This window comes from Photorhabdus luminescens subsp. luminescens (genome assembly GCF_001083805.1).
GTDB classification, from domain to species: Bacteria; Pseudomonadota; Gammaproteobacteria; order Enterobacterales; family Enterobacteriaceae; genus Photorhabdus; species Photorhabdus luminescens.
The window spans coordinates 346029-403699 of the sequence record NZ_JXSK01000004.1 but is presented as its reverse complement, the minus strand read 5'-3'; the positions used below and the strand labels follow the sequence as shown (position 1 = coordinate 403699).

The 57671-nt window shown below is 42.1% G+C and carries 50 protein-coding genes and 3 tRNA genes (1 of these 53 only partly in view); 37 read left to right on the top strand and 16 right to left on the bottom strand.

What is annotated here, in order from left to right; translation table 11 throughout:
- Positions 1-190: 190 nt before the first annotated feature.
- The gene (gene argA, locus TI10_RS12760; RefSeq protein ID WP_049583707.1) at positions 191-1525 is read right to left on the bottom strand and encodes an amino-acid N-acetyltransferase; all 1335 of its coding nucleotides are present in this window, start codon (positions 1523-1525) and stop codon (positions 191-193) included.
- A gap of 244 nt (positions 1526-1769) precedes the next feature.
- On the opposite strand from argA, the gene amiC reads away from it, so the two are divergent.
- On the top strand, positions 1770-3014 hold the full coding sequence (amiC, locus tag TI10_RS12755) for an N-acetylmuramoyl-L-alanine amidase AmiC (protein ID WP_049583706.1): 1245 nt from the start codon (positions 1770-1772) through the stop codon (positions 3012-3014).
- A 127-nt stretch (positions 3015-3141) separates the two neighbouring features.
- On the opposite strand, the gene TI10_RS12750 is transcribed toward amiC, so the two are convergent.
- The 3 genes from TI10_RS12750 to TI10_RS12740 form a co-directional block, all read right to left on the bottom strand.
- Positions 3142-3218 (bottom strand) — tRNA-Met (locus tag TI10_RS12750).
- Positions 3219-3247: 29 nt separating this feature from the next.
- A tRNA-Met gene (locus tag TI10_RS12745) sits at positions 3248-3324 on the bottom strand.
- A gap of 87 nt (positions 3325-3411) precedes the next feature.
- Positions 3412-3488, bottom strand: a tRNA-Met gene (locus tag TI10_RS12740).
- Positions 3489-3712: 224 nt separating this feature from the next.
- Here TI10_RS12740 and mltA point away from each other — a divergent pair.
- Positions 3713-4810 carry a murein transglycosylase A gene (gene mltA / locus TI10_RS12735; RefSeq protein ID WP_049583814.1) on the top strand — a complete coding sequence of 366 codons (1098 nt, stop codon included), beginning with the start codon at positions 3713-3715 and terminating at the stop codon, positions 4808-4810.
- A gap of 48 nt (positions 4811-4858) precedes the next feature.
- Positions 4859-5671, top strand: coding sequence for a tRNA cyclic N6-threonylcarbamoyladenosine(37) synthase TcdA (gene tcdA, locus TI10_RS12730; RefSeq protein ID WP_049583705.1), 813 nt, complete (start codon positions 4859-4861; stop codon positions 5669-5671).
- Here tcdA and csdE read toward each other — a convergent pair.
- Together csdE and csdA are read right to left on the bottom strand one after the other, a co-directional pair.
- Entirely contained in the window at positions 5643-6122 is a 480-nt protein-coding gene (csdE, locus tag TI10_RS12725) for a cysteine desulfurase sulfur acceptor subunit CsdE (RefSeq protein WP_049583813.1), read from the bottom strand. The two genes, tcdA and csdE, sit on opposite strands and share 29 nt — an antisense overlap.
- 20 nt (positions 6123-6142) lie before the next feature.
- Positions 6143-7381, bottom strand: coding sequence for a cysteine desulfurase CsdA (csdA, locus tag TI10_RS12720; RefSeq protein ID WP_049583704.1), 1239 nt, complete (start codon positions 7379-7381; stop codon positions 6143-6145).
- 423 nt (positions 7382-7804) lie between these two features.
- On the opposite strand from csdA, the gene TI10_RS12715 reads away from it, so the two are divergent.
- The 8 genes from TI10_RS12715 (at position 7805) to TI10_RS12680 (ending at position 17896) form a co-directional block, all read left to right on the top strand.
- A complete protein-coding gene (locus TI10_RS12715) occupies positions 7805-8725 on the top strand; it encodes a transcriptional regulator GcvA (protein WP_049583703.1) in 921 nt (306 codons plus the stop codon).
- A 64-nt stretch (positions 8726-8789) separates the two neighbouring features.
- Positions 8790-9185, top strand: a complete 396-nt coding sequence (locus TI10_RS12710) for a DUF423 domain-containing protein (RefSeq protein WP_049583702.1) — start codon at positions 8790-8792, stop codon at positions 9183-9185.
- Positions 9178-10278, top strand: coding sequence for a 23S rRNA (cytidine(2498)-2'-O)-methyltransferase RlmM (gene rlmM / locus TI10_RS12705; protein WP_049583701.1), 1101 nt, complete (start codon positions 9178-9180; stop codon positions 10276-10278). The genes TI10_RS12710 and rlmM overlap by 8 nt, the downstream gene beginning before the upstream one ends.
- 1135 nt (positions 10279-11413) lie before the next feature.
- Positions 11414-12868 (top strand): serralysin, encoded by a 1455-nt coding sequence (gene prtA / locus TI10_RS12700; RefSeq protein ID WP_265378666.1) that lies wholly within the window; start codon positions 11414-11416, stop codon positions 12866-12868.
- Positions 12869-12921: 53 nt separating this feature from the next.
- On the top strand, positions 12922-13326 hold the full coding sequence (locus TI10_RS12695; RefSeq protein ID WP_175445341.1) for a protease inhibitor Inh/omp19 family protein: 405 nt from the start codon (positions 12922-12924) through the stop codon (positions 13324-13326).
- Positions 13327-13385: 59 nt separating this feature from the next.
- A complete protein-coding gene (locus TI10_RS12690; RefSeq protein ID WP_049583699.1) occupies positions 13386-15116 on the top strand; it encodes a type I secretion system permease/ATPase in 1731 nt (576 codons plus the stop codon).
- 75 nt (positions 15117-15191) lie between these two features.
- On the top strand, positions 15192-16520 hold the full coding sequence (locus TI10_RS12685) for an HlyD family type I secretion periplasmic adaptor subunit (protein WP_049583697.1): 1329 nt from the start codon (positions 15192-15194) through the stop codon (positions 16518-16520).
- A 2-nt stretch (positions 16521-16522) separates the two neighbouring features.
- Positions 16523-17896, top strand: coding sequence for a TolC family outer membrane protein (locus TI10_RS12680; protein WP_049583696.1), 1374 nt, complete (start codon positions 16523-16525; stop codon positions 17894-17896).
- Here TI10_RS12680 and xni read toward each other — a convergent pair.
- The 3 genes from xni to queF all read right to left on the bottom strand — a co-directional run bounded on the left by xni (position 17893) and on the right by queF (position 21052).
- Entirely contained in the window at positions 17893-18651 is a 759-nt protein-coding gene (gene xni, locus TI10_RS12675; protein ID WP_049583811.1) for a flap endonuclease Xni, read from the bottom strand. The two genes, TI10_RS12680 and xni, sit on opposite strands and share 4 nt — an antisense overlap.
- 62 nt (positions 18652-18713) lie before the next feature.
- On the bottom strand, positions 18714-20081 hold the full coding sequence (ppnN, locus tag TI10_RS12670) for a nucleotide 5'-monophosphate nucleosidase PpnN (protein WP_049583695.1): 1368 nt from the start codon (positions 20079-20081) through the stop codon (positions 18714-18716).
- Positions 20082-20203: 122 nt separating this feature from the next.
- Entirely contained in the window at positions 20204-21052 is an 849-nt protein-coding gene (gene queF, locus TI10_RS12665) for an NADPH-dependent 7-cyano-7-deazaguanine reductase QueF (protein ID WP_049583694.1), read from the bottom strand.
- Positions 21053-21212: 160 nt separating this feature from the next.
- On the opposite strand from queF, the gene syd reads away from it, so the two are divergent.
- The 6 genes from syd (at position 21213) to TI10_RS12635 (ending at position 27134) form a co-directional block, all read left to right on the top strand.
- Positions 21213-21767 (top strand): SecY-interacting protein, encoded by a 555-nt coding sequence (gene syd, locus TI10_RS12660; protein ID WP_049583692.1) that lies wholly within the window; start codon positions 21213-21215, stop codon positions 21765-21767.
- Positions 21768-22291: 524 nt separating this feature from the next.
- The gene (locus TI10_RS12655; RefSeq protein ID WP_049583691.1) at positions 22292-22624 is read left to right on the top strand and encodes a YqcC family protein; all 333 of its coding nucleotides are present in this window, start codon (positions 22292-22294) and stop codon (positions 22622-22624) included.
- A 1-nt stretch (position 22625) separates the two neighbouring features.
- Complete coding sequence (truC, locus tag TI10_RS12650; protein WP_049583690.1) at positions 22626-23372, top strand: tRNA pseudouridine(65) synthase TruC; 747 nt, start codon at positions 22626-22628, stop codon at positions 23370-23372.
- 685 nt (positions 23373-24057) lie between these two features.
- A complete protein-coding gene (locus tag TI10_RS12645) occupies positions 24058-25029 on the top strand; it encodes a Fe(II)-2OG oxygenase family protein (RefSeq protein WP_049583689.1) in 972 nt (323 codons plus the stop codon).
- A 9-nt stretch (positions 25030-25038) separates the two neighbouring features.
- Entirely contained in the window at positions 25039-25899 is an 861-nt protein-coding gene (gene murI / locus TI10_RS12640) for a glutamate racemase (RefSeq protein WP_049583688.1), read from the top strand.
- A 23-nt stretch (positions 25900-25922) separates the two neighbouring features.
- Positions 25923-27134 carry an MFS transporter gene (locus TI10_RS12635; RefSeq protein WP_074524976.1) on the top strand — a complete coding sequence of 404 codons (1212 nt, stop codon included), beginning with the start codon at positions 25923-25925 and terminating at the stop codon, positions 27132-27134.
- A gap of 119 nt (positions 27135-27253) precedes the next feature.
- Here TI10_RS12635 and TI10_RS12630 read toward each other — a convergent pair whose 3' ends face one another.
- Entirely contained in the window at positions 27254-28435 is a 1182-nt protein-coding gene (locus tag TI10_RS12630) for a hypothetical protein (RefSeq protein ID WP_049583687.1), read from the bottom strand.
- Between the two features lie 487 nt (positions 28436-28922).
- On the opposite strand from TI10_RS12630, the gene TI10_RS12625 reads away from it, so the two are divergent.
- On the top strand, positions 28923-29372 hold the full coding sequence (locus TI10_RS12625) for a flavodoxin (protein ID WP_049583686.1): 450 nt from the start codon (positions 28923-28925) through the stop codon (positions 29370-29372).
- A gap of 57 nt (positions 29373-29429) precedes the next feature.
- On the opposite strand, the gene TI10_RS12620 is transcribed toward TI10_RS12625, so the two are convergent.
- The 4 genes from TI10_RS12620 to map form a co-directional block, all read right to left on the bottom strand.
- A complete protein-coding gene (locus tag TI10_RS12620) occupies positions 29430-29816 on the bottom strand; it encodes a DUF3461 family protein (RefSeq protein WP_036781518.1) in 387 nt (128 codons plus the stop codon).
- A 214-nt stretch (positions 29817-30030) separates the two neighbouring features.
- Positions 30031-30855 (bottom strand): 2,3,4,5-tetrahydropyridine-2,6-dicarboxylate N-succinyltransferase, encoded by an 825-nt coding sequence (gene dapD / locus TI10_RS12615; RefSeq protein WP_049583685.1) that lies wholly within the window; start codon positions 30853-30855, stop codon positions 30031-30033.
- A gap of 46 nt (positions 30856-30901) precedes the next feature.
- Positions 30902-33550: a bifunctional uridylyltransferase/uridylyl-removing protein GlnD gene (glnD, locus tag TI10_RS12610; protein ID WP_049583684.1), complete on the bottom strand. Its 2649-nt coding sequence runs from the start codon at positions 33548-33550 to the stop codon at positions 30902-30904.
- A 138-nt stretch (positions 33551-33688) separates the two neighbouring features.
- Positions 33689-34486 carry a type I methionyl aminopeptidase gene (gene map, locus TI10_RS12605; RefSeq protein WP_049583683.1) on the bottom strand — a complete coding sequence of 266 codons (798 nt, stop codon included), beginning with the start codon at positions 34484-34486 and terminating at the stop codon, positions 33689-33691.
- Positions 34487-34914: 428 nt separating this feature from the next.
- Between map and rpsB the strand changes: the two genes are divergently transcribed.
- The 18 genes from rpsB to tilS all read left to right on the top strand — a co-directional run bounded on the left by rpsB (position 34915) and on the right by tilS (position 56032).
- A complete protein-coding gene (gene rpsB, locus TI10_RS12600) occupies positions 34915-35640 on the top strand; it encodes a 30S ribosomal protein S2 (protein WP_049583682.1) in 726 nt (241 codons plus the stop codon).
- A gap of 150 nt (positions 35641-35790) precedes the next feature.
- The gene (gene tsf, locus TI10_RS12595) at positions 35791-36642 is read left to right on the top strand and encodes a translation elongation factor Ts (RefSeq protein WP_049583681.1); all 852 of its coding nucleotides are present in this window, start codon (positions 35791-35793) and stop codon (positions 36640-36642) included.
- 153 nt (positions 36643-36795) lie between these two features.
- Positions 36796-37524, top strand: coding sequence for a UMP kinase (pyrH, locus tag TI10_RS12590; protein WP_049583680.1), 729 nt, complete (start codon positions 36796-36798; stop codon positions 37522-37524).
- A gap of 118 nt (positions 37525-37642) precedes the next feature.
- Positions 37643-38200, top strand: a complete 558-nt coding sequence (frr, locus tag TI10_RS12585) for a ribosome recycling factor (protein WP_049583679.1) — start codon at positions 37643-37645, stop codon at positions 38198-38200.
- A 141-nt stretch (positions 38201-38341) separates the two neighbouring features.
- On the top strand, positions 38342-39538 hold the full coding sequence (gene ispC / locus TI10_RS12580) for a 1-deoxy-D-xylulose-5-phosphate reductoisomerase (protein ID WP_049583678.1): 1197 nt from the start codon (positions 38342-38344) through the stop codon (positions 39536-39538).
- Between the two features lie 284 nt (positions 39539-39822).
- Complete coding sequence (gene ispU / locus TI10_RS12575; protein WP_244161581.1) at positions 39823-40518, top strand: (2E,6E)-farnesyl-diphosphate-specific ditrans,polycis-undecaprenyl-diphosphate synthase; 696 nt, start codon at positions 39823-39825, stop codon at positions 40516-40518.
- Between the two features lie 9 nt (positions 40519-40527).
- Positions 40528-41376 carry a phosphatidate cytidylyltransferase gene (gene cdsA, locus TI10_RS12570; RefSeq protein WP_049583677.1) on the top strand — a complete coding sequence of 283 codons (849 nt, stop codon included), beginning with the start codon at positions 40528-40530 and terminating at the stop codon, positions 41374-41376.
- Positions 41377-41404: 28 nt separating this feature from the next.
- Positions 41405-42760, top strand: a complete 1356-nt coding sequence (gene rseP / locus TI10_RS12565; protein ID WP_080985044.1) for a sigma E protease regulator RseP — start codon at positions 41405-41407, stop codon at positions 42758-42760.
- Between the two features lie 34 nt (positions 42761-42794).
- Complete coding sequence (bamA, locus tag TI10_RS12560) at positions 42795-45188, top strand: outer membrane protein assembly factor BamA (RefSeq protein WP_049583807.1); 2394 nt, start codon at positions 42795-42797, stop codon at positions 45186-45188.
- Positions 45189-45298: 110 nt separating this feature from the next.
- Complete coding sequence (gene skp, locus TI10_RS12555) at positions 45299-45796, top strand: molecular chaperone Skp (RefSeq protein ID WP_049583806.1); 498 nt, start codon at positions 45299-45301, stop codon at positions 45794-45796.
- A 3-nt stretch (positions 45797-45799) separates the two neighbouring features.
- Entirely contained in the window at positions 45800-46828 is a 1029-nt protein-coding gene (gene lpxD, locus TI10_RS12550) for a UDP-3-O-(3-hydroxymyristoyl)glucosamine N-acyltransferase (RefSeq protein WP_049583675.1), read from the top strand.
- Positions 46829-46962: 134 nt separating this feature from the next.
- Entirely contained in the window at positions 46963-47415 is a 453-nt protein-coding gene (fabZ, locus tag TI10_RS12545) for a 3-hydroxyacyl-ACP dehydratase FabZ (protein WP_049583674.1), read from the top strand.
- Positions 47416-47418: 3 nt separating this feature from the next.
- On the top strand, positions 47419-48207 hold the full coding sequence (lpxA, locus tag TI10_RS12540; RefSeq protein ID WP_049583673.1) for an acyl-ACP--UDP-N-acetylglucosamine O-acyltransferase: 789 nt from the start codon (positions 47419-47421) through the stop codon (positions 48205-48207).
- A 4-nt stretch (positions 48208-48211) separates the two neighbouring features.
- The gene (gene lpxB, locus TI10_RS12535; protein WP_049583671.1) at positions 48212-49396 is read left to right on the top strand and encodes a lipid-A-disaccharide synthase; all 1185 of its coding nucleotides are present in this window, start codon (positions 48212-48214) and stop codon (positions 49394-49396) included.
- Positions 49396-49986 carry a ribonuclease HII gene (gene rnhB, locus TI10_RS12530; RefSeq protein ID WP_049583670.1) on the top strand — a complete coding sequence of 197 codons (591 nt, stop codon included), beginning with the start codon at positions 49396-49398 and terminating at the stop codon, positions 49984-49986. Before lpxB ends, rnhB begins: the two co-directional genes overlap by 1 nt.
- 53 nt (positions 49987-50039) lie before the next feature.
- On the top strand, positions 50040-53522 hold the full coding sequence (dnaE, locus tag TI10_RS12525; protein WP_049583669.1) for a DNA polymerase III subunit alpha: 3483 nt from the start codon (positions 50040-50042) through the stop codon (positions 53520-53522).
- A 12-nt stretch (positions 53523-53534) separates the two neighbouring features.
- Positions 53535-54494: an acetyl-CoA carboxylase carboxyl transferase subunit alpha gene (gene accA / locus TI10_RS12520; RefSeq protein WP_049583668.1), complete on the top strand. Its 960-nt coding sequence runs from the start codon at positions 53535-53537 to the stop codon at positions 54492-54494.
- Positions 54495-54703: 209 nt separating this feature from the next.
- The gene (gene tilS / locus TI10_RS12515; RefSeq protein WP_049583667.1) at positions 54704-56032 is read left to right on the top strand and encodes a tRNA lysidine(34) synthetase TilS; all 1329 of its coding nucleotides are present in this window, start codon (positions 54704-54706) and stop codon (positions 56030-56032) included.
- 32 nt (positions 56033-56064) lie between these two features.
- Here the strand turns inward: tilS and rof are convergent, their stop codons facing one another.
- Positions 56065-56331 (bottom strand): Rho-binding antiterminator, encoded by a 267-nt coding sequence (rof, locus tag TI10_RS12510; protein WP_049583665.1) that lies wholly within the window; start codon positions 56329-56331, stop codon positions 56065-56067.
- Positions 56332-56665: 334 nt separating this feature from the next.
- Here rof and nlpE point away from each other — a divergent pair, with 334 nt between their 5' ends.
- Positions 56666-57331, top strand: coding sequence for an envelope stress response activation lipoprotein NlpE (gene nlpE, locus TI10_RS12505; RefSeq protein WP_049583664.1), 666 nt, complete (start codon positions 56666-56668; stop codon positions 57329-57331).
- 107 nt (positions 57332-57438) lie between these two features.
- Here the strand turns inward: nlpE and proS are convergent, their stop codons facing one another.
- Positions 57439-57671: the end of a proline--tRNA ligase gene (gene proS / locus TI10_RS12500; RefSeq protein WP_049583662.1), read on the bottom strand. Its footprint extends 1486 nt past the window's final position; 233 of the gene's 1719 nt are visible here — the last part of the coding sequence; its start codon lies off the right edge, out of view; the stop codon is at positions 57439-57441.

The following is a 57671-nucleotide window of genomic DNA, read 5'->3' as shown; positions in this document are numbered from 1 at the left end:
AAACTTTTAGTAGTTTTTGTGTTATAGCAGAGTTTCCTAATATAAATCACTTCTTATGTTGTATAAATCTTGTAACGAAAAACATGCTGTATATCCATGTTCTTTGTATCCTTATTACACCATAGTTCATGCTTTCTAATTATGTAAAAAATTCTATGGGAGAAATGAAAGTTTTCATTTCATCGTAGAGTTAATTCTCTTTCAAATTCAGCATAAGAATCTTAGAACGGCGCTGATAGTTGTATAGCACTTGTTTCTGAATCGGTAGCATTGAGAGTTCTGCTGGCTCAAAACCTCGTTCCTGGAACCAATGAATGCTGCGGGTAGTCAGGACAAACAGTTTTTCCAGTCCGAACTGTTTGGAGTGTTCTGCAATGCGATTCAGTAATACTTCACCTCTTAAAGAGCTGCGATATTTAGGGTGAACGGCTAAACAAGCCATTTCGCCAATTTTCTCCTCAGGGTAAGGGTAGAGCGCAGCACAGGCGATAGTCAGGTTGTCGCGTTCGATAATGATGAATTTATCAATTTCTCTCTCAAGTTGTTCTCTTGAACGACGAACCAGAATACCTTGTTGTTCCAGTGGGCGAATGAGTTCCAGAATACCACCAATATCATTGATATTAGCCCGGCGTATTTGTTCTGCGCTTTCCATTACTATTTGGGTGCCAATACCATCACGGGAGAATAATTCTTGCAGTAGAGAACCATCTGCCTGATAACTCAATAAATGGCTGCGACGAACGCCACTACGGCAAGCTCTTACCGCACTCCGTAAAAAACGGACTGTACCTGAATAGTAGTCACCTTTAACTTCGAGCTCTTTAATCAGCTCCGGTGCTTGGTTAAGAAAAACTTCTGATAGAATTTTTCCGTCTTTGTCTTGTACACCTTGAGTAGAACAGAAACCAATTAGTTTTTCAGCCTGTAGTTTGATAGCTAATTGGGTAGCAACATCTTCAAATGGCAAATTAAAACTCTCTCCAGTGACAGAAACTGCAACAGGGCCAACTAGTACGATTGCGCCATTGTCTAATTGACGATTTATAGCGTCCTCATCAATACGGCGAATTTTTCCGCTGTGGCAATAATCCACACCATCATCAACACCAAGCGGTTGAGCAATTATAAAGTTACCGCTAACGACATTAATATTGGCGCCTTGTAACGGTGTATTATTCAAATTCATAGAAAGGCGTGCGGTGATATCCAGTTGCAGCAAACCAGCAGATTGTTTGACTAATTCTAATGTTTTATTATCGGTAACACGGGTGTGTTTGTGGTAAACAGGTTGGTAATGATGATCTGCAAGGTTTTGTTCAATTTGAGGTCTGGCGCCATAAACGACCACCAGGCGAATGCCCAAGCTATGCAGTAATCCTATGTCGTTGATGATATTAGAGAAATTTTCGTGAGCAATAGCTTCTCCACCAAGCATAATGACAAAAGTTTTACCACGGTGTGCATTGATGTACGGAACAGAATGACGAAATCCTTCAACTAATTCGGTGCTGCGTTCTTTCATAACAGACTCTCGATTGAATTTTTATTCGTAATTAATGCTTTTTTATTCCTTTTGAGAGAAAATGGCAAGAGGCAATTCAGATAAAAACATTTTCATGTACCTGTAGACGTTAATAATTTGCAAAATATAAAATGCTGTTTATTGATGACAGCATAATGCTGATTGGTTAAAGTTTTTCATTTGATCGTTTCTTTGGTGAATATCACCCTGAATGTTTGTATTTTATGAATGGAATATTAAGTAGATGAGTCATTCAGATCATAATCTGTCACGACGTCGTTTGTTGCAGGGAGCCGCAGCGATGTGGTTACTTAGTGTTAGCCAGGTGGGTTACGCAGCGCCAGCAAAAATTATCGCAGTACGTATTTGGCCGGCATCCAGTTATACCCGTGTAACGCTTGAATCCAATATTCCACTCAAATATCGCCAGTTTGCGCTGAAAAATCCAAATAGAATTGTGGTTGATCTTGAAGGTGTGCAACTGAATCATAGTCTAAGCGGGATGGGGGAGCAGATTCAATCCCGCGACCCTTACCTTAAGCTGGTCAGGGTAGGGCAGTTTAATCCTAAAACCGTTCGCTTGGTGTTCGAAGTTAAGCAATCGGTCAGCCCACATATGTTTACGTTGAAACCAGTGGCGAAATTTAAACATCGTCTGGTGTTGGATATTTATCCTGTAGCGGGAACGAATACGGATGATGATCCATTACTTGCTCTGCTTGAAGAGTACAATAAAGGTCATTTGGCAGAAGATCTGCCAGTGGAAAGACCAAAGTCAGGCAAGGCAGGTAAAGACCGGCCAATCGTTATCATGCTTGATCCAGGGCATGGCGGGGAAGATCCTGGGGCTATTGGCAAATATAAGACCCGCGAAAAAGATATTGTTCTGCAAATTGCTCGTCGATTGAAAACGCTTATTCAGCGTGAACCGGGGATGAAAGTTTATATGACCCGTAATGAAGATGTGTTTATCCCGCTAAAAGTCCGGGTGGCAAAAGCGCGTAAGATGCGGGCTGATCTATTCGTTTCTATTCATGCTGATGCCGTTACTAACCGAGTTGCCCGTGGTTCTTCGGTTTTCGCACTCTCGACTAAAGGTGCAACCAGTAATACCGCACGTTTTTTAGCCCAGACGCAGAATGAAGCTGACCAGATTGGCGGGGTAAGTAAAAGCGGTGATAAATATCTGGATCATACGATGTTTGATTTGTTACAAACTGCGACAATCAATGACAGCCTTAAATTTGGCAATGAAGTGCTCAAACGCATGGGAAAAGTGAATAAACTGCATAAAAATCAGGTGGATCAGGCTGGATTTGCGGTACTGAAAGCGCCGGATATTCCTTCGATTCTGGTAGAGACTGCGTTTATTAGTAATCTGGAGGAGGAAAGAAAACTGAAAACTGCGCGCTTCCAGCAGCAGATCGCAGAGTCGATTTTTGCGGGTATCAAAGCTTATTTCAAGAATGGGGGTAATTTGGCGATTTGAGTTCTGAGGCCACGTATCTGCTCTCTCTATTATCATTAAACTGAGTACAGATACGACGGCGACAAAATTATCTAAAAATTATTTAGAAGTCACTTCTGGAATTTTTACGCTGAAACGCATAGAGAATTGGTTGCGGGGGCCGGATTTGAACCGACGACCTTCGGGTTATGAGCCCGACGAGCTACCAAGCTGCTCCACCCCGCGTCCGTTTTGATATTTTGAGTAGCGAAAATTGGTTGCGGGAGCCGGATTTGAACCGACGACCTTCGGGTTATGAGCCCGACGAGCTACCAAGCTGCTCCATCCCGCGTCCGTTTAGAACCTGTTTTGCGCTTTCCGGCATCATTAGCGTTTGCCGGAATCGGTTCTAATTCATAAATATCGCACTACATTGTGTTGGTTGCGGGGGCCGGATTTGAACCGACGACCTTCGGGTTATGAGCCCGACGAGCTACCAAGCTGCTCCACCCCGCGTCCGATGCGGGCACTATACTCAGGATAAGAGTTGTTGCAAGTTTTTTTGTTAAAAATTGTTTGTTTCGTTACTTTTTTGATGGGTTACTCTGCATGTTGGCGTTTTTTTATGCGTTTGTGTCGTTGTTTTGTTAAGTTATTTTTTTATGGTAGGTTTCATTATTTTTATTGGTTTGGTATTTTGTTCGCCGCAGGGCTATGTTGGTAAGAGAGAGAAAACGACAATGAAATATTGGGGTAAGTATCTGCTGTGTGGAACCGTGATTTCACTGTTGGTTGGATGTCATTCTCGCCCAACGGCGCAGGGCCAACAATATAGAGATGGTCATATCGCTCAGGATTTAAGGTTAGTTAATCAACCCAATGCGCAGGGTAAGCCGGTTAATGCAAAGGATTTTTCAGAGCAGGTTGCCCTGATTAATCAGGTTGCTCCTCGTCTGTATAATCGTAATAACTTAACTTTTGACGCCGTTCAAAATTGGATGTTAGCGGGTGGTGAAACCAGTAAGTTGAATCTGTTTAATTTACGCGCTTATCAGATGGAAGGAGTGGATAATTACGGTAACGTCCAATTTACCGGCTACTATACGCCAGTGTTGCAAGCTCGTCGTGTTAAACAGGGGGAATTTAAGTATCCTCTGTACCGGATGCCGCCTAAAAGTAAATATCGCTTACCAAGCCGAACCGAAATATACAATGGCGTTCTTAGCCCCAGTTTGATTATTGGTTATAGTCGTTCACTGATTGATAATTATATTATGGAGGTACAGGGTAGTGGTTATGTCGATTTTGGTGATGGTGAGCCACTGACTTTTTTGGGTTATGCGGGTAAGAACGGGCATATTTATCGGAGCATTGGCAAATTGCTGATTGAGCGCGGAGAAATTGCGCAGGAAGATATCTCTATACTGGCGATTCGTAAATGGACGGAATCTCACAGTGAGGCAGAAGTCCGTGAGCTGTTGGAGCAGAATCCATCATTTGTTTTCTTTAAACCTGAAAACTATGCGCCGGTACGGGGTGCGAGTGGCGTTCCTTTAATTGCAAAAGCCTCTGTAGCGGCTGATAAAATGCTTGTTCCACCAGGAACAACCCTGTTGGCAGAGATACCTCTGCTGGATAAAGAGGGTAAATTTACCGGTCAGTACCAGATGCGCTTGATGGTTGCGTTGGATGTCGGTGGGGCAATAAAGGGCCATCATTTCGATATCTATCATGGTATTGGTGGGGTGGCGGGTATAGCGGCAGGTTTCTATAACCATTACGGTCGGGTTTGGGTGTTAAAAAAAGCGCAGCCTACCATGTTGATGGTAAGTCAGTGATAACTCTTCATACATTTTATAACAGGTTTTCAGGATTGATATTCAGTAATGCAAGCTTCTCTTTCTGATGCATATATGCAGCGCTTTGCGGGAACTGCCCGTTTATATGGACAAAAAGCGCTCTCTTTGTTTTGCCATTCTCATGTTTGTGTTGTGGGTATTGGTGGAGTGGGTTCTTGGGCGGCTGAGGCTTTGGCTCGTACAGGAATCGGCGCGATCACTTTGATTGATATGGATGATGTATGTATTACCAATACCAATCGCCAATTACATGCTTTAAAACAGCATATTGGGCAACCAAAAACAGAAGTGATTGCCGAGCGTATTTTGGCGATTAATCCAGAGTGCAAAGTGACTTGTGTTGATGATTTTCTCACACCCGATAATGTTGAAGAGATGATGGCGGCTGGATTCAGTTATGTGATTGATGCTATCGATAGTGTCAGGCCGAAAGCGGCGTTGTTGGCTTATTGCCGTCGCCATAAAATTCCACTGGTCACAACCGGCGGCGCAGGTGGACAACTTGACCCGACTCAGATTCAGGTTGTTGATTTGGCGAAAACAGTTCAGGATCCTTTAGCGGCTAAACTGCGAGAAAGGCTGAAATCTGATTATCGTGTTGTGAAGAATGGTAAAGGAAAATTGGGCATTGATTGTGTGTTTTCAACCGAGCAATTGGTTTATCCGCAGAGTGATGGTTCTGTTTGTGCCGCCAAAAGTACCGCCGAGGGAACTAAGCGTATGGATTGCGCTTCTGGTTTTGGCGCCGCAACGATGGTCACGGCGACATTTGGATTTGTGGCAGTTTCTCATGCCCTGAAAAAGATGGTTGCTAAGGCGCAACGTCAAGGCGATCTTTGATATAAGATTTTGCGGCGTTTTGCACGGTATTAATCAGCGACTTCACGCCGTTCATCCGTGAGCCGCTTATCTGCTGTTCCAGCCCAAGTTGGTGGAACAGCGCCAACAGGTTAGTTGCTAAAACTTGTTCCGGTGTTTTTCCTTCTACGGCAGTCAAGATCATTGCCAGTAGACCTTTTACAATGCGGCCTTCGCTGTCGCCATAAAAATGCAAATGACCGTCTGGCAGTAATTGATGCCCTAACCAAACCCGGTTTTCACAGCCGGACATTTCAGTCTCTTGCTGTTTCAAGTTCTCGGGCAGTGCCGGCAGTTTCTTTGCCAGTAAGATTAACTGGCGATAACGATCTTCCCATTGGCGACATTGGTCAAAGGTTGCAATGAGCTGTTGTTGGCTGATTTCCCGGCCAAATGGGTGTGGTGCAATCCGGTTTTCAGCGGCTTGAGTCATAATGTCATTCATCCTGTAATTCATTCATCCTGTAATAGAGAAAGGCCAAATTTTACTGCTTGAATTAAAGCATCGGCATCCTGCTGATTGTTGTAAGGCATAAAAGAGGCGCGCAAACAGCCGCTGATGCCTAAAGCTTCGAGCAGGGGTTGAGCGCAGTGTTGACCGGAACGTAAAGCAATATTTTGTTCCGCCAGAATGGCGGCCAAATCACTGTGATGAATGTCGGTAAAATTAAAAGCCAATAAGCTGGAACCGGCAATGCGATAGCTGATAAATCCGGGTAAAGCGGAGAGTTGTGCTTCGGTATAGTCAGCAAGTGCGACTGCATGAGCCTCGGCTTTGGCAATATCAATATTTTGCAACCATTCCAGCGTGGCAGAAAAGCCAATAATACCGGCAACATTTGGTGTGCCTGCTTCAAACCGGAAAGGTACCGCTTCTGGTGTAAAACCGTTGAATGAAGTGTGGGAGAGCATTTTCCCGCCGCCTTGCCAGGGAGACATAGCATTAAGTAACTCGCTTTTGCCGTAAAGTACGCCAACACCGTTCGAGCTATAGAGTTTATGAGCAGAGAATGCGTAGAAATCGATATCTGATTGTTGAACATCAATGGGATTGTGAACAACGCCTTGGGCGCCATCCACAACGACCAGACAACCGTGTTGGTGTGCTATTGCCGTTATTGCAGAGAGATCAACTGTTCCGCCAGTTACATTGGACATTTGGCTGATGGCTATCAATCGACTGTGTTTGTTTAGCAATTCAGGCAGGATGTTGATGTCAGGCAACTTGCCATTGCTTAGAGGCCATTTAATAACCTTGGCGCCGATTTGTTCTGCCAACATTAACCAAGGGATCAGATTGGAATGGTGTTCCTGCTCACTGACGATAATTTCATCACCGGGCCGGAGATGAGTGCGGAAATAACTTTGAACAACTAGATTGAGGGATTCTGTTGTTCCTTTTGTCCAGATAATATTTTCAGCTTTCGGAGCGTTGATGAGTTCAGCAACTTGTTGCCGAGCATGTTCATAGCGGGATGTGATTTCCAGCGCTGCTTGGTGCTGGCTGCGATGTACGGTAGCGCTACTGTTTTGATAATAGTCTTGGGTTGCCTTTATCATCGCTTGTGGTTTGAGAGCAGTGGCTGCGCTATCCAGAAATACCGTCTGTTGTTGTGCCGGAAATTGTTGTGCTGGAAATTGTCGTAGCGCTGGAAATTGCTGGCGGAACTGTTCTGGTTCGAACTTTTTCATGAGTGTATTAATTTTGTTTTATGGTTATGTATCCGATTGTTTTGGCTGAAAATGGATAGGTTATTACATGGAATAATATTGCCATGTTTTACTCTTTATGCCAAAAAAAAGCACCGCAACTGCGGTGCATTAAAAAATCACTATGGACAGACAGGGTAAATGTACAGGAAGTGAAAAAAAAACAGTAGCTTAAGCTACAGGGTCTGGTTTCCCAGACAACTTGCAAACACAACATCACAACCACAAAGCCAAAAGTTTCATAGCGTTAAGCTGATTCACTTTTCGTTCCGGCTTAGGAAGTGGCGCCACTATAGGGATTTACTGGTGTATCCTCAAGGGACAATTTATAATGATTCGGATTACAAAAACTAATAACTAAATATAAAGAGTTACCGGTATCGCCAACATTACATAAGGGCTCACATGTCCAAACGTTTACCACCACTTAATGCGTTGCGGGTTTTTGATGCTGCGGCGCGTCATTTAAGTTTTACTAAGGCGGCTGAAGAGTTATTTGTGACGCAGGCCGCAGTTAGCCACCAGATGAAAAGTCTGGAGGATTTTCTTGGGTTGAAGTTATTTCGTCGTCGCAATCGATCACTATTGTTGACTGAAGAAGGTCAAAGTTACTATTTGGATATCAAAGAGATATTCACGGCGATAAATGAAGCGACACGTAAACTTCAAGCCAGAAGCGCTAAAGGGGCTTTGACGGTGAGTCTTTCACCTAGTTTTGCTATCCAGTGGCTGGTTCCCAGGCTGTCCAGTTTTAATTTAGCTTATCCAGGCATTGATGTCAGAATACAGGCGGTAGATAGAGAAGAAGATAAGCTTGCTGATGATGTTGATGTTGCCATATTTTATGGTCGTGGAAATTGGCCGGGGTTACGTACTGATCGTCTTTACGCAGAATATTTGCTTCCCGTTTGTTCTCCTTCGTTATTGACTGGAGAGAATCCTTTGAAAACTCCCGCAGATTTGGCGCGTCATACGTTGTTGCACGATTCTTCTCGTCGTGACTGGCAAGCGTATGTGCGCCAGCTTGATATGCAGTCGCAGATAAATGTTCAGCAAGGGCCGATATTTAGCCATAGTGCAATGGTGATCCAGGCTGCTGTTCACGGGCAGGGTATTGCACTGGCAAATAATGTCATGGCTCGGACTGAAATTGATGCGGGACGTTTAGTTTGCCCATTTAATGATGTGTTAGTGAGTAAGAATGCATTTTACCTTGTCTGTCATGACAGTCAGGCTGAATTGGGGAAAATTGCCGCGTTCAGACAATGGGTTTTGGCGCAGGCAGCCAGTGAGCAGGAGAAATTGGGCTTTATTACCAATGAGTAAGGATGGAATAAGGCATTACGAGCGGTAAAAGCTCTCAGAGAGAATATGAAAAAGGAAGATAACAGTGAATAGTCGTTTAATGCTTATCTTTGCTGGCCTTAGTGGTTTTTTCTATGTGGCGTTTGGTGCTGTAGGGTCACATTTATTATCTCCGATGATGGAAAAATATCAGATATGTTGGATTGATCTTGGTCTGCAATATCAGGGTATTCACACTCTGGCAATGATGGCGATGTCTGCCATGCTAATGCGTAAAGTGGTGCTCTGGTTTTACTGGAGCGGCGTCTTTTTTGCAGTAGGTATCTTGTTGTTTAGCGGCAGTCTCTATTGTATGGCCTTGTTGCAGGTTAAATTTTTTGCGTATATTACGCCAGTTGGAGGATTTAGCTTTCTTATCGGCTGGTTTTTAGTATTAATTGGCGCTTTGCGTCTAAGGAAATCGGCGCTTCGCCATGAATAAAATAGCTTTATATTGCCGCCCTGGTTTTGAAAAAGAGTGTGCAGCAGAAATCACTGATAAAGCGGGTCAAAAAGAGATTTACGGTTTTGCCCGGGTGAAAGATAACAGTGGCTATGTCCTGTTTGAGTGTTATCAACATGAAGATGCTGATCGGCTGATTCGTGAGATCCCATTTCGCGAGCTGATTTTTGCCCGTCAGATGCTGGTCGTGGGTGAATTATTGCGAGATTTGCCTCCTGAAGATCGGATAAGCCCGATTATAGGTATGCTGCATGGCGTCATTGAGCGTGCAGGCGAATTACGGGTTGAGGTGCCTGATACTAATGAAAGCAAAGAGTTATTAAAATTTTGCCGAAAATTTACTGTTCCATTGCGTAATGCTATGCGTCAGGAAAAGATCTTGCTGATGCGGGAAAGCGTTAACCGCCCGGTAATACACGTTTTCTTTATTGCTCCGGGTTGCTGTTATGTTGGTTATTCTTACAGTAACAATAACTCGCCATTTTATATGGGTATTCCTCGGCTAAAATTTCCTTCGGATGCACCGAGTCGTTCAACATTAAAACTGGAAGAGGCGTTCCATGTTTTTATCCCATATGATGAATGGGAAGAGCGGCTGGCTAGCGGTTTATATGCGGTTGATCTAGGCGCGTGTCCCGGTGGTTGGACTTACCAATTGGTGAAACGTAGCATGATGGTTCATGCGGTAGATAATGGCCCGATGGCGCAAAGCTTGATGGATACCGGGCAGGTTAGGCATCACAAAGTTGATGGTTTTAAGTTTCAACCTTCGGCAAAAAACATTTATTGGCTGGTATGCGACATGGTGGAAAAACCAGCAAAAGTGACACAGTTAATGGCAGATTGGTTGGTTAATGGCTGGTGTCGGGAAGCGATTTTTAATCTCAAATTACCGATGAAAAAGCGTTATGAAGAAGTTGCGCATAATTTGCAGAAAATGAACTTGCAATTAAAAGAGGGGGGGATAAATGCACAAATTCAGGCAAAACACCTTTATCATGACAGGGAAGAAATAACGGTTCATGTCCGTCGTATTTGGTCTGCTTATGCAGCTAGCCGGAATGATTACTAATTCGCGATTGTTGATCACTATTCTGTAATAAACCGATAAAATAAGATTTCCTAAAACGCCTCCGTTATATTCTGAGGCGTTTTTTTCAATATTAAATGACATTGTTGCCTTTTATCTCTCGTTACTGTGTGGACTAAAGTGAGTGTATTAGGAGGATGTAATTCATTTTTTCAGTGAAGAAGGTATTACATAATACTCTATTATCAGGTGATTATTATTTAATGTGACAGTAAATATTGTATGATTTGTGTCTTAAAATTGTTGATTTTTTTACTTAACTTAAGGTAAATAGAAAAATAAATATATTATTGCAATCGTTTGATTAAACGATAAATTAATATGAGATAATTTGATAAATTAAAATTATAAAATGATGAAAATAAATTTTTTGATTAATATTTTAAGTGTGAAAATTAATTGTGATATTAACATTGAAATGATATTTATATTATATAAGATTAAATTTCTGTTTTTGATTTAATATATTTATGAATTAATCATATATGTTGATATTGTTATTTTATGCTCAAAAAATACAAATATGAATTAATTATATTGGGGCAGATGGGTTATAATAAAGGAAATGTTAACCGCTCTGTGATATATATTTTTTACTGATTTAATTAAGTTTCTATTAAATTGTTATTAATTTGTTTGATAATATATAGGTGTTTACTGGTTTAGAGTCTTTTCGTATATACGTCATATCGTTCAATATTTCAGTCAAAAGCGGTCGATTATTCTGATTTTGTCTATTCATATAACGGCTTGGGATAATTGCTGATTAAAATTATCAATAATAATGCTATAAATTTTTTAAAGTTTACTGCATGGATAGTTAAATAAATAGATAATTAATCAGTAAGAAAATACCACAAAGAAATTAGCGGCACTTTTTTCGCCTTAAATAGTTATGTTATATAAAACAATCGCTTATTTGTTTTATGTTATTTTTATCACGTTTATATTAAAAAAATATGTTAATTGCTTTTTACATAATTAACTTTAATGTTACGTTTATGTGAAAGGGATTTTAGTTGTTAATTTGTATGACCAAGGTTGGTCTGTTGTTTTCAGGTTTTATTGACTTGTATTTAATAAAATAAAAAGATTTTTATATCTAAGTCCTGAATTTATGGAGAAATATATGTCTTTAAAGAAGAAAATTTCATACTCGGAAGACGTTAGCGGTTCAGCAAAAGCAAATGAGTTGCTGAAATGGTTACAGGCTTATATACCAGGTAAGGATTCTAATATTGTCGTTGAGCATGAGCCTAGTAAAGATGCTGCTAAAGAATTAATCCGGGGTGATTATCGTTGGGGGAATCAGGACGACGATAAATCTAAAGCTTTCCAATTAAAGTATACTTTCCTGGAAAGTAAGCCAGATGATATGCCGTGGCATATTTCTGAATTTTCAGCATTTAATGAAGCACAAAGAGCATCTGCAAAACTATCAATACAATCTTGGGCCGATGTTGCTAATATCGATTTCGTTGAAACCACTGATGTTAAAGAAGCGAATATCACCTTTGGGTTCTTTGATGTTAGTTTGACGGGGAGTTACGCGTTTGCTTATCTGCCAAGGCCGGAGAAGACACAGTTAGGCACTTGGTATAACGCAAAAAGCCGTACTTTCTCCAATAATGATATCGATGTAAACGGTTATGGCCGTCAGACGTTTACTCATGAAATTGGTCATACTCTGGGGTTGCAACATCCGGCTGATTATAATGCGTCTGATAAGGTAAGCCCGACTTATAAGAACAGCGCTACTTATTTTGAAGATAGCCGTGCTTATACCGTCATGAGTTATTTTAGTGAGAAAAATACTGGTCAGGATTTTAAAGGTATTTATTCTTCCGCACCATTACTTAACGATATTTCTGCCATTCAAGCGGTATACGGCGCTAATAATACCATCCGTGCTGATGACACAGTATATGGTTTTAATTCCAACACCGATCGTGACTTCTATACCGCAAAAGATGAGAACAGCAAGCTGTTGTTCACTGCTTGGGATACAGGCGGCAATGATACGTTTGATTTCTCTGGTTTTACTCAAGATCAACGCATCAATCTGAATGAAGCCTCTTTCTCCGATGTCGGTGGACTAAAAGGAAACGTCTCTATTGCTCGTGGCGTCACGATTGAAAATGCGATTGGCGGTAGCGGTAATGACGTTTTGATCGGGAATGACGCCGCCAATACTCTGAAAGGTGGGGCTGGCGATGACATCATTTACGGTGGCTTGGGAGCAGATAATCTTTGGGGTGGGGAAGGCAACGATACATTTGTCTACCTGAGTGCCAAGGAATCACCTCCTCTTGAGCGTGATTGGATCCATGACTTTGTTTCCGGTAAAGACAAGATTGATGTGTCACTGTTCGATCTAGGTGAAGCCGGGAAGGGGGGAGTTAAATTTGTAGAGGAATTCACGGGGGCAGTCGGAGAAGCTGTGCTTCGTTATAACACGGTTGATAAGGTGAATGATTTCGCCATTAATTTGGGCGGTAAATTTTCCTACGATGATTTTTGGGTGAAGATTGTCGGAGAGCCAATATTAGAGTCTGATTTCATTCTTGCATAACACAACAACACAACCGCATCTGATTTGGATGCGGTTATTCGTTTGGAGGCGGCATGGTTTTTGCAGCTTGGTATCTGAAATTTGCATTCTTTGTTGCTCTTACATTCAGCATTATCGGAGGAAGTATGGCAAGTAGCCTTGCTCTTCCACACGCCAGTGAATTGAAAGGCGTGTGGCGACTGTTGGATAAACATCAACAATGTGATGTGTCATTGACTGACCAACCCTTACCAGAGGGATCAATTTGGTCACTTAATGGTGATAACGATTGTTTGGCGTATATGTTTGGCGAAGTGCCTGCCGGTTGGCGGCCGACTCCAGATGGTCTCACAATTACTGATGAACAGGGTAGTAGTTTGGCTTTCTTCGCTCATGAGCCAGATGGTTGGTTTGCCCGTTTTGCCGATGGTCGGGAATTAGTGATGAAGCCCAATAAGACTAATCAGAAAAATGAATAAGGAAGAAAACATTAACATCAGATAGTTATATTTTTAAAAAATAAAAATAAGGAAATAATGTGAAATTACTGCTCCCGAAGGATGAAATTACTGATGTCATTCGTGCTCGTAGCCGGGTATTTTGGGCTATCGGGTTGTTCACTGCCTTTATTAACCTGCTGATGTTAGTTCCGTCTGTTTATATGTTGCAGGTTTATGACAGAGTATTACCGTCGGGTAATGAAATCACTTTGCTGATGTTGACTCTGATTACTCTCGGCATGTTTACCATGATGGGAATGCTGGAATATATCCGTAGCATGATTGTCATCCGCATTGGCAGCCAGCTTGATATGAAGCTGAATAACCGGGTTTATACTGCATCTTATGAATCTAATCTGAAAAATGGCACCACGGATGCCGGTCAGATGCTCAATGATTTGGCTAATATCCGCCAGTTTCTGACGGGTAATGCTTTGTTTGCTTTCTTTGATGCCCCTTGGTTTCCAATCTATCTGTTGGTTATTTTTCTTTTTAACCCTTGGCTTGGTCTGTTGTCATTGGGAGGCGCGCTGGTATTGATTGCCTTGGCTGTGCTGAATCAGTGGCTATCAAGTCAGCCATTATCCGAAGCCAGTAAACTCTCTCTACGCTCAGCGAGCCTTGCCAGCACTAATTTACGTAATGCTGAAGTTATCGAGGCGTTAGGTATGTTGCCAGTGCTACGTCGGAGATGGTTTGGATTACATGAGCGTTTTCTCAATTTCCAGCGCATTGCTAGTGAGCGGGCTTCAGTAATTAATTCAGTCACTAAAACAGTGCGTTTGGCCTTGCAGTCACTGATCCTTGGATTAGGAGGCTGGTTAGCGATTGGTGGGCATATTACGCCGGGCATGATGATTGCGGCTTCAATTTTGATGGGACGTGCGCTTTCACCGATTGAACAATTGATTCAAGCCTGGAAAGGCTGGAGTGGCGCACGTTTGTCATGGCAGCGGTTAACAAATTTGCTGGAGCAACAACCGGAGCGGAAACCAGGAATGTCATTGCCTGTGCCAAAAGGAAATTTGTTTGTGGATAAAGTTTCCGCGGCGCCTCCGGGAAGAAACAGTAAGGTTGTGTTAGAGGATATTAGTTTTTCGTTGGATGCCGGCGATGTGATGGGATTAATTGGCCCCAGTGCGTCCGGCAAATCGACGCTTGCCCGGTTGCTGGTAGGAATATGGCCTGCACAAGAAGGCGTTGTTCGTCTGGATAATGCAGATATTTATCAATGGAACAAAGATGAATTGGGCTCCTCAATCGGCTATTTGCCGCAAGATATTGAACTATTTGGGGGCACCATTGCTGAGAATATTGCTCGTTTTAATGAAGTGGAGCCGGAAAAGGTGGTGCAAGCGGCGAGAAAAGCGGGCGTTCATGAGCTGATATTGGCCCTTGATAAGGGTTATGACACCGTCATTGGCGCTGGAGGCGTGGGGTTATCTGGCGGGCAGAAACAGCGAATTGGCCTTGCTCGTGCGCTGTATGACGAGCCGTCATTGGTGGTGTTGGATGAACCTAATTCCAGCCTGGATGAGGCAGGAGAAAGAGCATTGAATGAGGCGATTTCTCAGCTAAAAGCGCAAGGAAAAACAGTGATTGTGATTACTCATCGCACCTCATTGTTATCACAGACAAACAAAATATTGCTGCTAGTTCAGGGGAAAATGAAGATGTTCGGTTCGTCTCAGCAGGTGATGGCCGCTTTATCGCAAAGAAATAATAGTCAGGAACATTCTGCAACCAAAGCAGTCGCGCAGGCATCGTAGCTAGCATAGGTAAATGTGCATTTAATTATAATAATATCAAATAGCTGAGACGGAGATTTCTGTCCGGGAGTGGATATGTCTGATCAGGTTACGCCGGTAAGAGATAAAAAAGGACTGTTGCCTTTGGAAGAAAGGCGTTTTTTGAGACTAGGATGGTTCGTAATTGGTGTGGGGATCTTGGGGTTTCTCATTTGGGCCGCGTTCGCACCGTTGGATAAAGGCGTTGCATCTTCCGGTGTGGTGGTTGTGGATGGCAATCGTAAAACAGTTCAGGCCCCGGCAAGCGGTATTATCAGCCAGATTAAGGTTGTTGAAGGAGAAACGATAAAAGCGGGTCAGACACTCGTCCAGCTCAGTCAGGTGCAGGCAAAGGCACAGGTCGATGCGCTTCAAGATCAACTGTATACCACACTAGCGACGGAAGCCCGTTTATTGGCAGAGCAGCATGGCGATGAAGCGCTAATTTTCCCCGACATATTACAGCAATTACAATCTGAACCGCGGGTGCATGAGATTATCGAACTGCAAAAGCAACTTTTTGTATCACGCCGAGAGGTGCTGAGAAGCGATTTGCAAGGGCTTGAGCAGTCTGTCGAAGGCATAGATTTTCAAATTAAAGGGCTGAAATCTGCTCTTATCAGTAAGCGTATGCAGCAGGCGGCGCTTAAAGAACAGATAACTAATCTGAAATCTTTAGCGGATGAGGGTTATTTTCCGCGTAATCGTTATTTGGAACTTCTGCGTGAACAGGCTGAACTCAATAGCAGCGTAGCGGAAATGGCAGGACGAGCAGGTCAGCTTGAAAAACAGTTACAGGAAACACAGCAGCGCATTATTCAGCGCAAAGCAGACTATCAGCGGGAAGTGCGCACGCAATTAGCGGAGGTTCAGGTCTCTGCCAGTGAATATAGAAATAAGCTGGATACGGCACAGTTTGAACTGACTCATACCTCAATTGTTGCGCCGGTTGACGGCACGGTTGTGGGATTAAATATTTTTACCCAAGGCGGGGTTGTTGCTCCCGGCGAAAAATTGATGGAAATTCTGCCGAACCAGATGGCGCTTGAAGTGGAAACGCGTGTTGCAGTTAATTTGGCGGATAAGATTAGCAAAGGGTTAGATGTGGATCTGATGTTCACCGCTTTTAACCAAAATCGGACGCCAAAAGTTGAAGGCAAAGTCGCCGTGATTTCCGCGGATAGGTTGGTCGATCCAGTCACTAGTCAACCTTATTATCAGATGAGAGTAGTTGTTTCTCCTAAGGGGATGGAAAAACTAAAAGGGTTGGATATCAGACCTGGGATGCCGGTTGAAGTCTTTGTTAAAACGGGTTCCCGTTCTCTATTAAGTTATCTGTTTAAGCCATTGTGGGATCGGGCTTCAACATCGTTGATAGAGGAGTGATTATGAAACTGAATAATGCTTCTTTATCAATTGGTTTGCTGATTCTTTTCAGCGTCAGTCTGTTCTCTTTTCCTGCATGGGCATTGAGTTTAACTGAGGCCTATGCGCTGGCGTTAGAAAATGATCCTACTTTTCTCTCCGCCGTGAAAGAGCGGGAGGGCGGTGAAGAGTATGCAAAGCTCGGCAGGGCAGAATTGTTACCTAAGGTCATAATGTCTTATCAGAATTCACCGCGGAATTGGCAACATATGGAGTCTGTTGGGTATGATATCTGGGGCAGGAAGACAACCAGCAGCCGGGATCGTCAATATAGCAGTTATAATGCGGCTGTGGTGTTGACTCAGCCGTTGATCGATTTTGAAATATGGGCTCGCTATAAAGCCAGCCAGGCTCACACTTTGATGAGCAATGAGCGTTTTCGGGCAAGTTTTCAGCAATTGGCTGTTCGGGTTGTGAATGCTTACGTGGATGTGGCTTATGCACAGGATCAGATTGATTTAGTTATACGGCAGAAAATGGCTTATGAAAAGCAACTGGAACTGAATAAGAAATTGTTTAGTTCTGGCGAAGGGACACGTACTGATGTGGTGGAAACGCAATCCCGTTACAGTCAGGCGATTGCTGATGAGATAGCAGCCAAAGACGATTTGGATGCGGCAATCCGAAGTTTACAGCTAATTGTGGGCGCTCCCCTCCCTGTTGATTTGCCTGTGCAACGGCTGTCAGATAAAAAGCGTTTCCGTATATTGAGGTTGTCGCCTGAGCGTTATGAGGAGTGGGAAAAATTGGCATTGGCTAACAACCCGGTTTTGGCTGCTTCTCGTCAGGAAGTGCAAGCCGCGTACCATGAAGTGCAGCGTAATCGGGCGGGTTATTTACCTAGGCTAGAGCTCTACGCTTCCCATTCTGAAAACGAATCAAGTAGCGATAATACCATAGATCAAAAATATCGAACTGATACCATTGGCTTGCGGATGAGTATGAATATCTATAATGGTGGTGCTACATCTGCCTCTGTACGTCAGGCGGCAGCCAACTATGGCAGGACAAAATATGATCTTGATGCTCAGGCTGGAGAAATCCTTAATGCACTACGCCGCAATTATAATCAGTACCTAAATAGTGAAAAACGGATCGGTGCTTATGAAATGGCGGTTGAATCAGCTAGCTTGCAGGTAGACGCGACCAGTAAAAGTGTTGCGCTTGGGCAGCGGGTTAATGTGGATGTCTTGAATGCTGAACAGCAGTTATATACTGCCCGACGTGATCTCTCACAAGCAAAGTATAATTATATTAAATCTTGGGTCGGCCTGCTTAGTGAGGCCGGAGAATTAAAAGGCGAACATCTGGATAAGATAGCGAAGTATTTTCGTTAAGTTGCTGTTGTCAGCCGGAGTTGTTGCAGATTACCACTTAAAGTCAGATCGGTACGTAATGACGCAACTTCCCGGCTGATAAACGCCATTTCTTTATTGGATTCTAGTTTATTGCGCCATTTATCGGGTTGTTGGTCGAGGTTCTGGAACAGATTATCCAGTGTACCGGCCTGTTGTAGTAAAGTGACAGCGGTTTTCGGCCCGATCCCCTGAATCCCCGGAATTTTACTGCTGCTTATCCCCGCAAGCCCCCAATAATCAGGTAGTTGTTCTGGTAAAACGCCAAACTCTTGTTGAACAAATGGCATATCCAACCAGCGTTTTTGAAAGTAGTCACGGATACGGATATTGGGTGAAAGTAACTGGCAATACCCTTTATCAGTAGAAACAATCGTCACGTTGTGACCGGCAGAAGTCACTTTTACGGCCAATGTCGCGGCTAGATCGTCAGCTTCATGCCCTTCTACGTGCCAACAGGCAACGCCTTGTTGCTCAAATGATGCCCTGATTTGCGGCATTTCTTGTTGCAGGTTGTCAGGCATGGGCGAACGGCCGGCTTTGTAGTCAGGTAGTATTTGGTGACGCCAACTGTGATTGCGATTCTCTTCATCGAATACTGCGACGGCATGTGTGGGGTGAGTGTGTTGGATAAGCTGCCTTAGCGCATGTTCACAAGCAGGAATGCATGGGCTGCCTTGCACAGCATGAATGCGTCGGATAAGGTTAAGAGCATCAACAATAAGAAGGTGTATCATATAGGGCCACTTTAATAACATAATGCTCCATCCGTGGAGCGCAGATATTTTTTCAGGTAATTTTATTTGATAATTTCGTAGCAAGGTTCGTAGGCGGTGCCTCCCGGTAGTTTCATCCGATGCTGTTCCACAAAGTCTTTCAATAATTTATCCATATGACCCATTATTTTAACATCCCCGTGGATTTTGAATGGACCTTGTTTTTCAATCGCTTGAATACCCACCTCTTTCACATTACCTGCAACAATCCCGGAAAAAGCCCGGCGCAGTGACGCTGCCAGTTTTTCAGGTGGTTGATCAGGATGAAGATTAAGATCAGCCATATTTTCATGGGAGGGTTCAAACGGCTGTTGCAAATCATAATTGATCTTCATTGACCAATTAAAACTATATGCATCACCGGTACTGTGGCGGCTATCTCTCACTAATGGCATCGCTTCTTTCATTATTCTGGCAACTTCAGGCGCGTTATCAATAATGATGTGATAGTAACGTCGCATATCTTCGCCCAATGTATGAACAATAAATTCGTCCAGAACTTGGAAATAGGCCTCACTCTCCTTTGGTCCGGTAAGAATTAATGGCAAGACTTGCTCCTGATTTTCTGGATTCATCAGAATACCTAGCAAATAAAGTAATTCTTCCGCTGTACCGACACCTCCTGGGAAAATAACGATACCATGAGCGATACGAACAAAAGCTTCCAGACGTTTTTCGATGTCTGGCATGATAATCAGCTCATTCACTAATGGATTTGGGGGTTCAGCCGCAATGATTGATGGTTCGGTGATACCAATAAAACGGCTATTTTTATAATTCTGTTGGGCATGGCCGACAGCCGCGCCTTTCATCGGCGCTTCCATTGCTCCGGGGCCACAGCCAGTACAGATATTCAGTCCGCGTAACCCAAGCTGGTTACCGACTTTACGGCCATACTGATACTCTTGCTTACTAATTGAGTGGCCTCCCCAACAGACGATCATGTTGAGATCGTCATCGGTATGCAGAGCTCTGGCATGGCGCAGAATAGAGAATATTCTGTTGGTGATATGCGCGCTATTCTCTGAATCGGAATAATCCTGTTGTCCTGGATCGCTAATCTGTGTATGGACAAACAAGATATCCCGCAGAACTGCGAATAGGTTAGCTTGTAGTGAGTGAATAATTTTGCCATCAACGAATGCGTCTTCTGGTGGCTCCACCAGCTCCAGTTTTACTCCACGCTCACGGCGCAGTACGTTAATCTCAAAATCGGTGTATTTAGAGAGCAGTTCTTTACTATTATCGGTTTGGCTACCTGAATTGAGTACGGCTAGTGAGCAATTACGGAACAGGCGATACAGATCACTTTTTGCGGTACTCTTTAGCATATCTACTTCAAGTTGAGATAATAAATCCATCGAGCCAAGTGGGTTGATATGTGTGATCAAGAATGACTCCTTGTATACCGTGTATGGATTACATATCAATATCACTAAACTGAATATATTACATACCCTATTTCAGCTTATTTTTCAAAAATTGCGCTTAGGAAAACAGATTTAGAACGGATTTATTGACGTGCTAATCTGCCTGTTTCTGGAACAAAGCTTGCGCTGTTTGTGCGCCACGGGTTGATATCTAATCCCCCGCGACGGGTATAACGAGCGTAGACTGAGAGCTTTTCTGGCGCACATAACTGTTGTAAATCGTTGAAGATACGCTCAACACATTGCTCGTGAAACTCATTGTGATGCCGGAATGATATCAAGTAACGTAACAGAGCTTCCCGATTGATTTTTGACCCTTGGTAGTGAATCTGGACAGATCCCCAGTCAGGTTGATGGGTGATCAGGCAATTAGATTTTAGCAGATGGCTAACCAAAACTTCTTCTACCAACGGGCCTTGTGCTGCACCTTGCAGATAATGACGATTAAAATCATATTCAGTCACTTCAATATCCTGATCGTCAATACATTCACCTGTAAAAGCAGAGATTGGCTGGTTATTGAAATGATCTAAATGATGAAGTGTCACTTCCACCTCGCCTTTAGCACAAGCAGCCAGATCGCGCTGTAGTGTTTCTTCAACGACTTGCCAGTTTTCAAAACGAGTCTGGTTAAAGCTGTTCAGATAAAGCTTAAAACTTTTAGATTCAATCAGGTTCTTACTTGTTGCATTTAAACTAACATGCCCGATAGCAACTTGTGGCAAGCCGCGACTATTCAGCCATGATAGCTCATATAGTGTCCAGATATCAGCGCCGTGAAACGGCAAATTATCAGGGAAAATTTCCATCGGTTCACGGTTCATATTGCGGGGTACAGCTTGCAATAAGCTGGCATCATATTGGTCACGATATAAAGTGGTCTTACCCAGTGTAAGTTGCTCAAGAGCTTGGTGATCCCGATATAACGACATGTTGTTCCTCAAAATCTGATAGTGGTGATGGCTAGTGGTGATGGCTTAAGTTTAGCAAGTTAGCGCGTTTGTCTGAATTTTATTTGTTCGCTCAGTTTACTATCTTTGGTTTACTATAAAATTGCTAAGTACACCCTAACAGTTACCGGTTGAAAATAATATGATTTCTAATGTTACAGAAGCGTTGTCTAATTTTACCCGTTGTTATGTCGATTTGTGGCAGAAGGAAACTGGAGCTCCCCCTGCCAGCCGTGAACTTTATGGTGTACCATCACCTTGTATTACCCAGACTGGCGACAGCATAGTTTATTGGCTTCCACAGCCTTTTCCTTTAGAGGATAAGCTGAATAGCGTCGAAGTTGCACTGGATATTCAATTACAACCGGCAATTCATGATTTTTATACATCACAATTGGCCGGTGATATGACGGTAGCGTTTGAAGGTCAACGTTTTAGTTTGATTCAGGTCTGGAGTGAAGATGACTTTATCCGTTTACAGGAAAACCTGATAGGACATTTGGTGACGCAGAAGCGGCTGAAACTGCCGCCAACGGCATTTATTGCGACGATGGAATCAGATGATATGGGTATCATTTCTCTGTGTAATTTGACCGGTGAAGTGATGTTGGAGCAATTTGGTAGCCATAAACGAACGCGGTTATTTACCGACTTAATTGGGTTTCTTGGTGCAATTAAACCTGTCTTTATTCGTTAGGCCCGGATTTTTAACGTTGCATTTGTAAGATATCTCTTACACTTCATGTAAGAGATATCATTGTTTACTTTTGTGAGTTTCACGTTAGTTTATTATTTTCATTTTATTTCAATAGGCTATAAATAATCACAGATTTTATTCCCTTTCCTCACTTACTGGTTCCAGTATGTGTAGCTTGTTTCATCGAACGAATTAATTCATGCTGTCCTTAGCGGGAAAGGAATCATTGCGCACAATTTCTCAAGGACAGATAAGTGATGATGGTCAGGATGACGCAATGCATAACAGGATCGTATGCAACATAAATAAAATGATAGGAAAGGGATAACCAACTAGGGACAATTTTTCAAGGAGTGAGCAGGGAGCATATTATTAGCGGGACTGCTATAAAATCAACTTAAGGGGAGCGCTTGTTCGCTCCCTTCTCTTATTTGGCGGAGCAAGCAAATTTTCAGCTTAAGGGGTATCGATGGTATTCTTGCGAACTTGGTTGTTTTGAATAAAAACTGAGTCAGACTGAAAATATGAGTACTGCAAAACAAATTCTGCATAAATTACAGTTAATTGAAGAAGCCATGAGGGCAATTGACTTGTGGCAGAGTCATCCGCCTAGACCGGAAGCTTTCGAAAGTGTTGAACCATTTTCCATTGATACGATGTTAGCTGAAGAGTGGTTGCAGTGGGTATTAATTCCGAGAATGTATGCATTGCTAGAGCAAGGATTGGCGTTGCCCACGGCATTTGCTATCGCGCCTTACTTTGAGGAGTCTTATAAAGAAGATACTACCGGGCGTTACCAGCAACTGCTTGAACATCTTCGTGCGTTGGATCGCTTATTTATGCAGGATAATGCCTGATATGTTGGAAATACTATATCAGGATGATCATATTGTGGCGGTTAACAAGCCAGCGGGGTGGTTAGTTCATCGTAGCTGGTTGGCGCGTCACGAAACTGTCTTTGTTATGCAAACATTGCGTGATCAGATTGGTCAGCATGTTTTCCCGGTACACCGTCTGGATAGACCAACGTCAGGTGTATTGCTGATGGCGCTTTCCAGCGATGTTGCCCGTCAGCTTTCTCAACAGTTTGAACATCATCAGTTACAAAAAACTTATCATGCTGTTGTGCGCGGTTATGTGTTGGAATCAGCTATTATTGATTACGCTCTGGTTGAGGAACTGGACAGGATCGCGGATAAATTTGCAGATGGCGATAAAGAGGCCCAGCCTTGTGTGACTTATTACCGACCACTGGCAACGGTAGAATGTCCGGTAGAGATAGGCCGTTATCCTACATCACGCTTTAGTTTGTTGGAATTGACACCGAAAACAGGCCGAAAACATCAATTGAGACGCCATATGGCACATATTCGTCACCCAATTATTGGTGATACGACACATGGCGATTTACGGCAAAACAGAGGAGTTACCATTCATTATCAAACCAGTCGGTTGATGCTTCATGCCAGTTATCTTGAATTAGATCACCCTGTTACGGGTGAGAAATTATCGCTTACGGCGAAATGGGATGCGTCATGGCAGCATTTAATACAACAATTTGGCTGGCAAGGTATTATCCCCGATTTGGAATATGATAGTAATTAGCGGAAGCCGTCGTTGACTCTCGCTGCCCTGCCATTATTACAAGCAAAGCAAGCTCTCGACGGAAGTAACCTAGTCTTGCTTTGCATCCGTAAATAGGTAGACAGCGGCTTGGCTTAATTCCATGATACTCAGAAAGTACAAGATATTCGGACAACTCAACAAAGCATTAGTGCGTTGAGTTAGGCGTAAGTTTAAGAACCAACAGGTGATATTGCTGAAATTCTGGCTTGTATATGATCTGACTTTGAATATGTTTCGTGCGGAAACAACAAAAAAGCCAGTATTCGTGACAAACGAAAACAGGCCAACATGAATAGCGCCTATATGGATAAAGTACTGATAGTTGGTTTTAATACGATGAGTAATAAACAAACACTCAGTTTCTACCTTGTTTAGATTAAAAGTTTCCTAGTGTAATATTATGTTAGTATTTAAATAAAAAATGCATTATTTTTTTAAAAAAATAGATTTAAACATTATTTTCGTAAATATTTTGTTCGATTTGAAAAGAGGTGTTTTTTTTACACATAGATAATGTAAAATTTTGAAATTTATGAATAAAATAAAATTTTGGAAATAATAAAAATGTAAATAAATGTAAATTAAATTTTGTTTTAAACTAAAAAAATATAAATTCCCTGAACCAAATTGGTCTTTGTTATATTAACTATATTAGAGTAGGAAGATGACACATATTAAGGAAATTAAACCTGATCAAAATGAAAGTAAAGTGATTAAAGATTTAATAGATCATATTGTTTTTGATGAGAAATTAGATAATCAATATGACTTTCTAGAAAGAGCCTCAATTTTCGCACAAGAGTTGCCTCGTAGTATTAGAGAAGAGTTTTATCATTTTAAGAGGCATGAGAAATATGCTGCTATTCATGTTAAAGATAACCCTGTTTTACTTAATGGTGTTCAACCAACTCCGAGAAAATTAATAGAATTAGAAGATGGATATAAAATTAATGATGCAAAAATATTATTAGGTCTATATGGATCTTTATTGGGAGAAGGTATGGGATTTACCTCCCAACGAAATGGTAGTATATACAATAATATTATTCCTTTCGAAGAATTACAAAATATCCCTAATTCAAGCAGTGGTTCAAATAAAGATTTCGGGTTTCATGTAGAAGATGCCTTTCACCCAGCAAGAGCTGAGTTCTTGGGACTTGTCTGTATGCGAAATGAAGAAAGAGCACCAACAACAATTTCTTGTATTGACGGTATTGAACTTACTGATAAGGAAAAGGATTTGCTTTTTCAGGACAGGTTTTATATTTCTCATAATCCAATTCATTCAACTTCAAATATTGTTAATGAAGAAGGTCAAGCCATATTATTTGGTGCAAAAGAAGAGCCTTATGTAAGAATTAATGCTGCTGCTTTGAACCTAGATAACAATTCATTAGATGAAATAAAAGCAGTTAATAAGATAATTGATTTTTTTAATAAAAATAAAAAATCAGTTGTTTTAAATACTTCAGATTGCATATTTGTTGATAACTTTAGATGTGTACACGCCAGGGATGCATATGAACCTTTATTTGGAGAAAAAGCACGTTGGTTAGCAAGAGTTGTCTTTACAACTGATTTAAAGAAATCTCGAGGAATGCGAGGATCTGTTCAAAGTCGAGCTATCATTGCTTAAGAGGTTTTTATGTTAGTTGAAAATACGATTATTTTAGAAAAAAAAAGTATAGCATTTTACAATGCTAATGGCGATTCTATAGAAAAAATAAACACTGATGCACCTAGAATATTGATTTTTGATTCGGGGGTTGGTGGTTTGTCAGTATCTAAATATATAGAAAAATTTTTTTTAGGTACTGACGTCGTTTATATTGCTGATAATAAGTTATATCCTTATGGAAATAAGGGTAGAACTTTGTTACTAGAAAGAATAGAAGATCTATTAGAGCAAGCAATACAAGTATTTAAGCCAATTGGTTTAATCATTGCCTGTAATACAGCATCAACTTTATTGAGTAACAGTTTTATAGAAAAGCTAAAAATGCCTTGTATTAAGGTGCTCTCTCCTATTTTAGAGGCTTTTCAGATCTCTTTGAAAAAGAATGTTCTTCTGATTGCTACACCTAATACAATTAACAGTGAGTATGTTAATAATATATGTGCAAAGTTAATTGATGATAAGTTTATCTTTAAAAAGTTAGGCTTAACAGAGTTGGTTAAATTTTCAGAGATGAAATCAAGAGGAATATCATTAAAAACCAATGATATAGAAAATTTAATATTAAGATTAATGACAAAGGAGGAAGTTGATAATGTGGATGTCGTGATTTTAGGATGCACTCACTTTCCTAATATTAAAGATGAATTAAAGTATATTTTTAAAAATGTTAAGGAATGGGTGGCTCCTGCCTATGATGCCATCAACTCACTTTATCAGGTGATTAGCCAAATTAACTCTCAAAAGGGAATTCAGAAATTTTTATTCTTAACAGAACAAAGTAAGGTTGATAACTTTACTTCTCCATATACATATAGTGGTTTTTTATAAAGATCTTCTAGGATAGTTAATTCGTGATAAATCAAAATATTGAAAGTTATAAATGGACAGTGTTATTTATAGCTACGATAACGCAGGCATGTGCATGTTTTTTTGTTCAAGGAATAGGTTCTATCGCTCCACTATTACAGCAACAGATGTCGTTATCTGCATTCCAAATTGGGTTACTAGTATCGTCTGCCCAACTTGCACCATTATTTGGCTTACTAGTAGCTGGAGAATTACTTGATAGGTTTAATGAAAAGTACGTGGTAAGTATAGGTGTTTTCTTCGTTGGAATGACTTTATGTTTTACCCTATTTTTTGATAGCTATTATGCAATTCTCATACTCTTATTTATTCTTGGGATTGGATATAGCTCTGCGCAACCAGGTGGGGCAAAATCCGTTTCTAATTGGTTTCCGAAAAGTCAGTTAGGTTTTGCTATGGGGATTAGACAAGCAGGATTGCCCTTAGGAGGGGCCTTGGCAAGTTTAATTCTACCATTTTTGGCAATTCGTTTTAATTGGCATTTTGCTTTCTTTGCTAGTGGATGTATTGCTATTTTTGGGGCTACACTTTTTTTTATATTTTATAAAGATAAAGATCCTAGAGCAAAGAAAATACGGCATATTAATATTATATCGACTATCCGAAATAAAGTATTGATGGTTAAAGAACCTGCGATGTTTAATATTATGTTGTCTGGCGCTTGTTTAACAGCTATTCAATATAGTGTGGTTATTTATCTAATTTCTTATTTTTATGAAGAGCTAAAAATTTCTCCATCTATAGGTGCAACTTTATTATTCTCAGCTCTTATCTCTGGGGTTGTAGGAAGAATAGCCTTAGCTGCTTGGAGTGACAGAACAAAAACAAATAGATATTTTCAAGTATTATGTTGCTTATTTTGTTCTTTGATTGGAATCGCTATTTTATTTTTTATTAAAACTGATAATTATTATTTTTTATTCCTATTAATGATCTTGCTTGGTTTCTTTGGAGTAGGTTGGTATGGCCCTTGGGTAGCTTATATAGCAGACACAGCCCCTAAAGATAGGGTGGGATTTGCTTTGGGTTTGGCTATGACAGCTAACCAAGTCTCTGTGATTGTTATTGCGCCATTAGTAGGGATATTAAGAGATATTACAGGTAGTTATAACTTAAGTTGGATATTACTGATACTTTTTACTTTCTTTACTTTACTAAGTACTTACTTTAGAAATAAAAAGGTATTAGCAGGCTAATATAGGATATAATTATTGTATCTTTATTGCTTGTCATCAATAGTTGTATAAAAAGCACTTTAAGGTGCTTTTTATTCTCCATTGACAATAAGTGTTTTAATATAATAATTACGCTGGCTTTATTGTTTTTTATAATTAATAGTAAAGAGAAAAATAGTCGAGATAACTATTGATGAAATTAATAATATTGTAAATCCAGCAACGATTTCTTTAATATCAACACCTAAATAAATAGTATAAAAAAGAATGATCATAGTAATAAATACATAAATCCCTGATTGCATACCCAAAGTATAAAGAGAATTTTTTGAATATAACCCCAGATAAGAGAAAAAAACAGGTTGCATAATGGTATTAGCTAAAAATACCATAATTGTAAATAATAAATAGAGTATGCCAGAATTTATCATAATGCCAAGTAAACAGAATCCGAGAGAAAATAATTGCATCATATTACCTACCATGATTCTTTTGGTTAAAAGTGCAGATTTGATGACTTTCATGATCCCAATTGCACAGGGGAACCATATAATCAGTAATATGATATACATTTGAATCATATCAATATGTTCAAAATATTTTATTCGCATTGCTGGCATAATCATTAAGGATAGGAGAAAGCAAACATTGATTATCACTAAACTGGAAAAGGCAAAGAAAACGACTAATTTATTGGTTGTTTTTACATAATCTTTAAGATCCTGCTTTTGTTTTTTTAAATTATTGTTTTTTAAATTATGGCTTTTAAAGCCAGTGAAATAGATAATTGAAGCAGTAGAGTAAATAAAAGCAGCAAAAAGGTCTGCTGATGTGCGGTAATTTAAACCTAAAAAAGAGAAAATAATAGGAATTAAAAAGGGTAGGCTTAATAACGCCAAGCTTAAAATAGTAAAATCATTATTCGTTTTATTTTCATTTCTTGCGGTTATAAGGATATTTCTTCCCATTATGACAATAAATCCACTTATTACCCCCCATAATATTCTATGTAGAGCATCCAACCAAACTGGAATAAGTATTATTTCTCTTGCAAAGAGAATGCAGTTTGTAGTTGCTAATAATAAAAATAATCCAAAAATATTTTTTTCAAAAAAATTAATATTCATTTTTCGAATAAGAAAAGATATGGTCATGCATCCCAGAGATAACCCCAATAAATAGGAAAAAACAGGAATGTAAGCGTCTAAAATCATACCGCCATCTTTAAGCATGGTATCTACCCAAATCATCAGGCCGGATGAACCGGTGATGTTTGCGGCACTTAATAGTATACTCAACACAACAGCTCTATTGTTAAACATAGTGATGGTTTTCCTTTATTTAGTGCTTATTTGTGCTGTTCTATTGATTTCATAATACTATTGTTAATCTTGAAAAAAAGGATATGGTCATTTTTCATATTAATATCAATATTATCAACTAAAGTCGTTTAAAAAAGTGATTTTAACATTGAATTATTATTGGCTAAATAACTTGATTTAAGATGACTTCACTTCTGTTACTTGATCTTGGTTGTCACAGAGAACGATATTTTTGATGATTACCTGTTACCGTTTTATGTAGAATAACTACAGTTATTGATCGCTACGTCTGTTCGTAATTAGTTTATTAGATATATGATTAGTCATTAGTGCTGTTTACATGACAGAATGAACTTAATAGTGGCAATATTTGCTTTGATGAGATGGCTTAGCTGGTAAAGGTAATTATCCCTGATTTGGGAAGGGTTGAGTTTTCTGCTGTTGCCAGCGAGGATAACTGATAATTCCTTTGAAGAGATAATAAATTATGGCGAAGATTGGTATTTTTGTTGGTACTGTTTACGGCAACGCGCTTGCTGTTGCAGAAGAAGCACAGCAGATCCTTGAACAACAAGGTCATGATATCGAAGTATTTGAAGAAGGGGAGTTGGAGCAGTGGCAATCCTATCTTGATAACACGGTTTTAGTTATTACTTCAACGACTGGGCAAGGGGATTTACCTGATAATATTCAGCCGCTTTATTATGCTTTGCGAGATGAATTGGGTTATCAGCCAGAATTACGCTATGGCGTGATCGCTTTGGGAGATAGCAGCTACGAGAACTTTTGTGGCGGCGGGCGTACTTTTGATGATTTACTACAAGAGCAAGGAGCAATAAGAATCGGCGAAGTTCTGATGGTAGATGCGGTGGAAGAAGCTGAACCGGAAGTTTTTGCTCAGCCTTGGATTAAACAGTGGGGGGGATTAGTTGAATAATCGAAATACACCGCTTATACCGGATAGGATATAAGCGGTGTAATTAATAGAACCGTTTTATTTACGGGTTAGTTTTTCCAGATCGGCTTCAATCTCGGCAATCTTGTTGGCAACAACGTGTTCAAGATGACGTAAGTCATCGAGAATTTTGTGTTTCAAATCGACTTCTGCTTGATCTCGTTTGCAAATTTGATCCAACTCTTCAATCACATAACGCAGGTTAGTGTTGATTTCGTTGATCTCTTTGTATCCTTGCTCTGTATTGTTTGCAGTTACAGTCTTGCGTTGACGCGGATATTTGAATTTCACGCTTTTAGCAAAGAATTCACCTTTATCCTTGCGGAAATAGATTTTCAGAATATCGTTGTTAGCTTCCTGACGCAGACTATAGCGGTCAATTTCTTCGGGGTATGTGATCCCCAGACTCTTTAAATTATCGTACATGGCGCCACCTTAAGGGTATTTTTCCCAGTAGGTTATTTTATACGTTATTTTGAATGTGGGTCGTGCTCAAACGTCTTATGTACGCTGTATCCGTTCCAGGTTGTGCACGTTGCCCGCGTTCAAACTCCCTATATTAATAACACTGACTGAGGTCGGTAATGATGATAAAAAGCAAAAAAATAGCGGACTTATTTATTATCCGCTATTTTAAAGTTTAATCTATCGATCTAAGTAGTTCATTAATGCCCACTTTTCCTCGTGTTTTGGCATCCACTTTTTTGACAATGACAGCACAATACAGGCTATAACTACCATCTTTTGATGGGAGGTTGCCAGAGACAACAACAGAACCCGCAGGGACGCGACCATAATGGATTTCGCCTGTTTCACGATCATAGATTTTGGTGCTTTGACCGATATAGACACCCATTGAAATCACTGAACCCTCTTCGACAATGACACCTTCTACAATTTCAGAACGGGCGCCGATAAAGCAGTTGTCTTCAATGATGGTTGGGTTAGCTTGCAATGGTTCCAATACGCCGCCGATGCCGACACCACCGGATAAATGGACGTTTTTACCAATTTGGGCACAGGAGCCGACTGTTGCCCAGGTATCTACCATTGTTCCTTCATCAACGTAAGCGCCGATGTTGACATAGGAAGGCATCAGTACGCAGTTACGGGCAATAAAGACCCCTTGACGTGCTGTCGCAGGAGGTACTACGCGAAAGCCCTCTTTTTCAAATCTTGCCTGATCATAGTCAGAGAATTTCATCGGAACTTTATCGAAATAACGGCTTTCTGCGCCATCAATGATCTGATTTTCATTAATACGGAAAGAGAGCAGTACAGCCATTTTTAGCCATTGATGAGTGACCCACTGACCGTCAATTTTCTCTGCAACGCGCAGTTTTCCACTATCCAGAAGATTGATGACTTGAGTAACAGCATCACGTGTTTCATGGTTGACTGTTGCTGGAGTAAGCGTTGCGCGGTTTTCAAAAGCATTTTCGATAATGGATTGTAATTGCTGCATTGCATCGGTTCCTTGGTTATCGTCCGAATCATGGGCTTATATTCAGTTATATTTTATCCTTTGGATTTAGGGTTGCTGTCAACCTTTCTGATAATTCTTCTCTGACTTTTTTATTTAATGCTTTGTGATCCTTATCTGCCAGAACAAAAAAGTCTTCGACACGTTCACCGATGGTGGTGATATGTGCACCATGCAGTGAAACCCCCATTTCGGCAAAAATATTACCAACTCTTGCCAGTAATCCCGGTTGATCCAAGGCAAATAGTTCCATATAGGTGCGTCGTTCATTATGGGTAGGTAAGAAGGTCACTTTTGTTGGTACGTTGAAGTGGCGCAGTTTGGTTGGCAATTTTCGTGTTTTCGGTGTCTTGGTATGAGGATCCAGAACGACTTGTAAAAGTGCGTTACGTATTATTTCGTGGCGATCCGATGCTAAAGGATGACCATTGGGTTCCAATACCAAGAAAGTGTCCATTGTCATACCATCACGATTGGTAAATATTTGAGCATTATGAACACTCAGGTTACGTCTATCCAATTCGCCGACAACCGCCGCAAACAGGGAAGGGCGATCTAAGCTCCAGATAAAAATTTCTGTGCCGCCGCGAGTTGGCTTGGTACTTATCAGTATCAGTGACTCTTGAGAATCATGTTGTACTAGATGGCGAGCGTGCCAGGCGAGTTGTTTTGGCGTATGGCGAAGGAAATAATCTGCATGACAACGACTCCAGAGCTGATGGAGTTTCTGCTCGTTAATATTATCTTGGCGCAACAGAGCAAGCGCCTGAAAACGGTTGTGACGGATGCGTTCCCGAAAATCTGGCGTATTTCCCTGGCGCAATTGATTTTCTGTAGAGAAATAGAGTTCCCGTAACAAGCTCTGCTTCCAACTATTCCATAGGTTGATATTGGTTGCGCAGATATCAGCGACTGTTAGACAGATCAGATAGCGTAGCCGAGTTTCATTGAGGATTTGATGAGCAAATTGCTTGATGATTTCTGGGTCCTGAATATCTCGCCGTTGAGCTGTGACCGACATTAATAGATGATGACGAACCAGCCAGGCTACCAAATCAGCTTCTAGTGAGTTAAGCCCATGTTGCAATGAAAATGCTAGCGCATCGTCAGCGCCAAGATCAGAGTGGTCGCCAGTACGCCCTTTGGCGATATCATGAAATAGTGCAGCTAGACGTAGAAGCTCTGGCTGCGGCAGACGAGGGTATAATTCAACACAGAGTGGATGGGCTGCACGATTATTCTCATCGGCAAAACTTTCCAGTTTTCTTAGTACACGGATAGTATGTTCATCGACGGTATAGGCGTGAAACAGATCAAATTGCATCTGACCGACGATATTACCCCAAAGCGGTGTATAAGCGCCAAGAACACTGTGACGATGCATAGGCACAAATGCGCTTTCAATCGCCCTTGGGTGACGTAGGATATCCATAAAAATTTGGCGAGCTTCAGGTAATTCACACAACGGCTGAGACAGGTTGCGGCGGGCATAACGGAGGTGGCGTAACGTAGTAGAATAAATGCCTTGAACTTCCTCATGTTCTGCCATGAGATAAAACATCCGCATAATAGCCGCGGGTTCTTTGATAAATAGGGTTTCATCGATGAGATCAATAAGTTGTCCCCGTAGCTGGAATTCACTATCCAGTGGGCGGGATTTTTCATTGGTTTCCAGTGCCAGAATAGCTTCATCAAATAGTTGCAGTAGCATATTGTTGAGTTCGCTGACGCGGCGAGTCATCCGGTAGAAATCTTTCATCATTCGTTCTACTGGTTGATTACGCTCTCCCTGATAACCTAATAATTGAGCAATACTGAACTGGCGATCAAATAACAGACGGTTATCATAACGATTGACTATCAGATGTAGAGCAAAGCGGATCCGCCAAAGGAAACTTTGGCATTCATTTAGTTCATTACGTTCTTCCGCTGTTAGGAAACCAAAGTCAACCATTTCATCTATAGAGGTTGCACCAAAATGGCGGCGGGCAACCCACAGTAAAGTGTGGATGTCTCGCAACCCGCCGGGGCTGCTTTTGATATCAGGTTCCAGATTATAACTGGTGCTGTGATAGCGCTGATGGCGTTCGTGTTGTTCGACAATTTTAGCATCAAAGAAGTCAGTGGAAGGCCAAAAACCATCACTGAAAGTATGTTGCTGTAATCGAAGAAAAATGGATGGATCGCCACAAATTAACCGTGATTCGATTAAATTCGTCGCAATAGTCAGATCTGACAGCCCTTCCAGCAAACACTCTTCAAATGTGCGGACACTGTGGCCGACTTCCAGCCGGATATCCCATAGTAAAGTGATAAATTGCCCAACATCCTGAGCTTGAGGCGGTGTGAGCGGTTGTGCGCTGAGTATCAGCACGTCAATATCAGATAGTGGATGCAGTTCCCGCCGGCCATATCCGCCGACGGCAATCAATGAAAGTGATGAAATTTTATCAAATTCATAGGCATACCATAATTGTTGTAACAACTGGTCTATGTAATCACTGCGTGCGGAAATCAAGGCTTCTGCGGAAATACCCGCTTTAAATGCATGTTCCAGCCAAAGCTGAAATTCTTCGAGGTGCTGTTTCAACACGGGGTAGTGAAGCTCTTCACTAGAAAAATCAGCGGGAGAAAGTGGCGGGATAGGGGCCCGAATTGTGGCGATATCTGCTGACATAAGTATAAACCTATGGGAAAGGCGAATCATAACGGCCAGATTACTGAGAAAGTAGGGTGTTAAACAAGGGGATATTGCGGAGAAGAGATTTGGAAGCCTTGTATGATTTCAACAAGGCTTCGTAGTTTGCTGTTTTAGTTATTCATTTACCAAGACTGCGGAAAGTGTTGGCTCTTCTTCTTTACGCAATGTCATGATTTCACAGCCGTTATCAGTAACAACAATGGTATGTTCATACTGAGCGGACAGGCTGCGGTCCTTCGTTTTGACTGTCCAGCCATCTTTCATGGTACGGATGCGGTAGTCACCGGTGTTAACCATTGGCTCAATAGTAAAAGCCATACCTTTTTGCAGAACAACCCCGCCATCATCGGCATCATAGTGCAGTACTTGCGGTTCCTCATGGAAGCCTTCGCCGATGCCGTGACCGCAATATTCACGGACCACAGAAAAATCTTTGGCCTCAACAAATTGTTGGATGGCTCTACCAAGGGTACGCAGACGAATGCCGGGTTTCACCATTTTCAAGGCCAGATAGAGGCTTTCCTGAGTGATGCGGCATAGGCGCTCACCCTGAATGGTTGGTTTACCAACTATGAACATTTTTGATGTATCACCGTGGAAGCCCTCTTTGATGACAGTCACATCAATATTGACAATATCGCCATCTTTCAATGCTTTATCATCACTTGGGATACCATGACACACGACGTCATTAACAGAAATACAAACGGATTTTGGGAAACCGTGATAACCAAGGCAGGCAGAGACAGCTTGTTGTTTATTGGTAATGTGATCGTGACAGATACGATCTAATTCGCCTGTTGTTACACCGGGTTTGACGTAAGGTTCAATAATTTCCAACACTTCTGCCGCCAGTTGACCGGCGACGCGCATTTTTTCAATATCTTCAGAGGTTTTAATTGAGATTGCCATGAAACTTGTCCATTCAATGCCAGCGAATCTGCTGGTTGTATGTTTTTCAACAAGGAAAAAATTATTGAACTAATGGTATCAGCCTACAGAATATCTGCCAATAACAGTTGGCAGCCCTATTTCCCTCGTTACCTTTTTGCCTATCAAGAATACCTTTCGTAATCCTGCCTTTCTTTTCACATTGAGCTATCGGAAGATGGCAACAAAAGTTGGTGTCTTAGGTGGGTTTATGATATAAAGCGCGCCGGCGTTCTCTGTATTTGTCACTGAGGCAAAACAGAGTGACGTTAAATATACTCACTGTGTAATAACACACACGAGTCGGCACATTCACCGGGGTGCTCTCATGCAGAACATGCAGCTAAGGAGTCGGTGTTATGGGGCTCGTGGAGGCATAACCCCAACTTAATATTTTACAGAGGTTTACAATGGCAACTGTTTCCATGCGCGATATGCTGCAAGCGGGCGTTCACTTCGGTCACCAGACTCGTTACTGGAACCCAAAAATGAAACCATTCATCTTTGGTGCTCGTAACAAAGTGCATATCATCAACCTGGAAAGAACTGTTCCAATGTTCAACGACGCATTAGCTGAACTGAACAAGATTGCTTCACACAAAGGCAAAATTCTGTTTGTTGGTACTAAGCGTGCTGCGAGCGAAGCGGTTAAAGAAGCAGCTCAGAGCTGTGATCAATACTTCGTTAATCACCGTTGGTTAGGCGGTATGTTGACTAACTGGAAAACCGTTCGTCAGTCCATCAAACGTTTGAAAGATTTAGAAGCACAGTCTCAGGACGGTACTTTTGACAAACTGACCAAGAAAGAAGCGTTAATTCGTTCTCGTGAACTTGGTAAGTTAGAAAATAGTCTGGGCGGTATCAAGGATATGGGCGGCTTACCTGACGCTCTGTTTGTTATCGATGCTGAACATGAACACATTGCTATCAAAGAAGCAAACAACTTGGGTATCCCAGTATTTGCTGTTGTTGATACTAACTCTGATCCAGATGGCGTTGATTTCATCATCCCTGGTAACGATGACGCAATCCGTGCAGTAAAACTGTATCTAGGTGCTGTTGCTACTGCTGTTCGTGAAGGTCGTTCTCAAGATCTGGCTGTTCAGGCAGAAGAAAGCTTTGTAGAAGCTGAATAATAAGGCAAGCTCATTATTGAGCCCTTATTAACCAGGTATTGAAATATATTGGTTAGGGGGGCCTATTATGGCCCCCTTTTACGTATCTAATATAAGAACTATCCATGCGGAATACTCTCTTCCTGCGGGATACATCGAGGAATAAAACAAATGTCTGGAATTACTGCTGCTTTGGTAAAAGAACTGCGTGAGCGTACTGGCGCAGGTATGATGGAATGTAAAAAAGCGTTGGTTGAAGCTAATGGCGATATCGAATTAGCGATTGACAACATGCGTAAGTCTGGTCAAGCGAAAGCGGCTAAGAAAGCTGGCCGTGTTGCTGCTGAAGGTATCATCCTGGCGGAAGTGGCTACTGATGGCAAATTCGGCGCTTTGGTTGAGCTGAACTGTGAAACTGACTTCGTTGCTAAAGATGCTGGCTTTATCGCTTTCGGTAAAGAAGTTATGGCAGCAGTATTGGCTGATAAAATCTCTGATGTTGAAACGCTGAAAGCTAAGTTTGAAGAACAGCGTACTGCACTGGTTGCTAAAATCGGTGAAAACATCAACATTCGTCGCGTTTCTGTATTAGAAGGCGAACAACTGGGTACTTACCTGCACGGCGCGCGTATCGGTGTTCTGGTTGCGGCTGAAGGCGCTAATGAAGAGCTGATTAAGCATGTGGCCATGCACATCGCCGCAAGCAAGCCAGAATATGTTAACCCAAGCGATGTACCTGCTGATGTTGTTGAGCGTGAGCACCAAATCCAACTGGATATCGCAATGCAGTCTGGTAAGCCACGTGAAATCGCAGAGAAAATGGTTTCTGGCCGTATGAATAAATTCACCGGCGAGATCTCTCTGACAGGTCAGAATTTCGTGATGGACCCAAGCAAAACAGTTGGCGATCTGTTGAAAGAAAACAGTGCTAAAGTGACCAGCTTCATCCGTTATGAAGTGGGTGAAGGTATTGAGAAAGTTGAGACTGATTTCGCAGCAGAAGTTGCTGCAATGAGTAAATAGTCTTAATTTTTATAAACAGGGCCGCCAAATGGCGGTTCTGTTTTATCTAATCTAAACCGCCTATTTCAGTAGGCGTTGAGTTTTTGCATCTGGTCAGAATGACCCGGATGTATGTAAATCCCCAATATACTTTTCTGCTTAGGACAGAACATCATGGCAACCAATGCAAAACCCGTATATCAGCGTATCCTGCTTAAACTTAGTGGAGAAGCCCTGCAAGGTGCAGAAGGTTTTGGTATAGACGCCAGCGTTTTAGATCGTATGGCTCAGGAGATCAAAGAACTGGTTGAGTTGGGCATACAGGTCGGTGTCGTCATTGGCGGTGGTAATCTGTTTCGTGGTGCTGGCTTGGCAGAAGCAGGAATGAACCGTGTAGTCGGCGACCACATGGGCATGTTGGCAACAGTGATGAATGGTCTGGCAATGCGGGATGCATTACATCGCGCCTATGTGAACGCCCGTCTAATGTCTGCAATTCCTTTGAATGGCGTTTGCGATAACTATAGTTGGGCAGAAGCGATTAGTTTGTTACGTCATGGTCGTGTTGTTATTTTCTCTGCGGGTACCGGCAATCCGTTCTTTACTACAGATTCGGCAGCGTGTTTGCGTGGTATTGAGATTGAAGCAGATGTTGTGTTAAAAGCAACTAAAGTAGATGGTGTTTACTCGGCTGATCCGGCTAAAGATTCAGAAGCGGTATTGTTTGATAGGCTCTCTTATCAGCAGGTATTAGAGCGTGAATTGAAAGTCATGGATTTGGCGGCATTCACTCTGGCTCGTGATCATAGCTTACCTATTCGCGTATTTAACATGAATAAGCCGGGGGCGTTGCGTCGTGTGGTGATGGGGGAAAATGAAGGTACCCTAATTTCTCATGAGTAATGTTCAAAGACACCAGAGATGTTTGGCGGTATGATGAGTCGCCTGATACGCCAAATTTAACAAACATGGCCATAATGACTTATGGCTTGAAAACAACCAGTTCCCAAGGGTTTGTAACGTGATTAATGAAATCAAAAAAGACGCGCAAGACCGTATGGAAAAGAGCGTCGAAGCACTTAAAAACCAAATTAGCAAAGTTCGTACCGGCCGAGCTTCTCCTAGTCTGCTGGATGGTCTCACTGTTGAGTATTATGGTACACCAACGCCTTTGCGTCAGCTTGCTAATGTCGTCGCTGAGGATGCACGTACCTTGGCTATCACGGTATTTGATCGTACTATGACGCCGGCGATTGAAAAGGCAATCATGGCTTCTGATTTAGGGCTGAATCCATCTTCTGCCGGGACAACAATCCGTGTTCCTTTGCCGCCATTAACAGAAGAGCGCCGTAAAGATTTGATTAAGGTGGTTCGTGGCGAAGCTGAGCAGGGGCGTGTCTCTGTGCGTAATATTCGTCGTGATGCTAACGACAAAATCAAAGCGTTGTTGAAAGACAAAGAGATTAGCGAAGATGATGAGCGTCGTGCGCAGGATGATATTCAAAAGCTGACGGATAACTTCATCAAAAAAGTTGATGAAGCTTTAACGAAGAAAGAAGAAGAACTGATGGAGTTCTAATCTCTTTCATGAGATACATCAAGCGCTGCTATCGTGCGGCGCTATTTTTATTCGGCATTTCTCTGAAGTCGTGAGCGTCCATAGCCAGGCAAATCAGACAAGTATCAATACACACCAGATAAAACAATTCAGAGCATCAGTATGAAAAGGTTGACCATCCTTGGTTCCACAGGTTCCGTAGGCAAAAGTACACTTACTGTAGTTCGCAATAATCCTGATAAATTTAAAGCCACAGCGCTTGCCGCTGGAAAAAATGTTCAGGTTATGGCTGAGCAATGTCTGGAATTTCGGCCTCAATATGCTGCAATGGCGGACGAAGTTTCCGCAAAAGAGTTGCGTCAGTTGCTTATTGAACAAGATTGTAAAACCGAGGTATTTTTCGGAGAGCAGGCTGCGTGTGATTTAGCTGCTTTGAATGATGTTGATCAGGTTATGTCTGGGATTGTTGGTGTTGCAGGTTTATTGCCGACGCTGGCGGCCATCCGGGCGGGTAAACAGATTTTACTTGCTAATAAAGAGTCGCTGATTACCAGTGGCCGATTCTTTATGGATGCGGTAGCGAAACATAATGCTCAATTATTACCTATTGACAGTGAACATAATGCTATTTTCCAGAGTTTACCTGAGGTTATACAGCAAAACCTTGGGCGCAGAGATCTAAAACAACATGGCATTGCTAATATCATTCTGACAGGATCTGGCGGGCCTTTTCGTCATACCCCTTTGGAGCAATTGGCTTTTGTTACACCGGATCAGGCTTGCGCTCATCCGAATTGGTCGATGGGGCGTAAGATCTCGGTAGATTCTGCGACAATGATGAATAAGGGGCTGGAATATATTGAGGCGTGTTGCCTGTTCAATGCATCTGCTGCGGAAATGGAAGTGGTAATCCATCCTCAATCGGTTATTCACTCTATGGTCCGTTATCAGGATGGCAGCGTTATTGCTCAATTAGGAACGCCGGATATGTGTACACCTATTGCCTATGCAATGGCGTACCCAAATCGTATTGCTTCTGGTGTTGAACCTCTTGATTTTTATTCTTTAGGTACACTGACGTTCTCGAAACCAGATTATGAACGGTATCCATGTTTGAAACTGGCTATTGAAGCTTGCCATGCAGGTCAGGCGGCAACCACGGCCTTGAACGCAGCGAATGAAGAAATCGTTAAGATTTTTTTACAAAATGGAATCTCTTTCACAGATATTGCAATTATAAACCGGCAGGTTGTAGAAAAATTAAATTTGCCGGAACCTCAGAGCATTGAGGAAGTCTTACAGATTGATAATCTCGCAAGAGATTTGGCTATGAAGACTATTCGTTCATTTATCAGATAGTCTTTGATTGGCAAATGGGTATTTGTCCGCATTTTTACCTGGTGGTATAGTTTGCGTATAACTGTTGGTTGATATAATTAACGGTCCAGATTTTGGAAGTTCTCTTCCAGATAATTAGGCTTTTACCCAAGCTGTGGATACTAGACACGGCTTTTTTATGTTTGAGATGCCTGAACTTGTAAGAGAATTACCCTGACCAGTAAAGGATTAATTGAGTGATATTATCCAGCAATCATCATCAGAACGATTTATCGTCATTATTACCTAAACATGTTGCTATTATTATGGATGGTAACGGCCGTTGGGCAAAGAAACGAGGGAAATTAAGAGCCTTTGGTCATCGTGCGGGGATTAAAGCGGTACGGAGTGCGGTGAGTTTCTCGGCTAAACATAAAATTGAGTCACTGACGCTATACGCTTTCAGTAGTGAAAACTGGAATCGGCCGGAGCAAGAAATCAGTTCTTTAATGGAATTATTTATTTTTGCACTAGATAGTGAAGTCAAAAGTTTACATAAGCATAATATTAGATTATCTGTTATTGGCGATATCAGCCGGTTTAGTGAGCGTTTACGGGATCGTATCTATCGCTCAGTTAAGTTGACTGCTAATAATACGGGGCTGCAACTTAATATTGCTGCAAATTATGGCGGTCGTTGGGATATTGTTCAAAGTATTCAGAAAATTGCTCAGCAGATTAAAGATAATTCCCTTGAGCCACAGGATATTACTGAAGAATTAGTTAATAATTATATGAATCTAAGCCAGCAGCCTCAGGTTGATTTAGTCATCAGAACCGGAGGTGAACATCGTATCAGTAATTTTCTGTTATGGCAGATAGCTTATGCAGAATTCTATTTTACCGATATACTCTGGCCTGATTTTGATGAAACCGTTTTTGAAGGTGCAATTAATGCCTTTGCCAAAAGAGAACGCCGGTTTGGCGGAACAATACCAGACGATGCCGATGTGGGATCATAGGAGGAACTCTTGCTGAAGTACCGCCTTATAACGGCTGTGATATTAATCCCTCTTGTGATTGCCGCTCTGTTTTTGCTGCCGCCAGTAGCGTTTGGGCTGGTTATTATCGCTGTTTCAGCCCTTGCTGCATGGGAATGGGGGCAATTCGCCGGCTTATTTAGCCAAAAGAAACGGGCTATTCTGGCAGTTCTGTTTGCTATTGGTTTATTAGCCCTACAGTATACTCTGCCAGATTTCACTGATTTGATTGGACAACCGCAAATCACTTTTATCCTGTGGGGAGGAATGATTTGGTGGATTGTCGCGACGCTTCTGGTTGTTACCTATCCTTCTTCCGCTGTAATTTGGAAGAAATCCATTTTCTTGCGCCTTTTGTTTGGTGTCCTGACATTAGTGCCGTTTTACTGTGGAATGATGGTTTTACGGACTCAGGGATATGGTGATAATTCATATTATGGCGCATGGTGGTTACTGTATGTCATGTTGCTGGTATGGGGAGCGGATTCCGGTGCTTATCTCTTCGGACGTACTTTAGGTAAACGTAAAATGGCGCCGAAAGTTTCTCCCGGAAAAACGCTGGAAGGATTAATCGGGGGGTTAATGACAGCGGCCATTATTTCATGGTTGTTTGGGAAATATGCTCCAGTACCTGCAATGCCTGAAAAACTTATGTTGTGTTCTGCTATTGTTGTTATCGCTTCTGTATTTGGTGATTTGACTGAGAGTATGTTCAAACGTGAATCAGGTATTAAGGATAGCAGCCAGCTAATTCCGGGACATGGCGGTGTTATGGATCGTATTGATAGTCTGACTGCTGCGATCCCTGTCTTTGCCGGCATGATGTTGCTGGTGTTTTGATCTCTCTGTTTGACGGCGTTTAAAAAATATGATGGGAATTCTCTGGAATCTGGCGGCTTTTATTATTGCGCTAGGCATATTGATCACTGTGCATGAGTTTGGTCATTTTTGGGTAGCCAGGAAGTGTGGCATTTACGTTGAACGTTTCTCTATTGGTTTTGGTAAAGCGCTATGGCGGCGTGTGGACCGCCAGGGAACGGAATATGTTATAGCCCTTATTCCACTGGGGGGATATGTGAAAATGCTTGATGAGCGTGTTTCACCTGTTTCTCCTGAACACCGTCATATGGCATTCAATAATAAGACACTTGGTCAGCGTGCTGCGGTTGTCAGTGCCGGGCCAATTGCTAACTTTTTATTGGCGGCTGTGGTTTATTGGTTAGTGTTTATTATTGGCGTGCCGGCAATACGTCCTGTTGTTGCGGATATCAAACCAGATTCTATCGCTGCGCAAGCAAATATTTCATCAGGAATGGAACTAAAATCCGTAGATGGTATCGAAACGCTTGATTGGAATTCAGTGCGTTTTGCTCTGGTGGGCAAGATAGGTGATGATAACATGACTGTTCAGGTTATCTCTCCAGGTTCATCACATCCGGTAGAGAAAACTCTGGATTTGCGGCAATGGCGTTTTGATCCTGATAAGCAAGATCCTGTGTTGTCTCTAGGGATTATGCCTGTCGGTCCTCATTTGGATTCTCTGGTGGAAAAAGTTATCCCTGGCTCCGCAGCAGAAAAAGCAGGTTTGCAAAAGGGGGATAGGATAGTTAAAGTCGGTAGCCAGGAAATAGATGTTTGGCATACTTTTACATCCTTTGTCAGTAATAATCCGAATGTCCCGCTGGAACTTTCCGTGGATCGGGCTGGTCATATTATTTCTCTCTCTATGACGCCGGAAGTAAGACAACAATCCGGTGGCAGGAAAGTTGGTTTTGCCGGTGTGGAACTGCGAATTGTCCCATTAGCCGATGAATATAAAATCGTTCAGCAATACGGGCCTTTCTCTGCCATGTATCAAGCAGGAGATAAGACTTGGCAATTGATGCGATTAACTGTCAGTATGATTGGTAAGCTGATCGTTGGCGATGTGAAAATTAACAACCTGAGTGGGCCTATCTCTATTGCCAAAGGGGCGGGGGTGTCGGCTGATTCCGGCTTAGTGTATTATTTGATGTTTTTGGCGCTAATAAGCGTCAATCTTGGGATTATTAACCTAATCCCATTACCTGTGTTAGATGGTGGACACTTGCTCTTCTTGTTTATCGAAAAGATAAAGGGGGGGCCGGTTTCCGAGCGTGTACAAGACTTCAGCTATCGCATCGGTGCTATGATACTGGTGTTATTGATGGGGCTTGCACTTTTCAATGATTTCTCCCGTTTTTAAAGCGGAAGACTGGTTAGGAAGACGCATTACAACGATGGCGATGAAAAAGTTACTCATAGCGTCGCTGCTGTTCGGCAGCGCCGCTGCATACGGTGCAGACGGATTCGTAGTTCAGGACATTCACTTTGAAGGTCTTCAACGCGTCGCCGTAGGTGCAGCATTATTGAATATGCCAGTTCGCGTAGGTGATACGGTCAGCGATGAAGATATCGGTCGTACCATTCATGCACTATTTGCTACTGGTAACTTTGAAGACGTTCGTGTCCTGCGTGATGGCAATACACTTATTGTTCAGGTAAAAGAACGGCCGACTATTGCTAGCATCACTTTCTCCGGCAATAAATCGGTGAAAGATGACATGTTGAAACAGAACCTTGAGGCATCTCATGTTCGGGTCGGAGAAGCCCTTGACCGCACGATGCTGTCCAATATCGAAAGAGGGTTGGAAGATTTCTATTACAGTGTGGGCAAATACAACGCGAGTGTAAAAGCGGTTGTTACGCCGCTTCCACGTAACCGTGTCGATTTAAAACTGGTTTTTGCTGAAGGTGTTTCGGCAAAAATCCAGCAAATTAACATTGTCGGTAATAAATCATTTTCTTCTGATGAGTTATTGAATCGTTTCCAACTGAGAGATGATGTGCCGTGGTGGAATCTGACCGCTGATCAGAAATATCAGAAACAAAAACTGACTGGTGACCTTGAAGCATTGCGCAGTTTTTACCTTGATCGCGGTTATGCCCGTTTCAACATTGATTCGACTCAGGTTAGCTTGACGCCAGATAAAAAAGGTATTTATGTCACGATAAATATGACTGAGGGGGATCAATACAAAATATCCGGTATTGACCTGAACGGTAATATGGCGGGTTATCAGTCAGAAATTACTAAGCTGGCTGCCATTGAGCCTGGTTCTCTGTATAACGGGACTCAGGTGACTAAAATGGAAAATGATATCAAAAACCTGCTTGGTCGCTATGGTTATGCTTATCCACGAGTGATGACGCAACCTGAAATTAATGATCAGGATAAGACAGTAAAACTGCATGTCAATATTGATGCAGGCAACCGTTTCTATGTCCGTAAAATCCGTTTTTCTGGTAATGACACCACTAAAGATTCCGTTCTGCGTCGTGAAATGCGTCAGATGGAAAGAGCATGGTTAGGGAGTGATTTAGTTGAACTAGGTAAAGAGCGTCTTAACCGTTTGGGTTATTTCGAAACGGTAGATGTTGAAACTCAGCGTATACCAGGCAGCCCTGATCAGGTCGATGTCGTTTATAAAGTTAAAGAACGTAATACCGGTTCTCTGAACTTTGGTGTTGGTTTTGGTACAGAAAGCGGCGTTAGTTTCCAAATTGGCGCTCAACAGGATAACTGGTTGGGTACAGGTAACGCTGTTGGAATTAATGCCAGTAAGAACGATTATTCAACTTACGCAGAGCTCTCCTTCACTGATCCATACTTTACGATTAATGGTGTGAGCCTTGGTGGTCGAGTATTCTACAACGATTTCAGAGCCGATGATGCTGAATTATCCGGTTACACTAACCAAAGCTATGGTATAAGCGGTTTCCTTGGTTTCCCGATTAATGAAAATAACTCGCTGAATTTTGGCTTAAATTATATTCATAACTCTCTGTCTGATATGCTTCCTCAGGTAGCAATGTGGCGTTATCTGAGGTCTATGGGCGAGAAACCTGATCTTGAAAGTAAAGCCGAATTCAAAGCAGATGATTTTGCTCTCACTATGGGATGGACATATAACAACCTCGACCGTGGTTTCTTCCCAACATCAGGTGTGAAGTCGACTCTGAATGGTAAAGTGACTATTCCTGGTTCCGATAACGAATTTTACAAAGTGACTCTTGATACTTCTGCCTATTATCCAATTAATGATGATCGTACTTGGGTGATTTTGGGACGTAGCCGTTTAGGGTATGGGGATGGATTAGGCGGTAAAGAGTTGCCATTCTATGAAAACTTCTATGCAGGCGGCTCCAGTACGGTTCGTGGTTTCCGTTCTAACAATATCGGTCCTAAGGCTATTTACCTGTATAAGGATGGTTCGCCTAAGAAAGAGAGTCCGTCTCGTGATGCTGTAGGGGGTAATGCAATGGCGGTAGCCAGCCTTGAGTTAATTACGCCAACGCCATTCCTTGATAGTAAGTATTCGAATTCTGTCCGAACTTCATTCTTTATTGATTCAGGTACGGTTTGGGATACCGATTGGAATGATTCTGCGGTGATGAAAAGCAAAGGTATACCTGATTACAGTAAACCAGGTAATATCCGCGTTTCGGCGGGTATTGCATTGCAATGGATGTCTCCTTTGGGTCCGCTAGTGTTCTCTTATGCTAAGCCGATTAAAGACTACGAAGGTGACAGATCAGAGCAGTTCCAATTTAATATTGGCAAAACCTGGTGATAATGCGTTTTTATCTTATTATTGATAGAGCAAGCTCTGAAATCTCAGGTTTCAGGGCATTAACTAAGTTTTCCAATCTGTTACAGATAGCGTGGTTTAAGGAGTTTATAGTGAAAAAATTGTTGTGTGCAGCAAGCTTTGGTATTGCATTAGCTTTCTCGGCTGGTGCTCAGGCAGCAGACAAAATTGCCGTTGTCAATGTTGGTGAGATTTTCCAGCAGCTACCAGCCCGCGAAGCTGTTGCGAAGCAGTTGGAAAATGAGTTTAAAAACCGCGCATCTGAATTGCAACGGATGGAAACTGATTTGCAATCCAAGATTCAGAAATTACAGCGTGATGGTTCCACTATGAAATCCAGTGAACGTACTAATCTGGAAAAAGAGGTGATGGCTAAGCGTGAAGAATTTGGCAAAAAGGCCCAAGCTTTTGAACAAGATCACCGTCGTCGCGAGATGGAAGAACGCAACAAAATTCTAAGTCGTATTCAGGACGCAATCAAAGTAGTTGCTGGCAAAGAAGGCTATGATATCGTTATTGACGCGAATGCTGTTGCTTATTCAGTATCTGGCAAAAATATTACTGCAAGTGTATTGAAACAGGTTAAATAATAGATGTCTTCAATTCGATTGGCTGATTTAGCTCAGCAGTTGAATGCACAATTACATGGTGATGGCGATATTGTTATCACCAGTATTGCACCAATGCATTCGGCCAATAGTGAACAGATTACTTTCTTGTCGGACAGTCGTTACCGTGAACGTTTAGGTGAATGTCAGGCTGCCGCTGTTGTTCTCCAGGCGTCAGATCTTCCTTATTGCAATATTCCGGCGTTGGTTGTCGCTAATCCTTATCTGGCATATGCCTATATGGCTCAGATTATGGATACAACACCGATTCCCGCACAGGATATTCACCTTTCTGCGGTGATTTCACCTCAGGCAACTTTGGGTAAAAACGTTGCTGTCGGAGCCAATGCTGTTATCGAATCTGGCGTTGTTCTTGGTGACAATGTTGTTATCGGCGCAGGTTGCTTTATTGGTAAAAATACGCGTATTGGCGCGGGAAGTCGTCTTTGGGCGAATGTCTCTGTTTATCATAATGTTGAAATGGGTGAACAGTGTTTGATTCAGTCAGGAGCAGTGATTGGGTCTGATGGTTTTGGCTATGCGAATGATCGTGGTAAGTGGGTTAAAATTCCTCAATTAGGTTCAGTCATTATGGGTGATCGGGTTGAAGTTGGCGCCTGTACGACGATCGATCGAGGAGCTTTGGATAATACCATTATTGGTAATGGAGTCATTATCGATAACCAATGTCAGATTGCTCATAATGTTATCATTGGTGACAATACGGCGATTGCTGGCGGTGTGATCATGGCCGGTAGTCTGAAAATTGGTTGTTACTGTATGATTGGCGGCGCCAGTGTAATTAATGGACATATGGAAATCTGTGATAAGGTGACAGTCACGGGGATGAGTATGATAATGCGCCCCATCACTGAACCTGGTGTATACTCCTCTGGCATTCCGGCACAACCAAATAAAGTTTGGCGTAAGACGGCAGCTTTAGTCATGAATATCAATGAAATGAATAAACGTCTTAAGTCAGTGGAGAGTAAGCTGGAAGGCGGAAACGAGTAATTGCGCTATATTTAAGTGCACTATATTTTTGGTTGTGTCTTATTTTTGCGGCCTGCCTGGGAACTCTGGATTTGGGGTTTAAGCGGGCCGTGTCGTTAATACAATTAGTCCTTTTTGACAGGAAGAGTATTTAGATGAGTGATAATCATACTCTGCACATTGAAGAAATTTTAGATCTACTTCCACATCGTTATCCATTTTTATTGGTGGATCGCGTTCTTGATTTTGAGGAAGGTAAATTCTTACGTGCAGTAAAAAATGTATCTTTAAATGAACCCTTCTTTCAGGGGCATTTTCCCGGCAAACCTATTTTCCCTGGCGTTTTGATCCTTGAAGCTATGGCACAGGCTACCGGAATTCTGGCATTTAAGAGCGTGGGTAAACTGGAGCCAAATGAGCTCTATTATTTTGCCGCAATTGATGGCGCCCGTTTTAAACGTCCAGTAGTGCCTGGGGATCAACTGATATTAGAAGTGGAATTTATTAAAGAGCGTCGAGGGGTTGCACGTTGTAGAGGCGTAGCAAAAGTCGATGGAGAAGTAGCTTGCGAAGCAGAAATGATGTGTGCTCGCCGTCGTGAGGTTTAGTCTATGATTGATGAAACCGCTTATATACATCCTAGCGCTATTGTAGAAGATGGTGCGGTTATTGGCGCCAATGTGCGTATTGGGCCGTTTTGTTGTGTTGGTTCACAGGTTGAAATTGGCGAAGGCACAGAGCTGAAGTCTCATGTTGTTGTCAATGGAATAACTAAAATCGGCCGTGATAACCAGATTTTTCAGTTTGCCTCTATTGGCGAAATGAATCAGGACCTGAAATATCACGGTGAACCAACCCGGGTTGAAATTGGTGATCGTAATCGTATCCGAGAAAGTGTCACTATTCATCGTGGCACCGTGCAAGGTGGTGGTGTAACGAAGATCGGCAATGATAATTTGTTGATGATCAATACCCATGTCGCTCATGACTGTATTATCGGTGATCGTTGTGTCATTGCTAATAATGGTACTTTAGGAGGGCATGTTACTCTGGGTGATTATGTCATCATTGGTGGTATGAGTGCGATTCATCAGTTTTGTCAGATAGGCGCTCATGCTATGGTGGGAGGGTGTTCTGGTGTGGTACAGGATATTCCGCCATATGTTATCGCTCAGGGGAATCATGCAACACCTTTCGGCATTAATGTCGAAGGCCTGAAACGCCGTGGTTTTGATAAAGATTCATTGCACGCAATTAGGAATGCATACAAGATTTTGTATCGTAATGGAAAAACTTTAGAAGAAGCACAACAAGAAATTGCTGAGTTAGCTGAAGGTAATCAGCATGTAAAAATCTTCAGCGATTTTCTGGCAAATTCTACCCGTGGCATTGTTCGTTAAGTAGATGAAGGATACTCCTTTGGCTACCATTTCTTCTATTGATAGTCTGCGTCCGTTGACTATTGGATTAATCGCCGGAGAAACCTCCGGTGATATCCTTGGTGCAGGTTTAATTCGTGCTTTAAAAGCGAAAGTACCTAATGCCCGTTTTGTTGGTGTGGCAGGTCCTCTTATGCAGGCTGAAGGTTGTGAAGCTTGGTATGAGATGGAAGAGCTAGCAGTAATGGGGGTTGTCGAGGTTCTTGAACGTTTGCCTCGTTTGTTGAAAATCCGTAAGGATCTGACCACTCGTTTCACTGAACTGAAACCTGATGTGTTTGTGGGCATTGATGCGCCGGATTTCAATATCACCTTGGAAGGTCGGTTAAAACAGCGGGGCATCCGCACCATTCATTATGTTAGTCCGTCGGTATGGGCTTGGCGGCAGAAACGTGTTTTCAAAATTGGTAAAGCCACAGATATGGTCTTGGCTTTCTTACCTTTTGAAAAAGCGTTTTACGATAAGTTTAATGTTCCATGCCGGTTTATTGGGCACACTATGGCGGATGCTATGCCATTACAACCAAATAAAGCGGCGGCACGTGAGTTATTAGGTATTCCGCCAGAGGCTGTTTGCTTGGCTTTATTGCCGGGTAGTCGACATTCTGAGGTTGAGATGCTGAGTGCGGATTTTCTTAAAACTGCTCAGTTATTGCAGCGAAGCATACCTGATCTGTATGTATTTGTGCCATTAGTGAATGCTAAACGGCGTGAACAATTTGAGCGCATTAAGCAGGAAGTTGCGCCAGAGCTGAATGTTCATCTTGTGGATGGCAAAGCGCGAGAAATCATGATCGCAAGTGATGCCGCACTTTTGGCCTCTGGTACTGCTGCTCTGGAATGTATGCTGGCAAAATGTCCAATGGTGGTGGGTTACCGGATGAAGCCATTGACTTTCTGGTTGGCAAAACGCCTAGTAAAAACGCCTTATGTTTCATTGCCTAACTTATTATCCGGTGAAGAGTTAGTTAAAGAATTATTGCAGGAAAAATGTCAGCCGCAAAAACTTGCAGATGAATTGTTGCCGTTACTACAAGGCAGTGAAAAAGTTGAAATATTGAAGCAGACATTTTTACGTTTGCATGAAAGCATTCGTTGTAATGCTGACGAACAAGCAGCACAAGCCGTGTTGGAATTGGCAGGAAAATGATGGAATTTATATATCCTCAAGCAAGTCTGATTGCAGGGGTTGATGAAGTTGGTCGAGGCCCATTAGTGGGTGCAGTTGTGACTGCGGCGGTTATTTTAGATCCATTACGGCCAATAGTTGGTTTGGCCGATTCTAAAAAGCTTAGTGAAAAACGCCGTGAGGCACTGTATCTGGAGATCACAGAAAAAGCATTGTGCTGGAGTTTAGGGCGTGCAGAACCGGCAGAAATTGATCAATTGAATATCCTGCATGCAACTATGCTTGCGATGCAAAGGGCTGTGGCTAATTTGCCTATTTCTCCTGAATATGTGCTGATTGATGGTAACCGTTGTCCTAAATTACCCATGTCGGCACAAGCAGTAATAAAAGGCGATGGACTGGTTGCTGAAATCAGCGCCGCTTCTATTGTGGCGAAAGTGACCAGAGATCGGGAAATGGCTGAACTTGATCAACTGTTTCCTGAATATGGATTTGCTAAGCATAAAGGCTACCCGACGGCATTTCATTTAGAAAAGTTGGCTCAGTTGGGAGCGACAGAACATCATCGTAAAAGTTTTGCGCCGGTTAAGAGAGCAATTGGCCTTAAGTAAACCTGTTGACTAAATACAGCTATTCTTCAAATTGATATCATCTGGATAAATATATGGCCGAACCCCGTTTTGTGCACTTACGTGTTCACAGCGACTATTCAATGATTGATGGCTTAGCCAAAACCAGCCCTTTAGTGAAAAAGGTTGCGCAGTTAGGTATGCCGGCTTTTGCGATCACTGATTTTACTAATTTGTGTGGACTGGTGAGATTTTACGGCAGTGCTCATGGGGCAGGAATAAAACCGATTATTGGTGCTGATTTCTATGTAGAAAGTGAACTGCTTGGTGATGAGTACGCTAGCCTCACCATTCTTGCACGCAATAATACGGGCTATCATAACCTGACGTTGCTGATATCAGAGGCTTATCAGAAGGGATATGGTGCGATTGGTCCGACAATTAAGCTGGAATGGCTGATAAACCATAAAGAAGGGCTAATCTTGCTCTCTGGTGGCCGTATGGGGGATGTGGGTAAATTCCTGCTACGTGGTAATCAGGTTATGGTGGACCAATGCCTTGAGTTTTATCAGGAGCATTTTCCCGGTTGTTATTATTTGGAGTTGATCCGTACTGGGCGTGCAGATGAAGAAAGTTATCTGCACGCAGCGGTTGCGCTGGCAACGGAAAAAAACCTGCCTGTTGTTGCAACTAATGATGTTTGTTTTATTGATAGCGAAGATTTTGATGCACATGAGATTCGCGTAGCGATTCATGATGGCTATACTTTGGCTGATCCCAAACGCCCGAAAAATTACAGTCCTCAGCAATATCTGCGTAGTGAACAGGAAATGTGTGAGCTATTCGCTGATATTCCAGAAGCGCTGGAAAATAGTGTAGAAATTGCTAAGCGCTGTAATGTTACTATTCGCCTTGGTGAATATTTCCTGCCGCAATTCCCTACGGGAGAAATGAGTACTGAAGATTATCTGATAGATAAATCTAAACAAGGATTGGAAGAACGCTTGGCGTTTCTCTACCCGGATCCAAAAGTACGAGCAGAAAAACGTCCTGAATATGATGAGAGACTCGATGTTGAACTTCGGGTTATCAACCAAATGGGATTCCCAGGCTACTTCCTGATCGTGATGGAATTTATTCAGTGGTCGAAAGACAACGGTGTTCCTGTTGGCCCTGGACGTGGTTCTGGTGCAGGTTCTCTGGTGGCTTATGCCCTAAAAATAACCGATCTCGATCCCTTGGAATTTGATCTGCTTTTTGAACGATTCCTTAATCCTGAACGTGTTTCTATGCCCGATTTTGACGTCGATTTCTGTATGGAAAAACGCGATCTGGTGATTGATCATGTGGCTGATATATATGGTCGTGATGCCGTATCTCAGATCATTACATTCGGTACAATGGCAGCGAAAGCGGTAATTCGGGATGTTGGCCGTGTGCTAGGGCATCCATATGGATTTGTTGATAGGATTTCCAAATTGATACCGCTTGATCCAGGTATGACGTTGGAGAAAGCATTTGCCGCGGAGCCGCAACTTCCTGAAATCTATGAAGCGGATGAGGAAGTTAAAGCGCTGATAGATATGGCGCGTAAATTGGAAGGTGTTACTCGCAATGCAGGCAAACACGCGGGTGGAGTGGTTATCGCTCCAACTAAGATCACCGATTTTTCGCCTCTCTATTGTGACCCGGAAGGTTTGAACCCGGTTACTCAGTTTGATAAAAACGATGTGGAATATGCCGGGTTAGTGAAATTTGACTTCCTCGGACTGAGGACACTGACCATTATCAACTGGGCATTAGAGATGATCAACGCGCGTAGAGCGAAGAAAGGTCTAGAGCCGATTGATATTGCAGCGATTCCACTGAGCGACGCTAAAAGCTTTGATATGCTGCAACGAGCTGAAACAACAGCGGTATTTCAGCTTGAATCCCGTGGTATGAAGGATCTGATTAAACGTCTGCGTCCCGACTGCTTCGAAGATATGATCGCGCTTGTTGCTTTATTCCGTCCAGGTCCTTTGCAATCAGGCATGGTGGATAACTTCATTGACCGCAAACATGGCCGGGAAGAACTCTCATACCCGGATATACAGTGGCAGCATGAATCTTTACAGCCTGTGTTGGAACCAACTTACGGTATTATCCTTTATCAAGAACAAGTGATGCAGATTGCTCAGGTGCTGGCGGGATATACTCTCGGTGGTGCAGATATGCTCCGGCGAGCGATGGGTAAGAAGAAGCCGGAGGAGATGGCTAAGCAGCGTTCTGTCTTTGAAGAGGGCGCAAAAAAGCTGGGTATTAATGGCGAACTGGCAATGAAAATCTTTGACCTAGTAGAGAAGTTTGCCGGTTACGGATTTAACAAATCTCATTCTGCTGCATATGCCTTGGTTTCTTATCAGACTTTATGGTTGAAAGCGCATTACCCGGCTGAATTCATGGCTGCGGTAATGACTGCTGATATGGATAATACAGAAAAAGTTGTTGGTTTGATTGATGAATGCTGGCGCATGGGGCTGAAAATCTTACCACCTGATATCAATAGTGGTTTGTATCATTTCCACGTTAATGATGACGGGGAGATCGTATATGGCATCGGTGCAATTAAAGGGGTAGGCGAAGGGCCGATTGAAGCGATCATTGAAGCTCGTCAGAAAGAGGGTTATTTTAGAGAACTGTTTGATTTATGTGCCCGTGTTGACATCAAGAAGTTAAATCGTCGAGTGATGGAAAAACTGATCATGTCAGGGGCATTTGACCGTTTGGGGCCGCACCGTGCAGCACTGATGTCTACGCTGGAAGATGCCCTAAAAGCAGCAGATCAACATGCTAAAGCGGAAGCCACTGGTCAGACTGATATGTTTGGTGTATTAGCTGAAGAACCAGAAGAAGTGGAGCGCTCTTATGCCAATATTCCTCAATGGCCGGAACAAATTGTTCTTGATGGTGAACGGGAAACGTTGGGACTCTATTTAACTGGGCATCCTATCACCCGTTATTTAAAAGAAATTGAGCGCTATACTAATGGATTGAGGTTAAAAGATGTGAATCCAACACCGCGTGGTCAAGTAACGACTGTGATAGGTTTGGTGTTAGCATCTAAAGTGATTATAACCAAACGAGGTAACCGGATTGGTATTTGTACCTTAGATGACCGTTCAGGACGTCTAGAAGTTATGTTATTTTCCGATGCCTTGGAGAAATATCGGCATTTGTTAGAACAAGACCGGATATTAATTGCTACAGGGCAGGTCAGCTTTGATGACTTCAATGGCGGTCTTAAAATGACAGCTCGTGAATTAATGGATATTAGTGAGGCGCGTGAAAAATATGCGCGTGGACTTGCTATCTCGCTGTCAGACAGGCAAATTGATGATCAATTGTTAAGCCGTCTTCGTAGTGCATTGGAACCACATCGTTCGGGAACGATACCAGTTCATCTTTATTACCAGAGGGAAGACGCCCGCGCCCGTTTAAGATTTGGAGCGACGTGGAGGGTAACGCCAACGGATAACCTTCTGACAGATTTGCGAACTCTGCTGGGTAATGAGCAGGTAGAATTAGAATTTGACTAAAATAGGAATGTTATGAGTCTGAATTTTCTTGAATTTGAACAGCCGATTGCCGAGCTGGAAGCGAAAATTGATTCGCTAACCGCAGTTAGCCGTCAAGGTGAAAAATTAGATATAAATCTGGATGAAGAAGTACAACGTTTGCGAGAAAAAAGTCTGGAATTGACTCGTAAAATCTTTTCAGATTTAGGTGCCTGGCAAATTGCTCAGCTTGCCCGTCACCCACGTCGTCCTTATACGTTGGACTATATTCAGCATATTTTTACTGATTTTGAAGAGCTTGCTGGTGATCGTGCTTATGCTGATGACAAAGCCATTGTTGGTGGTCTGGCTCGTCTTGATGGGCGTCCCGTGATGATTATTGGTCACCAAAAAGGCCGTGAGACCAAAGAAAAAATTCGCCGTAATTTCGGTATGCCGGCGCCAGAAGGGTATCGTAAGGCTTTGCGCTTGATGGAAATGGCAGCGCGTTTTAAACTGCCAATTATTACTTTCATTGATACTCCTGGCGCATATCCGGGGGTTGGCGCAGAAGAGCGTGGTCAATCTGAGGCGATTGCTCGCAACTTGCGTGAAATGTCCCGCTTGTCTGTGCCTGTTATTTGTACTGTCATTGGTGAAGGCGGCTCTGGTGGCGCATTAGCGATTGGTGTTGGTGATAAAGTGAATATGCTGCAATATAGTACTTATTCTGTTATCTCCCCAGAAGGGTGTGCTTCAATTTTGTGGAAAAGCGCGGAAAAAGCACCTTTGGCGGCAGAAGCGATGGGGATTACCGCACCTCGTTTGAAAGAATTGGAATTAGTCGATACTGTGATCTCAGAGCCATTAGGTGGCGCTCATCGTGACTATGAAACAATATCCGCATCGTTGAAAGCTCAGTTGTTGGTTGATCTGGCAGAGATTGATCATTTGACATCTGAAGAATTAATCAACCGCCGATATCAGCGCTTGATGCAATATGGTTATTGCTAATATCTGAACTCATTGTTTGCATGAGGGGTGGAAATGATTGTAACTGATAAATTTCAGCTACTTCCATCCCTTATTGTTTCTACTTTATTTATTTTGTATTTTTAATGAAAGTGACGGAAAGCGTTATTAACGGGTAGTGATGTTAAATTGAATAAAATAGGTAATAACGAATTCATATTATTGCACATTAGAGAACGCTTGAATCTGTAATGACAAACATTAATGAGCGACTATTTGTCACTTTGGCTAAACAGCTTGGTGAATATAAGAAAATTTTGGTTGGATTCAGTGGTGGGTTAGATTCCTCCGTTTTGCTTCATTTGCTGGTTAATTGGCGTAATCAACATAATCAGGAAATCCAACTAAGAGCAATGCATATTCACCACGGTTTAAACCTAAAAGCAGATCAATGGGTTCAACATTGCCAACAGATCTGTGATGACTGGCAAGTCGAGTTTCATTTCTCAAGAGTCACGATAGATGCTCGTCAAAAGGGGATTGAGGCTGCTGCTCGCGATGCTCGATATCAGGTATTTAAGCGAGAATTACAAAAAGACGAAATTTTGGTAACAGCTCAACATCTTGATGATCAGGCGGAGACTTTGTTACTGGCATTAAAACGAGGTAGCGGTCCGGCAGGTCTTGCTTCTATGCCTTCAATAGCTGCATTTGCTGATACATTATTGTTACGTCCGCTACTTGATTATAGCCGGAATGAACTGGAGATGTATGCCAGTAAACATCGTCTGAATTGGATTGAAGATGACAGTAATCAAGATGATCGTTATGACAGAAATTTTCTGCGCTTACACATCATGCCGTTACTGAATCAACGTTGGCCGCATTTCCCACAATCTGTTGCTCGTAGTGCAAGTTTATGTGGTGAGCAAGAGCAGCTTCTAGATGAATTACTGGATGAGTCTCTGAAAGAGCTGATAACTCAAGATGGTGCTTTGGGTATTCCGTCTTTGGCTGTATGTTCAGAAGCCAAACGAAATGCTGTGTTACGTCGTTGGTTTGGTTATCATGAGATGAAAATGCCTTCACGGGAGCAGCTTAATCGTCTTTGGTGTGAGGTGGCGCTTGCTCGCGCTGATGCTGAGCCTCGGCTACAATTTGGTAACTATGATGTACGTCGTTATAAGCAAAAACTCTGGTTAATTCCTCAATGGCAATCTTTGAGAGAGGCTATTATTGAATGGGATATTTGCAATACTTTGGTATTACCAGATCGTCTGGGAGAATTGAATATTGCTGATCACGGTATTCAAGTAAGGGGCCCGGCGAGTAATGAACGAGTGACTATTCGCTTTGGTGTCCAGGGAATGATAAGCATTGTGGGGCGTCAACACTCCCGGCATAGTAAAAAATTGTGGCAAGAGCTTGGTGTTGCTCCGTGGCTTAGAGAGCGAATTCCATTGCTTTATTACAATGAACAATTAATAGCGGCGTTAGGTGTTTTTGTCACTAAGGAAAGTGAAGCGGAGGAAGGAAGGGAGATGTTAACAATTAGCTGGCATAAAACGCTGTTAAAATAAAAAGTTAAGCCGCCCAAGGCGGCTGTTTTCTATCAAGATTCAGAGGGTTCAATAGTAATAGTGCCAATTTTAGGGTGACTGAAGCTAGCAATATGGTCTAACCGCAATTCACGGGGTTTACCTTCTGTTTCAATTATCAAGTATTCAACTTTTTTTCTTAAAACCAAATCACAGGCTTTTCCTTCAATAACTTCCCCACCTCGCAACTTTATGTGGAGGTGGAGCTGATGTTGGCAAGTTGACTCAAGATTGTCGTAGTCGTCACAGTTAATTGGTTGATATTCAGTATTTATAGACATATTCGCTCACCACTATGGTTAGTGGCGGTTATTGCCGCCCGTGGTTGTTAAAAATTGTAACTCAAAAGCACTGTTAATGACTATAGCACAGGAAATCAATCGTGATTAATGAATAACTTTGGTTATTCATTCTGAACAGTAAATAAATAAAAGTCTTATTTCACAGCAAGTTCCTGACAAAAGTATTAAAATCGGCCTACGTTATTTTGCTATTGTTGGGTAACATCCTTAAGAAGGACAGTACTTACGCTATTAGGCTTGAATAATCGCTATGTTCCTTGTGTTACTTATAAGATGAGAATTATAGAGCTCATTATACTGTGTGGAGATAAATGTGAATAAAAAACTTTTGACAGCATTAGTTGCTGTAGGTGTATCTGCTCTGATGGGATGTAAAGGTAACTCAGTACAGCAAACGAGTTCACAGCCAGTAGATCAGACTTTTCATGGTACTCTTCCTTGCGCTGATTGTTCTGGTATTGATACCACACTGTTATTGGATAATGACGGTACTTATATTCTGGAGCAAACTTATCTTGGCGCTCGTGATGGTGACCAGTCGTTCTTTGAATCCGGTCTATGGGCGAAAGATGGAGAGAAAATTAGCCTGACAAAATCAGACGATCAGAAATCTTATTATCTTCCGAAAGGTGAAAACTTGGAAATGCTCGATATTGAAGGTAATAAAATTGAATCATCATTCAATTATGAACTGCAACGAGTAAAACCGAAGAAGCTGGTGGGTGAATATAGTTATATGGCTGATGCTGCTTTGTTTACAGATTGTAGTACAGGTAAGCGGTATGCTGTAACGGAAAGTCTGGATTTAGAGCAAGGCTATCACCAAGTTGGTGTGGAAGGTGGAACTCCGGTTTATGTTGAAGTTGAAGGCTATTACAGCGTTCGTCCTTCAATGGAAGATGGACAATTTGATCCTGCCCTGATTCAGACAGGTAAAATCCATTTCGATAAATCGAAATCTTGTAATATGAAGAGATAATTCTAGCTTTAGTATGCGTGGTGATAATGGGCTAAGAAGCGTAAAATGCTCTGTTATAATGCGACCATTATCACCATATTATTCAATAAGTTACTGCAATAACCCAATTAACAACCAAGTTGTTGCTTCAGGTAGTCAGCAACATGGTCTAGTTTTAGCATCTGTTTTTCGTCACTGCGGCGATGTTTATATTCTACTTCGCCATTATCGAGATTACGGTCACCAATAACGATAGTGTGTGGTATACCGATAAGCTCCATATCGGCAAACATCACGCCTGGGCGTTCTTTACGATCATCAAAAATAACATCAATGCCGCTAGCGCGTAGATCAGCATACA

What these genes read in the sequence shown, in the direction of transcription:
- lpxA (WP_049583673.1), top strand. Translation starts at nt 47,419, where the DNA reads ATGATTGATGAAACCGCTTATATACATCCTAGCGCTATTGTAGAAGAT.
- rnhB (WP_049583670.1), top strand. Translation starts at nt 49,396, where the DNA reads ATGGAATTTATATATCCTCAAGCAAGTCTGATTGCAGGGGTTGATGAA.
- TI10_RS12630 (WP_049583687.1), bottom strand. Translation starts at nt 28,435, where the DNA reads ATGTTTAACAATAGAGCTGTTGTGTTGAGTATACTATTAAGTGCCGCA.
- dnaE (WP_049583669.1), top strand. Translation starts at nt 50,040, where the DNA reads ATGGCCGAACCCCGTTTTGTGCACTTACGTGTTCACAGCGACTATTCA.
- truC (WP_049583690.1), top strand. Translation starts at nt 22,626, where the DNA reads ATGTTGGAAATACTATATCAGGATGATCATATTGTGGCGGTTAACAAG.
- rof (WP_049583665.1), bottom strand. Translation starts at nt 56,331, where the DNA reads ATGTCTATAAATACTGAATATCAACCAATTAACTGTGACGACTACGAC.
- glnD (WP_049583684.1), bottom strand. Translation starts at nt 33,550, where the DNA reads ATGTCAGCAGATATCGCCACAATTCGGGCCCCTATCCCGCCACTTTCT.
- lpxD (WP_049583675.1), top strand. Translation starts at nt 45,800, where the DNA reads ATGTCTTCAATTCGATTGGCTGATTTAGCTCAGCAGTTGAATGCACAA.
- ispC (WP_049583678.1), top strand. Translation starts at nt 38,342, where the DNA reads ATGAAAAGGTTGACCATCCTTGGTTCCACAGGTTCCGTAGGCAAAAGT.
- csdA (WP_049583704.1), bottom strand. Translation starts at nt 7,381, where the DNA reads ATGAAAAAGTTCGAACCAGAACAGTTCCGCCAGCAATTTCCAGCGCTA.
- syd (WP_049583692.1), top strand. Translation starts at nt 21,213, where the DNA reads ATGATTTCTAATGTTACAGAAGCGTTGTCTAATTTTACCCGTTGTTAT.
- tsf (WP_049583681.1), top strand. Translation starts at nt 35,791, where the DNA reads ATGTCTGGAATTACTGCTGCTTTGGTAAAAGAACTGCGTGAGCGTACT.
- TI10_RS12645 (WP_049583689.1), top strand. Translation starts at nt 24,058, where the DNA reads ATGACACATATTAAGGAAATTAAACCTGATCAAAATGAAAGTAAAGTG.
- TI10_RS12695 (WP_175445341.1), top strand. Translation starts at nt 12,922, where the DNA reads ATGGTTTTTGCAGCTTGGTATCTGAAATTTGCATTCTTTGTTGCTCTT.
- fabZ (WP_049583674.1), top strand. Translation starts at nt 46,963, where the DNA reads ATGAGTGATAATCATACTCTGCACATTGAAGAAATTTTAGATCTACTT.
- tilS (WP_049583667.1), top strand. Translation starts at nt 54,704, where the DNA reads ATGACAAACATTAATGAGCGACTATTTGTCACTTTGGCTAAACAGCTT.
- TI10_RS12680 (WP_049583696.1), top strand. Translation starts at nt 16,523, where the DNA reads ATGAAACTGAATAATGCTTCTTTATCAATTGGTTTGCTGATTCTTTTC.
- xni (WP_049583811.1), bottom strand. Translation starts at nt 18,651, where the DNA reads ATGATACACCTTCTTATTGTTGATGCTCTTAACCTTATCCGACGCATT.
- lpxB (WP_049583671.1), top strand. Translation starts at nt 48,212, where the DNA reads ATGAAGGATACTCCTTTGGCTACCATTTCTTCTATTGATAGTCTGCGT.
- argA (WP_049583707.1), bottom strand. Translation starts at nt 1,525, where the DNA reads ATGAAAGAACGCAGCACCGAATTAGTTGAAGGATTTCGTCATTCTGTT.
- TI10_RS12620 (WP_036781518.1), bottom strand. Translation starts at nt 29,816, where the DNA reads ATGTACGATAATTTAAAGAGTCTGGGGATCACATACCCCGAAGAAATT.
- amiC (WP_049583706.1), top strand. Translation starts at nt 1,770, where the DNA reads ATGAGTCATTCAGATCATAATCTGTCACGACGTCGTTTGTTGCAGGGA.
- TI10_RS12625 (WP_049583686.1), top strand. Translation starts at nt 28,923, where the DNA reads ATGGCGAAGATTGGTATTTTTGTTGGTACTGTTTACGGCAACGCGCTT.
- map (WP_049583683.1), bottom strand. Translation starts at nt 34,486, where the DNA reads ATGGCAATCTCAATTAAAACCTCTGAAGATATTGAAAAAATGCGCGTC.
- csdE (WP_049583813.1), bottom strand. Translation starts at nt 6,122, where the DNA reads ATGACTCAAGCCGCTGAAAACCGGATTGCACCACACCCATTTGGCCGG.
- ispU (WP_244161581.1), top strand. Translation starts at nt 39,823, where the DNA reads ATGGATGGTAACGGCCGTTGGGCAAAGAAACGAGGGAAATTAAGAGCC.
- pyrH (WP_049583680.1), top strand. Translation starts at nt 36,796, where the DNA reads ATGGCAACCAATGCAAAACCCGTATATCAGCGTATCCTGCTTAAACTT.
- TI10_RS12685 (WP_049583697.1), top strand. Translation starts at nt 15,192, where the DNA reads ATGTCTGATCAGGTTACGCCGGTAAGAGATAAAAAAGGACTGTTGCCT.
- TI10_RS12715 (WP_049583703.1), top strand. Translation starts at nt 7,805, where the DNA reads ATGTCCAAACGTTTACCACCACTTAATGCGTTGCGGGTTTTTGATGCT.
- rlmM (WP_049583701.1), top strand. Translation starts at nt 9,178, where the DNA reads ATGAATAAAATAGCTTTATATTGCCGCCCTGGTTTTGAAAAAGAGTGT.
- mltA (WP_049583814.1), top strand. Translation starts at nt 3,713, where the DNA reads ATGAAATATTGGGGTAAGTATCTGCTGTGTGGAACCGTGATTTCACTG.
- murI (WP_049583688.1), top strand. Translation starts at nt 25,039, where the DNA reads ATGTTAGTTGAAAATACGATTATTTTAGAAAAAAAAAGTATAGCATTT.
- TI10_RS12655 (WP_049583691.1), top strand. Translation starts at nt 22,292, where the DNA reads ATGAGTACTGCAAAACAAATTCTGCATAAATTACAGTTAATTGAAGAA.
- rseP (WP_080985044.1), top strand. Translation starts at nt 41,405, where the DNA reads ATGATGGGAATTCTCTGGAATCTGGCGGCTTTTATTATTGCGCTAGGC.
- tcdA (WP_049583705.1), top strand. Translation starts at nt 4,859, where the DNA reads ATGCAAGCTTCTCTTTCTGATGCATATATGCAGCGCTTTGCGGGAACT.
- dapD (WP_049583685.1), bottom strand. Translation starts at nt 30,855, where the DNA reads ATGCAGCAATTACAATCCATTATCGAAAATGCTTTTGAAAACCGCGCA.
- prtA (WP_265378666.1), top strand. Translation starts at nt 11,414, where the DNA reads ATGGAGAAATATATGTCTTTAAAGAAGAAAATTTCATACTCGGAAGAC.
- accA (WP_049583668.1), top strand. Translation starts at nt 53,535, where the DNA reads ATGAGTCTGAATTTTCTTGAATTTGAACAGCCGATTGCCGAGCTGGAA.
- bamA (WP_049583807.1), top strand. Translation starts at nt 42,795, where the DNA reads ATGGCGATGAAAAAGTTACTCATAGCGTCGCTGCTGTTCGGCAGCGCC.
- queF (WP_049583694.1), bottom strand. Translation starts at nt 21,052, where the DNA reads ATGTCGTTATATCGGGATCACCAAGCTCTTGAGCAACTTACACTGGGT.
- rpsB (WP_049583682.1), top strand. Translation starts at nt 34,915, where the DNA reads ATGGCAACTGTTTCCATGCGCGATATGCTGCAAGCGGGCGTTCACTTC.